Genomic DNA, 56,132 nt, shown 5'->3' with positions numbered 1-56,132 from the left:
CAGGTACAGTGCTTTTTGCCCGAAATTGGCACGATTCCGGCCCTGCGGCAGTACGCTGTGCCTCGCAATGGCGTACTTTGCAACCGGACTGCCTGCGGGCGGCCCGGCGCAACCCCGCCAGCAGCTTGGCAGTACAACGCCCGGTCCTCGGCCATAGCCGAGGCTATTTTTCGCCCGCTTTATTTCCCTCAATGCATTTCTTTCTTCGAATTACTTCCCTGCTGTGGCTGCTCCTTGTGGCGGCCCTTGGCAGCACTACCCTTGCCTCCTGCGGCTCCGATTCGCAGACCCAGACCGCCGGGCAAACGGCAGCCGACTCGTCTGTGGCTACCACCACCGTAGCCGGCCCCCAACCGTTACTCGACAGCACGGAGGTCATTAAAGCTTTCCAGGCCGAGCCTAAGTTCAAAGCCCAACTGCTGCCAGCGCGCCGCTTCTACCGGGAACGGGGCTTCAAGCTAGGCTGGTTTAAGGACCACCAACCAGTAGACCGGGTCAAGACATTGCAGGATATCATTGCTAAAGCTGGTAATGAAGGTCTTAATCCTAAAGACTACCAGGTTAAGGACATATCCAAGATGTTGGCCGAGCTGGAAAAGGTCAGGGGCGATTCCGTGCGCCGCAACACGCTGGAGCGTCAGGCCGATATCGCCCTAACCGGAACGTACATGAAGTGGGCCAACGACTACTATCGGGGCGTGGCCAACCCGCACGATAAAAAGGACACTTCGTGGATGGTCAAACCCAATAAAATCAAGCTCAATAAGGCCCTGCTTACCTTCCTGGGCGAGCGCAAAAGCCGCTACAACTACTACGAGTTTGCCCCCTTGCACCCCGAGTATGACCAGCTGAAAAAGGCGCTGGCCACCTACCGCGCCCAGGAGCGCGCCGGTGGCTGGCCTACTCTCCCAGCCACCCTCAACCTGAAGCCCGGTGCTGCGTCGCCGGCCGTTGCGGCTCTGCGCAAGCGCTTGCTCGATAGTGCTGGCGGGGCTGCTACCAGCACGCCGCCGGCCACTCCCGCCCAGCCCGGAACTTCGGCTGCTAAGCCGGCTGCCCAGGTTTATGACGCCGAATTGGTGCAGGCCGTCAAATTATTTCAGCAGGATGCCGGCCTGAAGTCGACCGGCATCGTTAGTGGCGAGACGCTGAAGGAACTCAACGTGCCCATCGGTACGCGCATCGACCAGCTCATCCTGAACATGGAGCGGTGGCGCTGGCTGCCCAAAAAATTCGAGCCGAATTACCTCCTCGTGAACATTCCCGAGTACACGCTGCACGTCATCGAAGCCGACAAGGAGGCGTTCAATATGCGTGTTATTGTGGGCAAAGTGCTACACGAAACGCCGGTATTCAGCGACAAGATGGAGTACGTAGTGCTGGCTCCTTACTGGAACGTGCCGTTCAGCATCATCGACAATGAGCTGCGCGATAAACTAGTGGCCAACCCCAACTACCTCGACCGCCTTGATATGGAGGTGGTGAAAGGCTCCGGCCGCAAGGCTACCGTTATCGACCCATCCTCCGTGGACTGGTCCAACGTGACGCAGGAGACCTTCAAATACACGCTGCGCCGCCGGCCTGGTCCTAAGAATGACCTCGGTGATGTGAAGTTTATCTTCCCCAACGCGAATGACATTTACCTGCACGACACGCCCCACGACGAGCTGTTCTCGCAGAGCAACCGCAGCTTCAGCCACGGCTGCGTGCGCCTTTCCGAACCCATTAAACTGGCCACCTACCTGCTGCGCGACCGGCCCGAATGGGACCAGGCCACCATCCTCGACACCATTGCTACGCACCGCGAAAAGTACATCACCCTCAAGGAAAAGCTGCCCGTTTACCTGGTCTACTTCACGGCTTGGGCCGATGCTGCCGGCCATCCGCACTTCCGCGATGATATCTACGGGCTGGATAAAAAGCTCGCCCGTGAGTACTTCGACTAGCCAGTACCACATTTTTGCCGCTCCCTCCGCGTGAGCAGCTGGCAACTTCAAAAGGCCCGGCAACCGAGAGGTTGCCGGGCCTTTTTCGTGTTAAGGCTTCGGACAAGTCAGGCGAAAACGGGGTGGTGCATCAGGCAGGAAATGCCGTTGTACACCTGGCCATTGCGTGCGCCCCTGGCCTTCCTGCAAAATCGAAGCAATGAAACAAAAGGCCCTGAGAAGAAACGAGAAATGAGTGCCCGTATGGCCAGGGAAGCAGGGAATGGGCGGTCAAGTGCTGATTGCATTTATTTAAAAGCAGTCAAAGGCGGTGTAAATGGCAATTCTGTTACAGTTGTAAACAAGGCTAATTGTTAGTGTTTAATACAATTGTAATTAGATGCTTTTTACCATGTTTTCGCTTCTTCTGATTTAAGACGCTACATTTGTAATTAAAATACCGACCATGGTTGAGCGCATCAGAACCCTAATAGAAAGCCGACAACTTACGCCCACGCAGTTTGCTGATGTTATCGGCGTTGCCCGGCCTATTGTCAGCCACATTCTTTCGGGGCGCAACAAGCCCAGTCTGGAAGTCGTCCAACGCATCCTGGCCGCCATGCCCGATTTGGCCATGCCATGGCTCCTGAATGGTACCGGGCCTATGTTGGCTGGGGCCACTGCGGCGGGGACTTCAGCATCGTCAGAGGCCGCCGGGCCAGCGGTTGCGCCAACTACTCCCGAGCCAGTAGCCGTGGCGGTTGATGAGCGTGCCCGGGCCGTGGTGCCGGCTGCCGTGGCCGCTTCCCCACTACCTGCGCCCGGCGGTGAATACGCTGAGCAACAGCCTGCCAGCGCTGCGGTGCCCATGGCAGCTCCACTACGTGCCGGCACCCCTGCCCCGAACCATACCCGGATTGTAGCCAAACGCTTCGTAGCCAATGCGGTATCATCCGACCCCTCGCTACAGGCGCAGGATGTTGCCCCAGCGCAACCCCAGCCCCTGGCAGTGACGGCCGAACTGCCCCCGGCGGTAGCTGCGGTTCAGGACACAACCCCTGACCCGACCATTGCCACGCCCATGCCTCTGGCAGTAATGCCTGCTGCAACTATGCCGCTTCTGCCAGTGTCGGCCGATGAGACGCCGGGGGCGGCCTTGGCATCAGCGCTGTTTGCGGGCGGCGATAAGCCCATCCGCCGGATTGTGATTTTCTACCGCGATGGTTCCTTTGCCGATTATCAACCCGAGTAACTTTCCGGGGATGATGGTGCCGCGTGCCGCTGTTCCAAGCTCGATGTAGCTGGACGCTGCCGGACTATGACGGGGCGCGTGGGAGGAATCTGTCGGGGTCAATTTAGCGTATAGTTAAACGCGGTGGGATGGAAAAACAGAGCTATGCGGGCTGCGCAGCATGATATCTCGCTGCAGTTTTATTTGGACTGCCCACCCGCATGCTACTGCTAAAACGCTGGCCGTAGGCAGGTCCTGGCTGTAAGCTTTCTAACGCATGCCGTGGCGCTTGTATGGATATTATTCAATTTGTCATGTGCTTCAGCTTGCTCTTATCTAGCTTCCGATAGCATTGCTGGCGACGACTAAATAATCATGGAAACAGCAATATTCAATTGTATTGACTGCTAATTTTTATAGGGATTATTTAAAGATGCTTACCAAGAAGATTTTTAAACATATTAATTACTGTATTTCAATAATTTACACTAGACTAATAAAAGCAATGGTTTGATGAAATGCATAGGGAGATTTGAACTTGAAACGGAAACTGCGAGCCTGATAATCCTAGCTATTTGAGCACCCGAACACTGGGTGTTACACGGTAAGACTACATGTTGCTGCTAATAAAATTGACATGTCGGCCAAATGAATCCACCTTGTTAAGTGCTATGGCTGGCTAAGTGGCTATTGATGCGTACTAACGTAATGAGCCTGACTTTTGCGGTATGGATTGGCCATTACAGTGCAGGAGGCAGCGTAAATCTTCAGCCATTAATAGCCTGCGAGTTGTACCAGCCGCAACAGGCAGCCCGCATCCTGCCGATAGGCTAGTAAACGCGGGTGTTATCAATTGTAAATGGCTGTATTCTGCTCTGCCACACCACAAGAGCGACCTGAATACCTGTACGGCGTAGCGGTCGGGAATAATGCATTGACTGCGCGGATGCCCTACTGGCCGGGTTGTTCGTTTGGCAGCCGTGGGCTACCTTCGTGGCATGAAACTGACCCGCACGAATCTTTGGTTGGCCGCCGCAACGGCCATGCTCCTGACGGCCTCCTGTGCCCAGGCCCCCGATGCCGCTGAGGCTGAGAAAGACCCTTCCGCTGACGCTGCTTACAAGCGTACCCACCGCGCCGAGGGCTACCGCGAAGCCCAGCGCTCCAACGTGACCCGCAACTAAGGCCAGCGGCTGGCTTAGCAGTTACCCCTACTAAAAAAATAAAAAAGCCCCCGCCAGATTTTTGGCGGGGGCTTTTTCTGTGCAGGCAGTTTTGGCCACCGTGGGCCGGGTAGCCCGAGCGGCTTAATGAGCGGTGGCCAGTACCGGCGTGGGCACGGGCGCGGCATCGAAGTTCGGCAGGCTGATGCCGGCTAGTAGGTCATGCTCCAGCAGGTCGGCCCAGGTGCGGAGGTAGAGCACCACATCGTCGCGCTGGTTGTGACGCAGGACATCGCGGCGCTCAAACGGAATGGCGGCCCGAATGGTGGGGTCAGAGATGCGCTCAAGGTGAGTGAGGTCGCGGCGGCTGAAGCCAAGGGCCAGCATCTCGTCAATGGTCTGGTCGATGGGCAGGCCGCTGGTGGGGCAGTAGTCGGTAATCTGGCGCTCCCAGTCGCCGTAGCGCTGCATTGCCCGGGCGTGGATTTCGGCCTTGGTGAGGCGCGTGACGGTTTGGGCGAGATGGCCGCAGTTGCAACTGCCCATGTGGCCCCACTGGTAGGGTGCTTGGGTGGCGAGGCGCTGGGCCGTGTCGCGCAGGGCCTGGATAACGGGGAGCGTGGGCTGAGCCATAGGGAAAGCAGGAGAAATTATTCTGCGAAGAGGCATGCAATCAGCCCTAAAAAGCAGGAGGCCCCGGAAAAAGTTTTCCGGAGCCTCCTGCTTTTTAGGGCTGATTGCATGGCAATCAAAAAGACCGTCATGCTGAGCGGAGTCGAAGCATGACGGTCAATTAAAGTCGCTGATTAAAACGAGCCCCGGCGTGTGCCACCGGCATCGCCCCGGCGACGGCCACCCAGGTCGCCGCCTTCGCGGTTGCCGCCCACGTTCACCCGAGCCCCGCCGCTGCCGAAACGACGTGCGGTATCGGACTGGCCACTGCTGGCCGGTGCCGCCGGACGGCTGCTACGCTCGCCGCTGGGGCGGCCACCGCCGCCGTTGCCACCACCCGAGCGCCCGCCGCCCTGGCCACCGCCGGAACGACCACCGCCCCCCTGGCTGCCTTCGCGGGGGCCGGAGCGGGCCGGACGACCCGCCGGACCCTTGGGCCGAATGATGCGCTCGTTGCCGTGCAACATTACCGGCTTGATGCGGCCCGAAGCGAACGGATGCTCCGCTTCCACGTCAATCTGGCGGCTGATAAGTTTCTGGATATCCTGCAGGTAAGCGCGTTCCTCTTCTTCCACGAACGAAAACGCGGTGCCGAAGGCCCCGGCCCGGCCGGTTCGGCCAATGCGATGCACGTAAGTTTCGGGCTCGTTGGGGATTTCGTAGTTGATGACGTGGGTCAGCTCGTCCACATCGATGCCACGGGCGGCGATGTCGGTAGCGACCAGCACGCGGGTACTGCCGGCTTTGAAATTCGACAGGGCGCGCTGACGGTGGTTCTGGCTCTTGTTGCCGTGGATGGCTTCGGCCTGAATCTGGTTCGCGGCGAGGGCTTTCACGACCTTATCAGCCCCGTGCTTGGTGCGGGTAAACACGAGGACGCGCTTGATGCCTTTGTCCTCCAGGATGTGGCGGAGCAGGGCGGGCTTGTCGTTATTCTCCACTAAGTACACCGACTGGGTAACGGTATCGGCGGTGCTGCTGACGGGCGTTACGGCCACGCGCACCGGGTTGGGGCGCAGGATGGTGCTGGCGAGCTCCTGAATCTGGCCGGGCATGGTGGCCGAGAAAAACAGGGTCTGGCGCTTGGCCGGCAGCTTGGGCAGGATGCGCTTGATGTCGTTGATGAAGCCCATGTCGAGCATACGGTCGGCTTCGTCAAGCACGAAAACCTCCACTTGGCGCAGGTCCACGAAGCCTTGGTTCATGAGGTCGAGCAGGCGGCCGGGGGTGGCGATGAGCACCTCCACGCCGCGCTTGAGCTGCGCAACCTGCGAGCCCTGACTTACGCCACCGAAAATAACGGTGTGGCGAATCTGGGTCAAATGGCGGCCGTAGGCACCGAAGCTTTCGTTGATTTGGATGGCCAGCTCGCGGGTCGGCGTGAGCACGAGGCAGCGAATGGCGCGCGGGGCGTGGTTCGAAACCTGGGCCGTGCGGTGCAGCACCTGCAGAATAGGCACGGTGAAGGCGGCCGTTTTGCCGGTGCCGGTCTGGGCCACGCCGAGGAGGTCTTTGCCCTCCAGAACGTGGGGAATGGCCTGCTCCTGAATGGGAGTAGGGGTGGTGTAGCCTTCTTCTTTGAGGGCTTTGAGAATGGGGTCAATCAGATTTAAATCGTCAAACGTCATAGGTTGGGTTTAGTACCGGGTACTTGGGTATCGTGTTGGCGAACAGCTGTTCGCGCAATAAGTGGTTGAGCCTGCGAGGCTGCACAGGCGGGCATGGCCACGCCGGACGTGGGCGGGGTTTGATGGCTCGTCGGAGGCCGTCAGATTCCCTGAATGAAGAGGAATTGGGGTGAGGTGCGCTTACTTCGCGGAGACAGCCGAGGCGCGGGGCTTTGCCCGACGCAGCCGGGCAGCGGGCTGCTCCGACGGCGGCCCTGGTGACAACAAAGGTACAACACACAAATCCGACCATGCAGATTATCGAGCGCACCCGTGTTTTCAATGGCCATTACAAAGTCAACCAGCTAATCGTTCAGGACGGCGAGCACCAGCTCCGGCGCGAGCAGTTCGCGCCCGGCAAGGCCGTGGCCGCGCTGGTCTACGACACCGCCCGGCAGGTTTACGTGCTCACCCGCCAGTTCCGCTTCGGCCCGGAAGCAGAGATTCTGGAAATTGCCGCCGGCATGATTGACGGCGACGAAGCCCCCGAAACGGCGGTGCGCCGCGAGATTCACGAGGAGCTGGGCTACGAGGTGGATAAGCTGAAGGAAATCGTGTGCATCTGGCCCTCGCCGGGCACCAGCTCCGAGGAAATTACCGTGTACTACGCCGAAGTGAGCCACCGCACCGGCGAAGGCGGCGGGCTGGCCGAGGAGCACGAGAACATCGAAATGGTGGAGTTGAGTTGGGAAGCACTGGTAGCTGAGCCGCTGCGCGATGCGAAGTCGGTGATTGCCGTGCAGTGGGTACGATTGCGGCGATGAATTAAATTGTATTTTAATTTTTACCATGGAAAAGATGACACTGCCTGGCGTTTTTGAGCTACTTGATTACTCCCTTTCGCACAGTATTCTGCTGTACAGAAAAATGGAGTGGATAGATGACGCTCATTTTAATACGGACATTTTTTTCTCATTGACTTACTACATTGAAGCGCCCACTAAGCTGTATAACATAACGATTAGGCAAGGGTCAAAAAAAGACTGTGCTTATATCAGTGATAAAATTGGCAAGAGCCATTATGCCATCCCACTTTCTCCTGAAAGTGTTTACGTTATAATATCACGGAGGAAAAAGTATTACATCGGTGCTAGATTATTAACTATAACTAACAATAATTACGAAAGCGGCGAAACAAGTATTGGCCTGAAAAGAAGCTAAATAGAAGGTTGCCGTAATGATGGAAAAGTTCGCCAGGGCGTCATCGTCTCCGTGTGCAACAGCAGCGCATCGGCCAGCGGGCTGACGGACAAGTCCACGAAATGCACACTGCAGTGCAGTTCCTGCGGTGTTCCCACCTCGCGGCTGCCGCAGCTGATGATGCGGCGCAAGCGCGGGTTGTTAGACCCGTCATAGAATTCAAAAAGTGGGGCGACACCCGCTTGCGCGAATGCCGCCCCACTGAAGCGAAAAGAAACTATTGTGGCTACTGCGCCGCCGGCAGTTCCAGCGAGTAATCAAACGTCTGGTAGAGCTTGGCGTCGCGGATGCTGATGTTGAGCTCCTGCGGGTCCATTTTGGGGAAGGGAATGACGGCTTTGCCTTGGTAGAGGTCGCGGCCGAAGAAGCGGCCGGTGGCGGGGGCCAGGGTTTGGGCGAAGACTTCCTTGCCGGCTTTGTCGGTGGCGGTGAGGGTGAGGTTGGACATTTCCACGCCTTTGGGGCCCTGGCGATGCACGATGACCACCAGCGCGCCGCCCGCCGGGATGGCGGCCACGCGGCGCTGGTAGGTGGTATCGGCCCAGTCGTGCAGCTTTTTGAGGGCCGTGATTTCGGTGAGCATGTCAGTGGCGGAGCGGTAGCCGAGGCGGGTGAACGAGCCGTCGACATCTTGCTCGTCGTCGGTATTTTTGGTTACGTTTTTCACGTAGGGCGACTCTTCGTCCTTCTGGGCGAAGGCGTAGCGCTTGCGGCCTTTGGCGGCCTTGCCGGTGGGCTGGGCCAGGGCGGCCCCGGCGCACAGCAGGAGCAGGCCCACAACAAAGAAGTGACGGGCCAGACGGGGTAGAAACTGCATAATAAGCGGTAAAATGAGGAATGAAATAAGACGAGGTTAGCCAACCGGTAATTGGGGGAACAAAGAAACGGAAACCCGGCCGAAATCCGGCAAAATGCTGCCGGAGCAGAATTGGACTGCACAACTTACGTCAGGCTTGATTTAATCGTAATCTGTCCGTAATCAAGGCTTAATCGGAACGGTTGACCTTTGAAAGCAGGATTTTCACCGGTTATAACCATTCCTGCTATGTACTTCCCGGCATTGATTTCGGGGCTGCGCCGCCTGGGGCGCTGGCTCGTGTACGAGTTGTTTCAACTGGCCTTGTGGGGCGCGTATGCGCTGCACACGCTGGGCAGCCTGCGCTCGGCGCTGGGGGGCGAGTTTGGCGGGCGGGCGGCGGGGCCGGCCATCCGGCCGCGCCGCGTGGTGGGGCCGGCGCGGGGGGGGCGTTTCACCCAGTCGGCCGCCGCATGAGCGTAGTGCCTGTTGTGATGCCCGCAAATCCTTTCAGCATTCCCGCACATCCCACGGCCCGCCGCAAGCGCCGGGTGCAGGTGGCCGTTATCAGCGATGTGCATTTGGGCACGTATGGCTGCCACGCCACGGAGTTGCTGCGCTACCTCAAGAGCATCCGGCCGCAGGTGCTGGTGCTCAATGGCGACATTGTCGACATCTGGCAGTTCAGCAAAAACTACTGGCCGCCGGCCCACATGCGGGTGGTGCGCTACCTGGCCGGCCTGGCCGCCAAGGGTGTCAAAATCCATTACCTGACCGGCAACCACGACGAGCTGCTGCGCAAATTCGCGGGCCTGAAGCTGGGCAATTTCCGCCTCGAAAATAAGCTGGTACTCGACCTGCCCCACGGCCGCACCTGGCTTTTCCACGGCGACGTATTCGACGTGACCATGCGGCACTCGCGCTGGCTGGCCCGGCTCGGCGGACATGGCTACGATTTATTGATTCTGATAAACCGCTTCGTGAACTACGGGCTCACTAAACTGGGCCGGCCCCGTGTGGCGCTGAGCAAACGGGTGAAGGAACGGGTGAAAAGCGCGGTGGCGGCGGTGAGCAACTTTGAGGAAACGGCCGCCGCCATTGCCGCCGACGAAGGCTACCGCTACGTGGCCTGCGGGCACATTCACCAGCCCGAAATCAAGCTGCTGCACACCGGAAAAGGGGAGGTGATTTACCTGAATTCCGGCGATTGGGTGGAAAACCTGACGGCGCTGGAGTACACGGCCGAGGCCGGCTGGCAGCTTTATTACTACAACGACGACCCGGCCATGCAGCAAACCGCCGAAGCGGAAGCCACCGATGCCGCCGAGGAGCTGGCCAATGCCAACCCGGCGCAGCTGTTGGAGGGCTTGTTGGCCGAGTTCAAGATTAAGGCGTAAACGATGGCGTTGAATAGCAATAAAAACCGTTATGCTCATCTGGCGTTCGCGCAGCCGAACCATATCTGCCGTGGCATCAATGCCGATTGCAACGAAGCGGTAGAGGTGCTTCGACAAGCTCAGCATGACCGGCTCAACTAGTAGAACCACTTATAAATGTCCCGAATTCTCTACGCCATCCAGGGCACCGGCAATGGCCACCTTAGCCGGGCGCTCGATGTGGTGCCGCTGCTGCAAAGCCGCTGCGAGCAGCTCAACGTGCTGGTGAGCGGCCCGCCCGCCGATTTGCCGCTGCCCTTCGAGGTAAAGTATAAGGCGCAGGGCATGGGCTTCGCGTTTGGCAAAAAGGGCGGTATCAACTTCGTGAAGACGTTCGCGCAGTTCAATTCGGTGAAGTTCCTCCACGAAGTGCGGCACCTGCCGGTGGAAGACTATGATTTGATTATCAGTGATTTTGAGCCGGTAAGCAGCTGGGCCTGCAAGCTGCGGCACGTCCCCTGCATCGCCCTCAGCCACCAGAGTGCGGTGCTGCACCCCGCCGCCCCGCGCCCCGATAGGGAAGACCCCGCCGGCCGGGCCGTGCTGAAGCACTACGCGCCGAGCACGGCCCAGTATGGCTTTCACTTTCAGCGCTATGCGCCGGAAATATTCACGCCCGTTATCCGCCAGCAGGTGCGCGAGCGGAGCCCGGCCAATGAGGGCCACTACACGGTGTACCTGCCGGCCTACGAGGAGGAAATTCTGGTGGAGCGGCTGCAACACCTGAGCCGTAGCGTGCGCTGGGAAGTATTCAGCAAGCACAGCCACGCGCCCGCCGAATACGGCAACGTGCGGGTATGGCCCGTGAGCGGCCCGGCGTTTCTCGACAGCCTGGCCCGCGCGGCCGGGGTGCTGTGCGGCGCGGGGTTTGAAACCCCCGCCGAGGCGCTCTACCTGGGCAAAAAGCTGCTGGTGATGCCCATGAAGCAGCAATACGAGCAGCAGTGCAATGCCGCCGCGCTGGAAAAAATGGGCGTGCCTGTCATCAAAAACTTCAAAGACAAAAACCTGGACAAGGTGGACCAGTGGCTGCACCAGGACCAGGTAATTCCCGTCGACTACCCCGACCAGACCGCCGCCGTAATTGACCAGCTGCTGCGGGAGCAATTGCCGGCAAATGGTGTTGGGCCGGCACATCGCAGGCAAGAGCGTCATGCCTGGCGTGCCTGAATTATCTACTTAAGAATCCTCCGCGCCCCGCGCATGATTAAACTACCTCCCAGCTATTCCGAGCCACTGCCGGCGGCCTTCTACCCGGCGTCGGCCCCGCTGCCCTTTTCCCGCGCCGATTTTGGGCCTGATTTTCAGTGGGGCGCTTCGGCGGCCGCTTACCAGACCGAGGGCGCGTGGCAACACCAGGGCAAGGGGCCCAGCATCTGGGACGATTTTACGCGCCGTAAGGGGGCCATCCGGCGCAACGAGCACGGCCGCGTGGCCGCCGATTTCTACAACCGCTACGAAACCGACCTGGACCTGGCCAGCGGCATGGGCCTGACCGATTTCCGGTTCTCCACTGCCTGGTCCCGGGTGCTGCCCGAAGGCACCGGGGCTGTGAACCGCCGCGGCCTCGACTACTACGACCGGCTGGTGGATGCCTGCCTGGAGCGCGAACTGCGGCCCATGCTCACCCTCTACCACTGGGACTTGCCCAGCGCCCTGCAAGCGCGGGGCGGCTGGGCCAACCGCGACATCGTGGGCTGGTTTTCGGATTACGTTCAGATTATGGCCCGCCGCCTTGGTGACCGGGTGCCGCACTGGGCCGTGCTGAATGAGCCGATGGTATTTGTGGGCGCGGGCCACCTGCTGGGCGTGCATGCGCCCGGCCGGCGGCACTTGGGGGCGTTTCTGGCCGCAGCGCACCATGCCACGCTGGCCCAGGCCGAGGGCGGCCGCGCCCTGCGGGCGCTGCTGCCCGATACGGCCCGAATCGGTACCACGTTTTCGTGCTCCTACCTTACCCCGCACTACCCCGGCAACGCCTACGACGAAGCAGCCACCCGCCGCGCCGATGCGCTGCTAAACCGCTTTTTTGTGGAGCCAACCCTCGGCTTGGGCTACCCCACGGCCGAGCTGCCCGCGCTGCGCTGGCTGCTGGAGCGCTACCAAAAGCCCGGCGACGAGCAGCGCATGGCCTTCGACTTCGACTTCTGGGGCATCCAGAACTACACCCGCGAGGTGGTGAAATTCTCGCCCTGGCTGCCGCTGCAATGGGCCGCGCTGGTACCCGCCAAGCAGCGCGGCGTGCCCTACACCGACATGGGCTGGGAGGTCTACCCGGAGTCGGTTTACCAAATGTTGAAACAGTTTGCTGCTTATCCAAATGCACCAACCCTGCTGGTAACGGAAAGTGGCTCAGCGTTTCCGGATGTGGCAGCGGGCGGCCGGGTGCATGATGTGGCCCGCCAGGCTTACCTGCAGGCGGCCGTCGGCCAGGTGCTGCGCGCCCGGCAGGAGGGCATGGACGTGGGCGGCTATTTTGCCTGGAGCCTGACCGATAACTTCGAATGGGCCGAGGGATACGGCCCGCGCTTCGGCCTCATCCACGTCGATTATGAAACCCAGGAGCGGATTGTAAAAGATTCGGGGCGCTGGTATCAGGAATTTTTGAGCGGCGCACCGGTAGCTCAGGCACGGGCGGCCGAAAATGTAGCGCACCTGTAGGCAGCGCGGACGGCTGCGAGTCCGCCGATGCGCGGGCTCGCAGCGTCCGCGCTCCACTACAGCAGCATATCGCGGCAGCTCAGAAAATGCTCAATCAGCTGCTCCGGCTGTTGCTCGTCAAACTCGCCGAAACCCAGCACGAAGGCCGGCGCGGGCTGCACGAAATGGATGGCTTCGTTTACTGCTTTGAGGTAGGGGCTGATGCGGTTTTTGTCGCCTTCGGCGGCGGCAAACTCCTTGTCCCAGCGCAACAGTTCCGGGTCTTTGCGCACCAGGAACGGGATGACGAAGGGGACGAAGCGGCTGAAAATCGGGTTTTCATCGGTGGTGAGGCGGGCATCGGGCCAAACGTGAAACTCGGCGAACGAAGCCGGCGGCACCACCACAAGCTGCGCCTTCTCCAGGGTCATTTCTGCGAATAGTTCGAAGCGGTTGGGCTGGGCGTAGAACTGCGCGTAAGCCGTGTACCACACCGTGAGGCCGGCCGGATTCACGAGCTGATAGGGGTGGAAAGAACTGGCAATGCCCAGGCCGCCGTGGTTGCCGATGACCAGGCTGTACAGCTCGCCAAACTTCGTTAAATCAGGTGATTGCTGGTAAGGTTGGTTGGTGAGGCCGTAGATATAGAAGCAGGCAAAATCGGCGAGGGACGGGCCGATGGGCGGGGTGGCAGGTGGGGTGTCGGGCAAAGCGGAGGGGGCCGGTGAAAATGAATCCGGCCTCGGCAAATTTCGGAAGGAAGCGCCTTTCAAGTAGTCGTTCAAAAGTAAACGAGTAAAAGCACGTCATGCAGCGCGTAGCGAAGCATCTCGCGTGGGGCAGTAAATCAATTGTTTAACGAAGTAAGCGGGATGCTTCGCTGCGCTGCATGACGGTTGCTTTTGCGTGACTACTTAGAATACCTCTTTCGCCGCAGAGAACACGCCCTTAGAATGCAAGGCCTTGGACCCACGGCTGTAAATAGTGGCCACTGAAAATGGCCTGCCGAAAAATAGCCTGTTAGAGTTTATATTCCTGTAGTATGCTTTCCAGCTTCGCTTTATTGGTCGTGTACTTAAATAACGAGCGGTTCTTAATAACCGAAGTAGTTACCAGGGCGTTAATGTCGTCTTTCGGGGCTTTCTCTTGGTTAAGGCAGGAAAAGTGCGATAATAATAAATCGTAATATTTATTGAGGTAAAAGAATTTGTAGCTCTGGGGGCCAGTTTCTCCCGCAATATTTATCGGGAAATCGGGAAAGTCCAGAGCGGTGTACTGAAAGTATTTTGCCCCATTGATTTTAGGGTATTTCTTTATCAGTAGCATGCCCTGTTTGGTATTAGCGGGCTTTGCTAAATGCATTTGTCCCCAAATCATCTTGCCACAGAGCTCCATGCACCGTAAAAAGAAAATGTCTTTCTCGGTGTCATCTTTCAAGCCATAGTCACTCAGGATAAAGTTATTGCCTGACATATCAAACGGCCTGTTTTTATTTCCCACTGCGATGAATAGCATGGTATAATAGTTGTCTATTAAACCGGAGCGAGGAATATTGCCTGTTTTCAGATTTTCTAAAAGGGAATTATTGTCATCAGGGTTGGCACCGGATTTTATGATGTAATAGATGCTTTTCAGGGTTTCTTCTTCGGGTAATGTTAAATAGTCTTTTTTTAGAAGTTCATTATTGACCGTAATGGTTTGGGTAATGAATTTTGCGGCTGCTTTTAAATTATCAGGTACGTCCATCAGTTGTTTCTGGGCAAACCCTGATGGTGCTTCCTCTGACATATATTGTCGATAGGCCTTGCCGAGGGTTGCAACAGTTTTGTCGGAAGCGCTTTGTCCGAAAGCGACAAGGTTGATTAGCAGCAGCAGCAGCGTCAGCAGTGATTTCATGGATGAATAGTTGGTTGAAAAGGGCGGGAGGTTATAGAAACTGATGCCGTCAAGATAGGGTCATCGATGTGCCCGCAAGGCTTTTCCATCTCATAATCTAATGCCAGATGCCGGGCAAGCGTCATTTCAGCTGCTGGTTCTGGGCCGTCAGTGTGCGCTCAATGCGTCGGTCCGGGATGAGCCACATCAGCGCCACGGCCACGTAGATGCCGCCCGCCACCCACGGCTGCCAGAAGCTGGCCGCGATGCCGGCCAGGTAGAGCGGGGGCGAAGCTTTGCCTTTGAAGTCGCGCCCAATGGCCCGGGTTAAGGTGGAATGCGGCCCTTCGATGGCAATAATGCAGTTCTGGAGCACAAAATAGGCCACCCCCGACATCAGCAATAGCACACCGTACACGGCCAGCGTGGCGGGGGCAAAGTGGTTTTCGCCCATCCAGCCCGTGGCGAAGGGCACCAGCGAGAGCCAGAACAGCAGGTGCAAATTTGCCCACAGCACGCCGCCGGACACTCGGCTTGTGCCAGCCAGCATCATGTGGTGGTTGTTCCAGTAGATGCCGATGTAGATGAAGCTCAACACGTAGCTGAGCACCACGGGCAGCAGCGGGCGCAGGGCCGCGAAATCGGCCCCGTGCGGCACCTTGATTTCCAGCACCATGATGGTGAGGATGATGGCCAGCACACCATCGCTGAAGGCTTCGAGTCGTCCTTTGTGCATGAGGGGGAAGCGGGCCGGCCGCCGGGGAGCAGAAGTGAGCCGCTAAAATAGCGCCCTGCGGCGGCTCCTGCGGTTTGCATTCGACTCTTGTGCTGAGCGGACCCGCATAGCCCTTACCCCGGCCCGGTTTGCTTGCCGCGATGAGCTAAACGATTCGGAGGCCCCTCAGTATGCAGCACCGGGGCGTTCCTAAAGCCGTTTTATTGCTTTCTTGCCACCTAAAACCTCCTGCAATCCTTCCAAAATGTCACAAACTACTACTGCACAGGCCCGCGCCGCCCTGCTGGGCCTGGCCGTGGGCGACGCCCTCGGCGTGCCCGTTGAATTCGCGCCCCGTGCCGCCCGCCGGCAAGACCCTGTGACGGGCATGCGCGCCTACGGCACCCACCAGCAGCCCGCCGGCACCTGGTCCGACGACTCCTCGCTCACTTTCTGCCTGGCCGAAACGCTGGCTCGCTCCGGCGGCCGTAGTGGCGCGCCCGACTTGGCCGATTTTGCCCGGCGCAGTATCAACTGGCTGTATCAATCTTACTGGACCGCGACGGGCGAAACGTTCGACGTGGGCAACGCTACCCGTGCCGCCATCGACCGCTTACAACGGGGCGTTGAGCCAACCAAAGCTGGCCCAAGCGGTGAGAATGACAACGGCAACGGGGCGCTTATGCGGATTCTGCCCTTGGCTTTTCACGATGTCTGGCGGGCCGAGAACCTGGACTTGCATGCTGCCTGGACGCTCACCGAGCGCGTAGCCAGCGTCACGCATGGCCACCCGCGCTCCACGCTGGGCTGCTTCCTGTATTTGCTGGTGGCGAAAGGCTTGCTGGACGGGTTGCCGCCGGCCGAAGCCTGCGCGCAAATGCGGGAATTAGCTAACCCTTGGCTGGAAAACGGTAGCATTCCGGCTGTAGTCGAAGACAAATATTACCGTTGGTGGGTATTGTCCGACGAGATTATAAATCAGCCCGAAGATAAAATTTCTTCCTCCGGCTACGTCGTTCATACCCTTGAGGCGGCGCTGTGGTGCCTGCTGACACACGACAATTACGCCGCCACCGTGCTGGCCGCCGTGAACCTGGGCGACGACACCGATACCACCGGGGCCGTGGCCGGCGGCCTCGCGGGCCTGGCCTACGGCGAGGCGGGCATCCCGGGCGAATGGTTGGCCGTGCTGGCCCGCCGGGCCGATATTGAGGACCTGGCCGGGCGGCTGGTTGGCGCGTAGGCGGGGAGTCTCACAAATTTCTGTACCTTCTGCCATGAATACCATTCCCGCCCCCCGTCCGCTGCCCAACTCGTATTGGGCCACTCCCTTGCTGCTGGCCTCCGAGTACCCCGGAGCCAAACTGGAAGCCGAGGCCGCGCATCGCCTCGACCTGCTGCTGGCCGCCGGCATCCGCGACTTCTACGACCTCACCGAGGCCACCGAGCCGCTCGAACCCTACGAGGCCCTGCTCCGTGCCCGCGCCGCCCACTTGGGCCTGGCCGCCGAAAGCGTACGCTTCCGCCGCTTCCCCATCCGCGATTTGAGCGTGCCCTCGCCCAAGCGCCTGGCCGAAGTGCTGGCCGCCATTGAAGACAGTGCCGCCGCCGGCCGCCGGGCCGTGGTGCATTGCTGGGGCGGCGTAGGCCGCACGGGCACCGTAGTGGGCTGCCACCTGCGGCAGCACTTCGGGCTAAGTGGGGACGAAGCCCTGGCCCGCATCGCCGAGGAATGGAAGGGCATGGAGAAAAACCACCGCGTACCACGCTCGCCCGAAACCGCCGAGCAGGCAGCTTTTGTGCGCGCATTTGAGCCCGTGCCGGCTACGGTCGAATAAGAGAAAAGCGTAGCCGGCATTGCCGTTCCGACGAAGGAGGACTCTGGGTGAAACCGGCAAAGCATGGTTTTCCGATTCCTCTTCCTTCGTCGGAATGAGGGTGTGCGGATGCGCCCTACTTGCAGGGGCTTTTAGTTCACGGGCGCGGGCGCGGCGGGCGTAAGTTTCACGCCGGTGTAGAGCTGTGGGTTCTCCACCGAGGCGATGGGCTCGATGCTCAGGCGCTTATCGTATTTGCTCACGTTGGCCAGCTTGAGCAAGGTGGCATAGTTGGCCGTCCGTCCGCTCTTGGTTTTGATGAAATAGCTGTTGACGTGCAGCGTGGTGGGGTCGTAGCTCACTTCCAGCGCGGTGGTGTCGCGCCAGTAGGTGTACAGGGCCTCGGTGGCACCCGTCGATGACTCGCGCGGGGTGCGGTCGTGGTCGGGGCGGATGGACTGGCTGATGAGGGGCCGGGCGATTTGGTCGGCATTCATGCCCAGCAAGGCGGGCACGTCGAAGGCCCGCTGCACGGTAGGCGCGGTGCTGACGGTCGGAGTTTCGACCACGGGGCGGTCGGTGCTGGCGCAGCTCAGCAGCAGGGCCAGGGGCAGGAGGGAGGCGTAGCGCATCATAAATAAGCGGTGAAGTGAACAGGACTGCTACGTAAGCGGCTGATTCGTGGCTGAATCCGGACGAGTAGTTTTCTGCTTATTGGCGTGGCTTACCGCCCGGTCCGTCCTGATAAAGCCAGTCTTGGAAGATTTCCCCGGGAGAGCCAGGCCCCGGAACCTGAGATATGCTATTTCGAAGCGCAACACAGTCAAAACAATTTAATATATTATTTATTATATTTACAATACGGAATTGAATAATATTCACCGCTAACCCCTGCGGCCATGAAACCCCATCCCACCATCGAAGAAAAAGTTGTTTCCCAGGATAGCTGGAACGAAACCGTCGAGGCGCACACCCAGCGGCTGGGTACGGCCCCTGACTACTCCCAGTATCCGCCGGTGGTCGTCTTTCGGGCCATCGACCAGGATTATGAGCTACACCTCATCGAAACCAGCGCGCTCCGCGACAGCGGCGAGGTGATTGCGGGCGTGATTCACAACCCGAACATCTGATTTTGTTGCCCAAGCAGTTGTCCGGCCGGTTGCAGCCCGTGCGGCTGAACCCGGCAATAACCTGATTTTTTTGCGCTCATCGGCATGAAGCTTTTCATGATTCTGCTGTGCATGAGCCTGACAGTGTACACTCTACCGGTGGCTGGGCAGGTGCCCCATGCCCCACCTCCGCACCCGGCGCTATCCCGGCCGCCCCGCCCCGATACCGCCTACGTACGCCAGCTGCTGCGAGCCGCGCAGGAATGGAGCACGGTGGATATCCCGCGTGCTATCCGGCTGAGCCAGGAGGCGCTGGGCCTGGCCCGGCAGCTGCGCGACTCGGTGGGTGAGGGCCAAGCCTTGCTGCGGCTGAGCACCCTGCACCGCCGCCACAACGATTTCGCGCTGGCCCGCCGCTTCGCCCGGCAGGCGCAGGTGCTGTTTGTGCGGCGGCGTGACCGGCAGGGGCAGGGCCGCGCCTGGCTTCAACTGAGCCTGATTGATATGCTTCAGGGCAACCCGGTGCCGGCCCTGGCCTCGGCCCTCAACGGCCTGCGCCTGGCCGGGCAGGCGGGCGACTTGCAAACAAAAATCCGCCTGCAAGCCACGCTGGGCGATATCTACTACAAAATGGGCAGCTACGACGAAGCCCTGCCTGTGTTGCAGATAGCCTTGGCCGGCGGCCAGCGCACCCACGACCAGCAAGTGACCCTGCTGGCGCTAAACGGCCTGGGCAACTCGTTTCAGATGCTGAAAAAATGGCCCCAGGCCCTGTCCTACTACCAGCAGGCGCTGGCCCTGAGCCGGCAGCTCGGCGATGCCATCGGCGAAACCGGCAGCGAAACCAGCCTGGCCGAAGTGTATGGCCTGCAAGGCAACCAGGCGGCGGCGCTGGCCCACGGGCTGCGCGCCCAGCAGCTGGTGCGCGCCACCCACGACGACTATAACCTGCCCGCCGTGGAACTGATGTTGGCCCGCGCCTACCTGCTGGCGCACCAGACCGATAGCGCGGTGGCCCTGGCCCGGCACGGCCTGCGGCTCAGCCAGCAGGCGCGCAGCAACGAGAACATTCGCAATGCCAGCGACATCCTGGCCCAGGCCTACGCCCAGCGCCACGACTTTGCGCAGGCCTATTACTTCCGCAACCTGCACCTGGCCTACAACGACACGCTCTCGGGCGAGGACACGCGCCGCCGCACCAGCCGCCTGCGCTACGACTATGAGCTGACCAGCAAGCAAGCCCAGATTGACCTGCTCACCAAAACCCGGCAGCTCCAGGCCCAGAAGGCGGCCCGGCAGCGCCTACAGCTCAAGGCGTTGCTGGCGGGCCTGGCCGGCGTGCTGCTGCTGGCGGGGCTGTTGTGGCGCAACATCTACCTCAAGCAGCGGGCCAACCGCCACCTGAATGAGAAGAATACCCAGATTGCCGCCCACCGCGACGAGTTGAACCGCACCCTGACCGAGCTGCAGACCACCCAAACCCAGCTGGTGCAGCGCGAGAAAATGGCTTCGCTGGGCGAAATGACGGCCGGTGTGGCCCACGAAATCCAGAACCCGCTGAATTTCGTGACCAACTTTTCGGACCTGAACGTGGAGCTGCTGGCCGAGCTGGGAGAGGAGCTGGCCGGGGAGCACCTCTCGACCGGGGGCCGGGAACATGTTACTCAACTGCTTGAGGACCTGACCCTGAACCAGGTGAAGATTCGGGAGCACGGGGCCCGCGCCGACCGCATCGTGAAGCGCATGCTGGAGCACTCGCACCCGAGCAGCGGGACCCGCCAGGCCACCGACCTCAATGCCCTGGCCGAGGACAGCCTGCGCCTGGCCTACCACGGCTGGTGCGCCCGCAACAAGGACTTCAGTGCCACGCTCACCACCGATTTTGACCCCCGCCTCCGGCCCGTGCCCGCCGTGGCCCAGGACCTTAACCGGGTGTTAATGAACCTGCTGACCAATGCCTTCTATGCGGTGACCGAGAAAAATAAGCACGCCGATGCTTCCTACCGCCCGGAAGTGCAGGTGCAAACCCGCCAAACGGACCATGCCGTCGAGATTCGGGTGCGCGACAACGGGGCCGGCATTCCGCTGGCGGTGCGGGAGAAAATATTCCAGCCCTTCTTCACCACCAAGCCTGCCGGCGAAGGCACCGGCCTGGGCTTATCGCTGAGCTACGACGTCATTACCAAGGGCCACGGGGGGGCGCTGAGCGTGGAAAGCCAGGAAGGAGAGTACTGTCAATTCACTATCAGCCTGCCCGTTGCCGTTGAGGAAATTGTGGAAAGGGCAATAGCCTGATTTTATATAGTATTTATTGAATATATTTAAAAAATTGCTTGTTTAAACTGAACATTGGCTAACCACTTAATCCAGCCAAAATAAATGCCGTGGAGGAAATGCCACCTGCTTCGCTAATCAGAAAGCAGCTGGTGCTGACCCCGGAAAATGGTGATGGTGCAAGGCTAAAACCTGATGACTAATATGTTGCTCGAAAAATTGCCGCCTTCTCGTTTCCGGAACCGGAAGCTTGCCCGCCAGCCGGCACCCCCGCCCCCGAAAGTGCTGGTGCAGGCGGGCACGGGCTTGTCCCGGTTTTTGGCGCAGCACCAGGTGGGGGCCATGCTGATGCAAGGCGTGCTGCTGGCCGGCGGGGTTTTTTCGGCCGCCCTGGGGCTGAAATGCTTCCTGCTTCCGAACGGCTTCATTGATGGCGGCGTGACGGGGATATCGTTGCTGGTGAGCCAATTGACCGGAATTTCGCTATCGGCGCTCATCGTGCTGATTAACATTCCGTTCATCGTGCTGGGGTATTACCAAGTGGGGCAGAAGTTCGCCCTCAAAACCCTGCTCACCATTCTGGCGCTGTCGGGGGCCTTGCTGGTGGTGTCGTTTCCGCCCCTCACGCAGGATAAGCTGCTGATTGCCGTGTTCGGGGGCTTCTTTCTGGGGGCCGGGGTGGGGCTGGCCATGCGCGGCGGCGGTGTGCTGGACGGTACCGAAATCCTGGCCCTGTACCTCACGCGCCGGCTGCCGGCTTCCATTGGGGATATCGTGCTGATTATTAATGTAATTATCTTCTCGGTGGCGGCCTGGCTGCTGTCGATAGAAACGGCGCTGTATTCCATTCTGGCCTACCTGGCGGCGGCCCGTACCGTGGATTTTGTGCTCGTGGGCATCGAGGAATACACCGGCCTGACCATCATCTCGTTTCACAGCACCGAAATCCGGCGCATGATAACCGATAAGCTCCACCGGGGGGCCACCGTGTACGAATGCACCCAGGGTTTTGGCACCCACGGGCACCAGCATTTGAAAGTGGAGGCCATTTTCACGGTCGTGACCCGCTTGGAGGTGGTCAGCCTAACGGATGAGATTCACAAAATCGACCCCAATGCCTTCATCGTCTCGCAGTGCGTGAGCGACATGAAGGGCGGCCTGATTAAAAAACGGGCCTTGCACTAACCGTTTCGTGGGGAGGGCCGGCCGCCGGGCGGCGGGGCCAATCAGCAGGAATATCATGGAAAGATGGTACCGGTTTCTGGGAGTTCGTCCGCACGAAAGCACGTCGGTGTGGCTGCTCTTTGCCCATAATTCCCTACTCAGCTTCGGCACCGTGCTGGTGTACCTGGCGGCTACCGCGCTGCTGCTGGCCCGGCAGCCGGCGGCCAGCTTGCCCGTGGCCTATTGCGTGGGCGCGGTAGCTATGGGGCTGACCGGCAGCCTGTATGCCTACCTGGAGCGGCGCTGGCTGGGGCCGAAGCTGGCCGTGCGGGCGCTGCTGGCGGTGGTGGCCATTGCCCTGGGGCTGGCGCTGGCCTGGCGGCCCGCGCCGTCGGTAGCCACGGCCGTGGCCATCATGACGGGCTACCGCCTGCTGTACCTGCTCACCAATTTGGAGGCCTGGAGCATGTCGGCCACCCTATTCAACGGGCGGCAGGGGCGGCGGCTATTCGGGGTGGTGAGCTCCGGCGAGCTGCCGGCCAAAGCCGTGGGGGCGGCGCTGGCCATTTTCGTGCCCGCCGCCCATGCGATTTCGATGCTGCTAATCATGGCGTTGAGTGCGTACGTGCTGGCGGCGCTGCTGCAGCAGGCGGCTTTCCGGCGCATAACCGGCTTGCCGCACTTGGGTCCCGTGCCGCTGGCTGCGCACACCCTGCCGCTCATCCGGCAGCTGCTGGGGCCGGGAGCATTGGTACGGGTGATGGGGCTGAGCGTCAGCGCAGTGGCCGCGATAGCCGTGGGGGTGGAATATGTTTTTTTGCTCAGTGTCCGAAATTTTTTGCCCGGGCCGGCAGATATGATGCAGTACTTGGGCGGGGTGCTGGCGCTGGCGTATCTGCTGGCGGCGGCGGGCCGGCTGCTCTTTGCGCGGCGCGGCCTGCAGTGGGTGGGGGTGCGCCGGACGCTGCTGCTGCTGCCAATCATGGTGCTTGCCAGTATCTTGCTGTTCTGGGTGTGGCGGGCGTTGCCCGTGGGGCCGTATGGCCAGCTGGTTTACTTCAGCGGGCTTTTCCTGGGGCTGGAAATATGCCGCCGCGCGTTGTTCGAGCCGGTTTTTCTGGTGCTGTTCCACCGGTTGCCGCCGCCCGAGCACCTGGCGGGGCGCAGCGTAGTGAAGGGGATTTATGAGCCGGTGGGCGTGGGGCTGGGCGGCCTGCTGCTGCTGGCGGCCCAGCCGTTTCCGGCGCTAAGCGCCTGGCTGCCCTTTGGGTGGATGGCGGCCCTGATAATTGGGGTAGCAGTGCTGCTGCGGTATATGCTTTGGCACTACCTGGAGGCCCTGAAGACGAGCCTGCACATGCACGTCATGGCCGGCAATGAGCTGGTTAGCAATGATGGTGAACCGCCGGCCAGGCGTTCGGCCGAGGCCGATTCCAGCGTGGAAATGGTGTTGCAGGCCATCGAGCATTTGCACCAGCTAGAAGCCACCGCCCTGCTCGAACAGGCCGAGCTGCTGCTGACGCACCCCAGCAACCGCATCCGCCACCGGGCGCTGCGGCTGCTAGGCATTCAGGTGGCGCTGCCACGCCTACGGCAGCTGGCCCTAGAGGACCCCGACCCCGCCCTGCGCGAAATGGCCAGCTGCCTGGCCGCCCCCCACCCGTCGGCCGACGACCTGCTGCTGCACTCCGACTGGGCCGTGCGCCAGGGCGCTATCCGGGGCCGGCTGGGCGCGCACCCCACCGATGGCGCGGCCCTGGCCAGCCTGGCCGCCGTGGCCGCTTCGACCGAAACCAGTGCCCGGCACGCGGCATTGGGGCTCATTGCCCTGCTCACCCCCCAGCAGCAGGAGCAGGCCATTACCACCTGCCTGCACAGCGCCGACCCGGCCCTGGTGCAAGCCGCCGTGCGGGCCGTGGCCGAAGTGCCGGGTCCCGATATGATAAGCCTGATGATGAGCTTTCTGTGCATTAAAAAGGTACAGAAATCGGCCCAGGCCGGCCTGGTTCGCATTGGTGCGGGCGTGCTGCCGCTGCTCAAACCCGCCTTGGTGCAGGAAACCGACCATCGCCGCGTCCAGGCCCTGGCCCAGGTGTGCGCCCGGATGGCTACGCCCGCTGCCCGGCAAGTGCTGCTGGAAGTAGCCGGCGGCTCCAACCTGCAGGCACGGGCGGCCGCGCTGCGGGCGCTCGAAAACTTTGCCACGATGCCCAACGATGCCCCGCTCTTTCAGCAATTGATAGAAGAGGAGATGCGCCTGGCGCAGCATTTTTTGCACGGCATGCACGCCGGCAACTCCGAGCTGCGGGCCGCCCTTCGGCAGGAGCTGCGCCGCTGCACGCAGCGCCTGTTTGGCCTGCTACTGCAGGTGTATGAGCGGCCCCCGCTGCTGGAAGCGCAGCACAGCGCCATTCACGCCACCGGCGAAACCCAGGCCAGCGCCCTCGAAATCCTGGAAAACATGATTCCGCTCCCGCTGTTCGCGGGCCTGCAAGCCATGCTGGAAACGGGCCGCCTGAGCCAGCGCGCCGAAGTGATGGATGCGCTGCTCGGGCCCGTCACCACGGCCGAAACCATGCAAACCACCGTCGTGCGCCGGGGCGCGGAGGCGTTCACGGCCTGGTCGATTAGCGTGGCCCTGCGGCAGTGGCACCCCCAGCCCGCCACCGTGGCCTACCTGGTGCCCCATTTACAAGCCACCAGCCTCCTGGTGCAGGAAAGTGCCCTGGCCGTGCTTCAGCAACTGCCCGTGCTGCGCCCGGCCGCCTACGACCAACTCCTTCTCACGCATCCCGCCGTCGCCTTCCTCGCCATGAATCCACCGACCACTACCCCCCGCACCTCGGCCCGCGACCGGGTCCTCATCCTCAAAGGCACGGCCCTGTTTGCCAATACGCCCGAAAATATCCTCGGCAACATCGAGCCCATTATGCGGGAAGTGACGTTTGAAGCGGGGCAGGAAATCTTCGGCAAAGGCAGCCTGGGTACTTCGCTGTTCATCGTGAGCGAAGGCGAAATCGGGATTTTCGATGGCCCGCGCCAGCTTACCACCTTCCGTGGTGGCGACTTCTTTGGCGAGCTGGCCCTGCTCGATGCCGAAGCCCGCTCGGCTTCGGCCGTGGCGGTGGGGCCGGCCATGGCGTTCCGCATCGACCAAGAAGATTTCTACGACGTGATGGAGGATTGCCCCGAAGTCACCCGCAACATCCTGAAGGTGCTCTGCCAGCGCCTGCGCCGCCAGAATGAGCGGATGCAGCCTCCGCAGCCGGTAGCAGGGTAATTCGTCGCCTAATGGGTGCGCTTAATGTCATCCGGCGGGCTACCTTGCGGTATGACGCTCCTCATCATTGTGCTGGCCGTGCTGGCGCTTATCGTCCTCAGCAGCTGGGGCAAAGTCAACGCGTTTCTGGCGTTTTTGCTGGTCACCATTCCGGCGGGGCTGGCGCTGGGGCTGCCCCCCGCGCAGGTGCTGGCCGCCGTGCAAAAAGGCCTCGGCGACACCCTGGGCTCGGTGGTGCTGGTGGTGGTATTGGGGGCCATGCTGGGCAAGCTGGTGGCCGAAAGCGGCGCGGCCCAGCGCATCGCCACCGTACTGATGCAGGCCTTCGGTCCGAAAAATATTCAGTGGACGATGATGGTCACCGGCTTCATCATCGGCATTCCGCTGTTCTACAACGTGGGCTTTCTGCTGGTTATCCCGCTGATATTTTCGGTGGTATATCAGTACCGGCTGCCGGCCGTGTACGTGGGCCTGCCCATGCTGGCGTCGCTCTCCGTACTGCACGGCTTCCTGCCGCCGCACCCGGCTCCCACGGCGCTGGTGGCGCTGTTCCACGCCAATGTGGGACTCACGTTCGGCTACGGGCTGTTGGTGGCGGTGCCGGCCGTGGTGCTGGCCGGGCCGCTGTATGCGCGCACGCTGCGGGGCATCGTGTCGGTGCCGCCGGCGGGGTTTAGGAGCGAGGCGCGGGACGAAAGCGCCCTGCCGGGCACACTCAATAGCTTTCTGTCGTCGCTGCTGCCGGTGCTGCTTCTAGCGGCGGTGCTGGTGTTGCAGGCGGGGCTGCCGCCCGGCGGCCCGCTTGCGCCCGCCCTGGCCTTTCTCGCCGACCCCGGCGTGGTAATGCTGCTATCGGTGGGCGTGGCCACGTTCAGCCTGGGCCGCCGCCAAGGCAAAAGCACCGCCGCCGTGATGGAAACCTACGGCGAGGCCCTGCGCGACGTGGCGTTGTTACTGCTCATCATTGGCGGGGCCGGGGCGCTGAAGGAAGTGCTGGTGCAAAGCGGGGCCGGGCTGGCCATTGCCGCCGGCCTGCACGGTACCGGCCTGCCGCCGCTGGTGCTGGGCTGGCTGCTGGCCGGTATTATCCGGGTGTGCCTGGGCTCGGCCACGGTGGCGGGCCTCACGGCGGCCGGCGTGCTGCTGCCCACCATGGCCCATTCAGCCGTCAACCCTAATTTGATGGTGCTGGCCATTGGGGCGGGTAGCCTGCTGTTTTCGCATCTGAATGACAGCGGGTTCTGGCTATTTAAGCAGTATTTCAACCTCTCGATTCGGGATACGCTGCGCTCGTGGTCGGCCATGGAAACCATCGTGTCAGTGATGGGGCTGCTAGGCGTATTGGTGCTCGATTGGGCCTTGCCGCTGGCGGCCCCCGTTCTGGCACGATTATGATGTTTTGAATTGCCCGCAAGTAATTGCTAATCCCTATCTTGGCTCCATCCAAACTCATCCTTCAACCCACCCACGTCGCTCTATGAATTCCCGCAGAAATTTCCTGACTTCGGCCGCGCTTCTTTCGGCCGGCTTGCTGGTATCACCGGCCCTGCTGGCCCGCGATAAGGGCTACAATAAAAAGTACATCGGCCTGCAGCTCTACACCGTGCGCGACGCCATGGCCAAGGACCCCGCCGGCACCCTGGCGCAGCTGGCCAAAATGGGCTACAACTCGCTGGAGGGCGCGACTTACACCGGCACTCAGAAGTTCTATGGGATGACGCCCCAGGCCTTCGCTGCCCTGCTCAAACAAAACGGCCTGATAATGCCCAGCAGCCACTACCGCCTCGGCGAGGAGGCGATGAACGGCGCGCCGGCCCTGGGCACCATGCTCCACGAGTGGGACCGCGCCGTGGATGATGCCGCCGCCGCTGGCGTGAAATACATGGTGTGCGCCTACCTATCGGAGGCCGAGCGCGGCAACCTCGACCACTACAAATACATCGCCGACCAGCTCAACAAAGCCGGCGAGCGCTGCCAGAAAGCCGGTATTCAACTCTGCTACCACAACCACGACTTCGAGTTCGTGGCCCAGGATGGCAAGCTGCCCTACGACCTGCTCCTCGCCACCGACCCCAAGCTGGTAAAAATGGAGCTCGACCTCTACTGGGCCACCAAAGCCGGCCACGACCCATTGGAATTGTTCAAGCGGCACCCCGGCCGCTTCCCGCTGTGGCACGTCAAGGACATGGACAAGGCTGCGCCGCACTCCTTCACGGAAGTGGGCAACGGTAGCATCGATTTCAAGAAAATCTTCGCCCGCGCCAACGAAGCCGGCCTGCAATACTTCTTCGTGGAGCAGGACATCACACCCGGCTCGCCCTTCGATAGCGCCGCTAAAAGCCTGGCTTACATCAAGACAAACCTGGTGTAGAACGGGGGAGAAGGACCGGACCAAAAGAAGGAACGTCATGCTGAGCGCAGCCGAAGCATCTCGCGGGCAATGGTAATTCTTTCGTCTAGCGATTGATTTACTACCCCACGCGAGATGCTTCGGCTGCGCTCAGCATGACGTTCCTTTTTCGTTTTCTTTGGAAATTTAATGCCCTACTTCACTGCCGCCATCGGCAGCTCCCGAATCCAGATATTACGGTAGCTCAGCGGCTCGCTCTTGTCGCCGTGGGCCTGGAGCTTGATGGGCAGCGGGCCGTGCGCGGCCTGGTACGAAGCCTTACCAATGTACTGCGTGGGGCCGGTGAGGGCGGTGTGGTCCTGCACCAGTACGCCGTTGAAAAATACGGTGGCGTAGGCCGGCGTCACCAGTGCGCCGCCCGCGCCAAACACCGGAGCCGTCCACACCACGTCGTAGGTTTGCCATTCGCCCGGCTTGCGGGCGGGGTTGGCCAGCGGGATGGCCTGTTTGTAGAGGCTCCCGGCCATGCCGTTCACGTAGGTTTTGTTCTGGTACGCGTCCACGATTTGCAGCTCGTAGCCCAGGTCGCCGTTGCCCGTGGAGGCCAGAAACACGCCGCTGTTGCCCCGGGCCTGCCCCGTGCCGCTGATGTTGGCCGGAATGCGCCACTCCAGGTGCAGCTGGTAGTTGCCGAAGCTGCGCTTGGTTTCGATGTTGCCTACGTCCTTTTTCACCGTCATTATTCCACCCGCCACCGTCCAGTTGGCTGGCACTTTGTGGTCGCTGGTGAGCACCCACTGGTCCAGGTTTTTGCCATCGAACAGCACCAGCGCATCGGAGGGCGCATCGCCGGGGGCTCGGCCGGGCGTCACCACGTTGGGCACGGGCTCATACACTTCCGTATCCTCAGGCTTGGCGGTTTGTTGGGCGTGGGCAGTGCCCAGGCTCGCGGCCAGCAGGGTGGTGAGCAAAAGGCGTGTTTTCATGGGGCGAGGGGGTTAAATCCGGGGGTAGTTTTCGGTTACGAAAGCAGCTTGTTTCTGATGTAGGCCGCGCTTTGGGTAATGCTTTGGTAGGCGTCGATGGCGAAGTATTCCTGCTCCATAAAAAGGTGTTGCAGGCCGGCCGTTCTCGCGTGCTGGAAAATGGTTTTGAAGTCGATACTGCCCGCCCCGATTTCGGTGTTGTGCTCCGGCTGAACCTTGTCCATATCCTTGACGTGCCACATAGCGAAGCGTCCCGGATGAGCCTCCATCAGCTTCAACGGGTCCTTTCCGGCGCGTACCACCCAGTACAAATCCAGCTCGAAATCGACCAGCGCGGGCGTGGTTTCGCGCAGCAGCACGTCGTACAGCGAAGTGCCGCCGATGGTCTTAAATTCGAAGTCGTGGTTGTGATACGCCAGTTTCAGCCCGGCCGCTTTACACAGCGTGCCCGCCTGGTTTAGCCGGTTGGCAATGGCCTTGAAATCATCGGGCGTTTTGCGCAGCTGCTCATCCAGGTGCGGGACCACGATATAGGTTTGGCCACAAATAGCGGCAGCTTCCAGATAGGCCTTCAACGCTTCCGCGTTGCCGTCACGCATAAAACCGTTCATTTCATAATGCCCGCTGGAAGTGGTGAGGCCGTTGCCCGCGAGCACCGCCTTAAATTCCTTCGGCGCAAGGCCCCAGAAGTGGATTTGCGGGCTATAGCCGTAGGTTTCCACCTCGCCGTAGCCGGCTCGCGCCACCTTGGCCAGCACCCCCGGCACGTCCTTGCCGATGTATTCACGCAAGGTGTAGAGCTGCAAGCCCACTTTCAGGGCCGCCGGCCGGGCAAACAGCTGCCCCGGCCGCACCATTGCAAGGGCGGATAACAAGCCGGCCTGCCTGAGAAAACTTCGACGTTGAATTTCCATGTGCGAACTAAAAAAGGTGTTAAAACCAGATTCTTAAACGTCGCACAGCTGCACGGCTTTGCGCAGAGAGGCAATTTTATCGGGCAGCTTAGGGATGAATTCCTGCGCCACGTAGCCCTTGAAACCGGTGGCTACGATGGCCCGCATAATGGCCGGGTAATATAGCTCCTGGGTCTCGTCGATTTCGTGGCGGCCGGGCACGCCGCCGGTGTGGTAGTGCGCAATATAGGCGTGGTTATCAGTGAGGTTGCGGATGACATCGCCCTCGTCAATCTGCATGTGGTAAATGTCAAAAAGTAGCTTGAAATGCTCCGAGCCCAGCTTTTTGGCTAGTTCGACGCCCCAGGCGGTACGGTCGCACTGGTAGTCCTTGTGGTCGATTTTGCTATTCAGTAGCTCCATCACCAGCACCACCTTGTGCTTAGCGGCCAGCGCCAGCAGGGGCGTCAGGCCCTGCACGCATTTGGCCCAGCCGGTGGCATCGTCCTTGCCCCGCCGGCTCCCGCTGAAGCAAATCAGGTTCTTATAGCCCGCCGCCGCCACCTGCGGAATCATCTCGGCGTAGTTCTTTTGCAGCGTGGAATGAAACTGTGGGTCGTTGAAACCATCGGTCAGGTTGATTTCGGCCCCGTTGCACATTGGCGAATCCAGGCCGTACTTTTTCAGCGTGGGCCAGTCTTTCGGTCCCACCAAATCAATGCCCTTGATGCCAATACTTTTGGCCGCCGCGCACAGTTGGTCGAGCGTCAAATCGTTGTAGCACCAGCGGCACACCGAATGGTTGATGTTGTTTTTTAAAGCGAGCGGTTCCAGCGTGTTTTCGGCGGGCGCACAAGCGCCGAGGACACCGGCAGCCCCAACCGCCGCCGTGCCCGCCAGAATGTTTTTGAGCGCCGTGCGGCGGGTGGGAGGCGAGGCCATGACAGACGTAATTATTTCAGCGTCAGAATGTATTTCACCATTTCCCGGGCGTCGGCTTCCGTAACGCCGGGGTGCGGCGTCATGGGCACGGCTCCCCAGTTACCCGCGCCACCCTGAATGATTTTACCGGCCAACATACTGATATTTTGCTCATTAGACGGGTATTTCTGGGCTACATCGGCGTAGGATGGCCCCACCAGCTTCTCCTTTTCCTTGTGGCAGCTGGCGCAGTCCGAGGCGGCTATCAGCTTGGCGCCGCTGGCCAGCAGGCCGCCACTGTGGCCGGTACCAATTTTCGAGACGCTGGTGTCAACCTGGGGCTGTTCGGCCACGGCGGCCACGTTCCGGCCGGTCGTGCTGTCGCTCTTGAGCTCCGCCGACGAAGCCGCTTGTTGGCTCACCTCATCGGGGCCGTCTTTTTTGTAGCCCGAATCGCAGGCGGCCAGCAGGGCGCAGAGGCTGAGGAATAAGGCAGTCTTTTTCATGGCAAAGCGGTGGTTAGATTCCGAGTAGGGAATGGTTGAGGGTAGGATTGGGGGCCGTGGCGGCGAAGTCATCGAAGGCTTTCTCCGTGACCCTAATGATGTGGTCGTTGATAAACGGGGCACCTTCGCGGGCCCCGTCTTCGGCGTTTTTGAGGGCGCATTCCCACTCCAGCACGGCCCAGCCGGGAAAATCGTACTGGGCCAGCTTGCTGAAAATAGCCTTGAAATCGACCTGCCCGTCGCCCAGCGAGCGGAAGCGGCCGGCCCGGTTCAGCCAGGGCTGGTAGCCGCCGTACACGCCCTGTCGCCCGGTGGGATTAAACTCAGCATCCTTTACGTGGAACATCTTAATCCGCTCGTGGTAGATGTCGATGTACGCCAGATAATCAAGGCATTGCAGCACGAAGTGGGAAGGGTCGTAGAGCAGGCAGGCGCGCGGGTGCTGCTGCACCTGGTCCAGAAACAACTCGAAGGTCACGCCGTCGTGCAGGTCCTCGCCGGGATGGATTTCGTAGCACAAATTCACGCCGCAGGTATCAAACTCGTTCAGAATGGGCAGCCAGAGGCGGCCCAGCTCGGCAAAACCATCCGCTACTAGCCCGGCCGGTCGCTGCGGCCAGGGGTACACCATGGGCCACAGTAGCGCCCCGCTGAACGTAGCGTGCGCCTTCAACCCCAGGTTTTGGGAGGCTTTGGCGGCGTACTTGAGCTGCTGCACGGCCCATTGCTGGCGGGCTTTGGGGTTGTTGCGGTAGGCTTCCGGGGCGAAACCGTCGAAGAGTTGGTCGTAGACCGGGTTCACCGCTACCAGCTGGCCCTGCAAATGGGTTGATAATTCGGTGATTTCCAGTCCGGCGGCGTTCACCACACCTCGGATTTCGTCGGCGTAGGTCTGGCTTTCGGCGGCTTTTTGCAGGTCGATAAAACGCGGGTCGTTGGTGGGCAATTGCACGCCCTTGTAGCCCAGGCCTTTGGCCCAGGCGCAGATGCCGGCCAGACTGTTGAACGGGGCTTCATCGCCAATGAATTGGGCCAGAAAAATAGCGGGTCCCTGGATGGTCGTCATGGGCGGGTCAGATGGTGAATTCGGTCCATTTGGTGTCGGATTGGCCCGAAGCAACGACGTTTTCGATGAAAGCCATGCCCCGGATGCCTTCATCCAGCCCCGGAAAGTCAAGGGCTTCGGGCGCGGCGGTCTGGCCGGCTATTTCGGCTTGCAAGGTCAGGGCGAAGTTGCGGTAGATGTTGGCGAAGGCTTCGAGGTAGCCCTCGGGATGGCCGGCGGGGGTGCGGCTGTTGTGCCGCGCAAAGGAGCTGACGTAGCCCGTGCCCGCCCGATGAATCTCGGTGGGTTTATCCAGCCACTTCACTTGCAGCGTGTTGGCATCCACCTGCTGCCATTCCAGTCCGCCCTTGTCGCCATACGCGCGAATGCGGACGTTATTTTCCTCGCCAGCCGCTACTTGGGTGGCCACCAGTACGCCGCTCGCGCTGTTGGATAACCGGAGCAACACGGCCCCGTCATCATCGAGCCGGCGGCCCGGCACCACGGTGTTAATATCGGCGCAGAGCTTTTCAACTTGCAGGCCCGTCACGTATTCCAACAGGTTGAACGCGTGGGTGCCGATGTCACCCATCGCCCCAGCAATGCCGCTGCGGGCGGGGTCGGTGCGCCACGCGGCCTGCTTGTTATCAGTGCCTTCCTCAAACGCACTGAGCCAGCCCTGCGGATATTCTACGTAGGCTTTGCGGATGGGACCGAAGGCGTTATTCGCGATGAGTTGCCGGGCTTCCTTCACCATCGGGTAGCCGGTGTAGGTGTGGGTCAGGCAGAGTTTCCGGCCGCTGGCAGTGGCTATTTCTTTCAGCTGTTTGGCTTCGGCCAGCGAGAAAGTCATTGGCTTGTCGAGGATGACGTGGAAGCCGTTTTCCAGCGCCAGCTTGGCCGGCTCGAAATGCAGGTGATTTGGCGTGACAATGGCCACGACCTGCACGCGCTCGGCTTCGGGCCGTTGCTTTTCCTGCGTAATCAGGTCCTCAAAAGAGCCATACACGCGGTTCGGCGCGAGGCCCAAGAGCACGCCCGTGGCCCGTGACTTGTCCGCGTCGCTGCTGAACGCGCCGGCGGTGAGCTCATACAAGCCATCGAGAGCGGCCGCGATGCGGTGAATCCCGCCGATGAACGCGCCCTGCCCGCCGCCAATCATGCCCAGTCGTAGTTTCATAGATTAAGTGGTTCGGAGTGTAGAGACGCATATTTGCGTCTTGTCGTTAGGGCAGAAATAATGAACGTGGCACGTCATGTCCGTTCAACGATAAGACGCAAATATGCGTCTCTACACCTCTAATCGAGCATTCGCCTCCGCGTAGCTGATTCCCTCGGCCGGCACGGGGGCATTCTGGTCCTTAAACAGTAGCACGAACACGGCCAGCACCACGGCCGCAATTCCGGCCGGAATCAGCCAGATGGTGTGCCAGTCGTGGAGGTCGCCGGTGGTTTTATGGGCATCCACAATCTGGCCCGACAGGAGGGAGCCAATAAGCATGCCCACCCCGTAAGTGGCCAGTGTGATGAAGCCCTGGGCCGCGCTTTTCGACTGCTCGCCAGCCAAGTTATCGGTATATATCTGGCCCGTCACGAAGAAGAAGTCGTAGCAGATGCCGTGCAGCACAATGCCCGCAATTAGCATCCAGTAGGTCGAATCGCCGTTGCCGTAGGCGAAGAAAATATACCGCACCACCCAGGCCAGCATGCCAATGGCCAGCATCTTCTTCACGCCCAAACGCACGAAAAACACCGGAATCAGCAGCATAAATAGCACTTCCGAAACCTGCCCCAGGCTCTGAATACCGGCGGCCGATTTCATGCCCGTCTCATTCAAAAACGGGTTAGTAAAGCCGTAGTAGAACGACAGCGGTACGCAGATAGCCACCGATGCCAGGAAGAAAATTAGGTACGAGCGGTTCTTCAGCAACCCAATGGCTTCCAGTCCCATTATCTCGCCCATAGTGGCGGGGCCGGCCTTTTTGATGGGCGGCGTGGGCGGCAGCGTGAAGCTGAATACCCCGAGTAGGGCCGAGGCCCCGGCCGCCATCTGAAACGTGAGGCCGAGGTTGCCACTCTGCTCCCAGTCCAGCCAGCCAATGGTAATGCCGGCGATAATCCAGCCCAGCGTGCCCAGCACCCGAATCGAGGCAAATTCCTTTTGCGGGTTCTGCATCTGGCGGAAGGAAATGGAGTTCACCAGCGCCAGCGTGGGCATGTACACAATCATGTACAGGAGCACGTAGGGGTAGAAGGCCGAAAAATCGCCCGCCCGCGAGGCCAGCCACAGCAACACCGCGCCCGTCAGGTGCAGCACGCCCAGGATTTTTTGGGCCGAAAAGAACCGGTCCGCAATCAGCCCGATGATGAACGGGGCCACGATGGCCCCCACCGACTGCGTGAGAAACGCGCTGCCCACCTGCGTGCCGGTGGTGTGCAGGTTGTGCAGCAGGTAAGTGCCCAACGTCACGAACCAGGCCCCCCAAATGAAGAATTCCAGGAACATCATCAGGGACAGCTTAAAGCGGATGGCAGGCGTCATAGGCGGGGAGGGATGGGGAATGCGGAAAGACTGAATGGGTGAACGAAATGTCATGCAGAGCGCAGCGAAGCATCTTTACCGCGATAGTAATTTGATTAGTTGCACGGTAAAGATGCTTCGCTGCGCTCTGCATGACGTTCGACATGATACGATAAATCAGCTAGTCGCCCAGGCCTTATCGCCCTTTTTATACGGCACGTTGCCATCGTAGCGGCCGGGTACGGGCAGATAGCGCAATGCCTTCGTCGCACCCACTTCCGAGGTGAAGAACCCCAGCAGCGTGAGCTCCTTCATCATGCGGAAATAGTGCGCGGGGTCGTCTTTTTGCTTGTTTTGGGTGAAAGCTTTCTGCTCGGCATCGAGGGCGGTGAGGAAGGCGGTGCGCTGAGCCGGGTCGCAGGCCAGGAAGCCTTTGCCGTTTTTGGTTTTGCAGTCCTGGTCGAGCTTGGTGAGGCCGTTGAGGAAGATTTTCTGGTCGGCGGGTGTGTAGCAGTCGCGCACCATCACGGCCATGAAGCTGCCTACCTGGGCGGCTTTGGCCCCCGGCGTTTGGGTAGCGGGCAAGATGGTCTCGCCTACTTCGTCGAGGAAGCTGACCTGATTGGCATCAAGCAACGGCTTCGTTTCCTTCGCCACCGGCGTATTGCCGGCGGTGGTTTTTTCGTCCTTTTTAGCCGGCGATGAGCAGCTGGTTAGGAAAAAATCGGCTCCGATAACGGTGCCACCCATGATGATGGCCACGCGGGCCAGGGCGTCTCTTCTATCCATGATGGGGGGCGGTTAGATATTTTGCTTTTTGAGCTCGCTCACGGCGTGGTCCACGGCGCGGGCCGTGAGGGCCATGTAGGTCAGCGAGGGGTTTTGGCAGGCGGCCGAGGTCATGGCGGCGCCGTCGGTCACGTACACGTTCAGCGCGTCCCAGACCTGGTTGTGGGCGTTGAGGACCGACGTTTTGGGGTCGCGGCCCATGCGGGCGGTACCCATTTCGTGGATGCCGCCGCCCAGGTTGTAGCCGTTGTTGTAGGTCTTCACGTTCTTCAGGCCCGCTTTTTCCAGCATTTCCTGGGCATCGGCCATCATGTCAATCCGCATCTTCTGCTCGTTGTCGCGGATGCTGGCATCAATGGCTAGCACAGGCAGGCCCCACTTGTCCTTCTTGGTTTTGTCGAGGGTAATCTGGTTGTCGTGGTAGGGCAGGGTTTCGCCGAAGCCGGTAATGCCCATCGTCCATTTGCCGGGCTCGGTGAGGGCATCCTTGAAATCGCCGCCGATGCTCATTTCCGGAATCTCGCGGCTCCAGCCCTCGCGGCCGGCGCTGCCCTGGTAGCCGAAGCCACGAATGTAGTCGCGCTTGTCGCCGAACAGGTTGCGGTAGCGGGGGATATAAATGCCATTGGCGCGGCGGCCGTACACGTATTTGTCCTCGAAGCCTTCCACGTCGCCGTGCGCGCCGGCCCGGAAGTGGTGGTCCATCAGGTTGTGGCCTAGCTCGCCGCTGCTGCTGCCCAGGCCGCCGGGCCACACGTCGGTGGCCGAGTTCATCAGCACCCAGGCCGAGTTCAGGGCCGAGGCGTTGAGGAAGATGACCTTGGCGTAGTATTCAATGGTCTGGTTGGTTTCGGCGTCGAGCACCTCCACGCCCTTGGCCCGCTTGGTGTCCTTATCGTAGAGGATTTTGGTGACGATGGAAAACGGCCGCAGCGTGAGGTTGCCGGTGGCCACGGCCGCCGGTAGCGTGGAGGACTGGGTGCTGAAATACGCCCCGAACTGGCAGCCCAGCCAGCATTTGTTGCGGTACTGGCAGTTCACGCGGTTGTGGTGCGGCACCGTGATGTTGGCGGTACGTCCGATGACCATGCGCCGGTGCGCGTAGTGCTTCTTGATGCGAGCGGCCACGTCTTTTTCCACCACGTTCATCTCCATGGGCGGCATAAACTCGCCGTCGGGCAGCTGCGGCAGCCCTTCTTTCGAGCCGCTGATGCCGGCAAATTTCTCCACGTAGCTGTACCACGGAGCCATTTCCTTGTAGCGCACGGGCCAGTCCACGGCGATGCCGTCCTTGGCGTTGGCCTCAAAGTCGAAGTCGCTCCAGCGGTACGACTGACGGCCCCACATCAGCGAGCGGCCGCCCACCTGGTAGCCCCGAAACCAGTCGAAGGGCTTGATTTCCACATACGGGCTGTCCTTGTCGCTGGCCCAGTAGCTCAGGTTGGTTTCGTTCAGGGTGTAGTCGCGTTTCAGCACCGGGTAGTCGGCAATCATCTGCTGGGTTTTGCCGCCCCGGTGCTCGTATTCCCACGGGGCCTTGTTGGCGTTCACGTAGTCTTTGATGTGCTCCACGTTGCGGCCCCGCTCCAACATGATGGTCTTGAGGCCCTTCTCCGTCAGCTCCTTCGCGGCCCAGCCCCCCGAGATACCCGACCCGATGACAATGGCATCGTACGTATTTTTTTCCATGTTACGCTAGCAAATGATGTGGGAATTGAGAAAGGAATCAATCGAAGTACCATCTGCTGGCGGCAGCCGGCGAGCAGTAGGAGCCACGCAGTGCGAGCAAATATAAAATAATTTGTTGCCGGCCAACCACTACATGGCCAATAATTTACATAATATTGCTAAGGATGAGTGTCCACCCACTTACCAAGGTGCCGAAGTAGTAATGTAACCCATTACCGGATTGGATTTTGCAATAATGCAAATAGCTTGTTGTCAACAGCTTGATTGAATATCCCGAATGGCCTTTGGGTTTTCTCTCTGGCTGCCACTTTCCACTAACTACCTATGAGCAAGCTGCCTGAAGCGCCGTTGAATGACCTTCCTGAAGCCCCGTCGCGGCGCGAATTTCTCAAGCAGGGGGCCGCTGCGGCCGCCGTGTTCATGATTGTGCCGCGCTTCGTGCTGGGCGGCCGGGGTTACACCGCGCCCAGCGACCAGCTGGTGGTGGCCGGCGTGGGCGTGGGCGGCAAGGGCGAAAGCGACCTGGCCGCTTTCTCCAAAACCGGCAAGGTCCGCATTGGCTACCTGTGCGATGTGGACGACCGCCGCGCCGCCCGCTCGGTGCAGGCGTTCCCGCAGGCCAAGTATTACAAGGACTGGCGGCAGCTGCTCGATAAGGAAGGCAAGAATTTTGATGCCGTCTCGGTATCCACGCCCGACCACAACCACGCCGTTATCACCTTGGCGGCCATGCAGATGGGCAAGCACGTTTACGTGCAAAAGCCCCTCACCCACGACATTTATGAAGCCCGCGCCCTCACCGAGGCTGCCAAACGTTACAAGGTGGTGACCCAGATGGGCAACCAGGGCGCATCCGGCGACGGCGTGCGCCAGCTCCAGGAATGGTACGACGCCCACCTCATCGGCGAGGTACATACCGTGTATTGCTGGACCGACCGGCCGGTATGGCCCCAAGGCATTGCTTGGCCCGCGCCCGGAGCCGGCGTGCCCAAGGAGCTGGACTGGGACCTGTGGCTGGGCACCGCGCCCCAGCGGCCCTACGTCGATAAGCTGGTGCCCTTCAACTGGCGCGGGTGGTGGGAGTACGGCACCGGCGCGCTCGGCGACATGGGCTGCCACCTCATGGAAGCGCCGTTCCGAGTGCTGGGCCTGGGCTACGCCACCGCGGTGCAGGCCAGCGTGGGCAGCGTGTATGTCGACGAGTTCAAGCGCGGCTATTTCCCCGAGAGCTGCCCGCCCTCCAGCCACGTCACGCTCACCTTCCCCAAAACCAGCAAGACCAAACACGAAGTCATTATGCACTGGATGGACGGCGGCATCCAGCCCGAGCGGCCCGAGGAGCTCGGCCCCAACGAGAAGTTTGGCGACGGCGGCAACGGCATCCTGTTCATCGGCCAGAAGGGCAAGATGATGGCCAGCACCTACTCCGCCGACCCGCGCCTGCTGCCCACCGCCCGCACCCAGGAAGTCCACGTAAAACCTACCCTGGCCCGCGTGCCCGAAGGGGCCAATGGCCACTACGCCCAGTGGGTCGAAGCCTGCCTGGCCGGCTATGGCAACAAGGCCGTCAGCTCGCCTTTCGAACTGGCCGGCCCGCTCACCGAAGCCCTGCTTATGGCCAACCTCGCCATTCGCGGCTACGACATCCAGCGCCCAAAAACCACCGGCGCGGGCTTCGACTATCCCGGCCGCGGCATCGAGCTGCTCTGGGACCCGCAGCAGCTACGCGTCACCAACTTCGAGGAGGCCAACCAGTTTGTGAAGCGCACCTACCGGCCCGGCTGGTAGGTGCAGAGCGGCTTAGAACGGGTCGTCATTCACCTCCACCCAATAATTATCCGGGTCCTGCAAATACACCTGCTTCACGCCATCGGGGCGGGCCGTCGATTCCTTGGCCAGGCCGGCCCAACTGCCGTAGGTGGTGGCGAGCTGGTCGAGGTGGGCGGTGAATTTTTTCAGGTCTTTCACGCTGAAGGCCAGGTGCAGGTTCTTATCGTGTGGCTCTACTTTGGCCGCGCCCTGAATGATGTGCAGCTGGCTGTGCGGCCCCATCCGAAACCAGACGTGCCGGCCGTCCTTAAAAGGCTCCGGAATCTGCTGCAATTCCAGCACCTTGCCGTAGAAATCCACGCTTTTCTGTAGGTCGAAAACGTAGAGCGCGACGTGGCTGACCGCCGGCGTGCTTTGGGCGAAGGCAGGCCCCGCGCTGCTCAGCGCTACTAGCAGCCCAAATGAGCCGCTGAAAAGCAGTTTTTTCATGGTTTAAGAAGGATTTTGGCTGCAGAATCAGGCCGGTGAAAGCTGCCGCAAGGTGCAATTAAAATCCGAGCTGCCAGTGCCCCATTTTTCTGGTTTGCAGGTGCTTGCCGTGCTGAGTGTAAGTTGGCGGGAAGGCCGAATCTGTTTGGCTTACCCATTGCGGGGGAATCAGCGCTATCAACATGCAGGAGGGGGCGATACAGTGCGCCGGGCGGGCGGCGCTACTTTTGGGCCGTCGCATTTTTCAGCCAGCCCGCCCTTCCTGTATGAGTAGTAATTCCGCCTTCCGCCTGACCGGCAAAATCGCGCTGGTAACTGGCTGTAACAGAGGTATTGGCCAGGGCATGGCCCTTGGGTTGGCCGAGGCCGGGGCCGACATCATCGGCGTATCGGCCACGCTGGCGGCCAATGGTGGTGACACCGGCCGCCTGGTGCGGGCGCTGGGCCGCACCTTCCACGCCTACCAGGCCGATTTCAGCCAGCGCGCCGCCACCGATGTCTTCATCGCGCGGGTGCAGCAGGACTTTCCGCGCATCGACATCCTCATCAACAACGCCGGCACCATCCGCCGCGCTCCCGCCGCCGAGCATTCCGACCAGGACTGGGACGACGTGCTGGCCATCAACCTCGATGCGCCGTTCCGGCTGGCCCGCGCTATTGGTGGCCAGATGCTGCGGCAGGGGAGTGGCAAAATCATTTTCACAGCCTCCCTGCTCACCTTTCAGGGCGGCCTCAACGTGCCCGGCTACGCGGCCAGCAAGGGTGCCCTGGGCAGCCTGGTGAAGGCGCTGGCCAACGAGTGGGCCGGCCGGGGCGTGAACGTGAATGCCATCGCGCCCGGCTACATCGCAACCGACAACACCACCGCCCTGCGCCAGGACGAGGAGCGCAGCCAGACCATTCTGGGCCGCATTCCGGCCGGCCGCTGGGGCACTCCGGATGATTTCAAAGGCCCCACCGTGTTCCTGGCCTCGGCCGCTTCCGACTATGTACACGGCACCATCCTCACCGTGGACGGCGGCTGGATGGGACGATAATAGGCGGAGTTTTTATGGCTCAGGAAATTGCTGAATAGGCCTTTACCTCCTGGCGCGAGGAGCCCAGGCCGTCGATGCCCAGCTCCACCACGTCGCCGGGGCGCAGGTACACGGGCGGCTTCAGGCCCAGGCCTACGCCGGCGGGCGTCCCGGTCGAGATGATGTCGCCGGGCAGCAGCGTCATGAACTGGCTGAGGTAGGAAATCAGGAAGGGAATCTTGAAAATGAGGTTGGCAGTGGTACCATCCTGCATCATCCGGCCGTTCACCGAAAGCCAGAGGCGCAGGTTGTCCACGTCCCCGATTTCATCGGGAGTGGCCATAAACGGACCAACCGGCGCGAACGTGTCGCAGCCCTTGCCCTTGTCCCAGGTACCGCTGCGCTCCAGCTGGAACTCGCGCTCCGATACGTCATTATGCAGCGCGTAGCCGGCAATGTATTCGTGGGCGTCGGCCTCTTCGATATAAGAAGCGCGCTTGCCGATGACCACGGCCAGCTCCACTTCCCAGTCGGTTTTTGCCGAGTTTTTGGGGATGATGAGGTCGTCGTTCGGCCCCACGTAGGCCGTAGTCGACTTCATGAACAGGACCGGCTCGGGTGGGGGCGTGGCGCCGGTTTCGCGGGCGTGGTCGGCGTAGTTCAGGCCGATGCACAGGATTTTGGAGGGCCGGGCCACGGGCGGGCCGAGGCGCTCGCCTGCGGCGATGGGCACGAGCCGGCCTTCGTTTGCCGCCAGAAATTCTATGAGCCGTTGCAGGCCGTTGGTGGCGAAAAAGGCTTCGTTGTAATCTTCGCCGAAGGCCGAAATGTCGAATTGCTGGTCCTGGATGATGACGCCTGGCTTCTCGTGGCCGGGCTGGCCGTAGCGGATTAGTTTCATTGGGGAGAGATGGAGAATGAACGCCGCAATAACGCCACACTGAAGGAGAAAATTAACGACCTTTTTCAGTGTGCTTTTGCGGCTCAAAGCCCGCCATTGAATCAGCGGCCTGCTTCCCCCTGCCTCACGCTGGCTCGCCGCTGTTTGAGGCCATCGGCCGTGAAGACTAACGTGCGGCTGAGGTTGCTTTCGCAGGTCGCGGTTTCGTAGGTGATGGCCGCCGTACGGGCATTCACGAATCTGGCGGCCTGGCACACTTGCCGGCTCGGGTAGTGCGCGGTTAGCGTGTGGCGCACGCTGGCCGGCAGGGCGCTCAGGAGCAGGGGCGTGCCCGTGGCTTCGACGTCGCCATCAGCGGTAAACCGAACGAATTGCTGGCCTGCGCCTTGGCTAAAACTGACCTGGTACAGTCCCTGCGTCTTTTTCCACTGCACCTGGGTGGCGAGCGGATAATGCTGTTGCAGGGCCACGAAGGCCAGCGGCGGCACCAGGTCGGGGGTGATGAGCTGGGCGTGGCCGGCCCTGGCCGCCAGCAAGAAGGCCGCGCAGAGTAAGAAAAGGGGTTTCATAGCGGGCGCGAACAATTTAGCGCAATGGCAAAGGTGGCCCTATCCGGCGCGGCCCACCATGACGCTTATCAGGCGGACAGGTGACTTGCATCATGCTTCGCGCCTTGGGCAAAACGGACCTTTGTCGGTGGCCGTTTCTCCCATAAGTAGTCGCCGGGCCGCTTCCTTTCTCCTTGTTCCTCGCATGAATCAGCGCTTTAAAGTTGTCAGCCTCACCCACCGGCACGCGCCGCGCGCCATTCGGGAGCTGCTGGCCCTGGACGAACCCGCCTGCCGCGCCCTGCTGCTCGTCGTCAGCCAGGAGTTGGGACTGGCCGATGTGCTGGTGCTGAGCACCTGCAACCGCACGGAAGTGTATTACAGCGACATCCGGGACCAAAGCGCCGCCATCATCGGCGAGCTGGCCCGGCTGAAAAATCTGCCCGACAAGGCCTCGGTAAGCGCTTGTTGCACCAACATCAGCAGCGCTTCGGCTGCGGTGCGGCACCTGTTTGAGGTGGCCATGGGCCTGGACGCGCAGGTGGTTGGCGACCAGCAAATCGGCCACCAAGTGAAGCAGGCCTACCAATGGTCGGCGGAGGCGGACGCGGCCGGGCCGTTTCTGCACCGGCTGCTCCACACGGTGTTTTTCACCCACAAGCGGGTGCGCCAGGAAACGGGTTTCTGCGACGGCGCGGCGTCGGTTTCCTACGCCGCCCTGCAACTGGTGGAGGACCTGACGGCGCACCTGGCCAGCCCCCGGGTGCTGCTGGTGGGCGCGGGTGCCTTTGGGGCAGACGTGGCCCGGCATTTTGGGGCCAGCGACCGGTTTGCGCACGTCATCCTCTGCAACCGGACGCGGGGTAAAGCTGAGGTTCTGGCCGCTGAGTGCGGCTTGGAGGTGCTGGATTTGGCTGATTTAGCCCGCGGTATTCGGGAGGCTGATGTCGTGGTCTGCTCGGTGGCAGCGCCCGTGCCCCTCATCACCCTGCCGCTGCTCGAAAACCAGGCCGTCCTCAGCCACAAGTTCCTGGTGGACCTGTCGGTGCCCCGTAGCGTTGCGGCCGAGGTGGAAACCGTGCCCGGCGTACTGCTTTATCCCCTTGATGCCATCCAGAGCAAAGCTTCGGCGGCCCTGGAGCGGCGGCTGGCCGCCGTGCCGCAGGTGCGGGCCATCATTGCCGAAAGCATGGCCGGGTTGCAGGATTGGAGCGAAGAAATGGAAGTTTCGCCCACCATCCAGAAGCTGAAAAATGCGCTGGAGCAGCTGCGGCAGGAAGAAATGAAGCGCTACGGCAAGCGGATGAGCCCCGCCGAAGCTGGCTTGCTGGATGAAATCACGAAGTCGCTGATGCAAAAGGTGCTCAAGCAGCCCGTGCTACAGCTCAAAGCAGCCTGTAAGCGGGGCGAGCCCGGCCAGCTGGTGGAGGTGCTGAGTGAGTTGTTCGACCTGGAGCGTCAGCCTGTTCTGCTACCGGATTGAGCGGGGCCTGCGCTCAGCATGACGGCCCGACCCCGGCCTGACAAACGTCATGTTTCCGGCTGGCTGGGCTCATTCGCGGCGCAGGAATGCAACCGGACATTTGCGCTAGTTCCGGCCGCCGGGCCTTTCCGACTCACCTTTTCCCGCTTCCCATGAAAAACCTGCTGGTTCCCACTGACTTTTCCGCCGAATCGCACCACGCCTTTAGCGTTGCCCTGCAACTGGCCGGCCGGGTGGGTGCCGGCGTGACGCTGCTGCACGTGCTGGAAGTGCCCGAAACCGCCAACTTCAGCACCTACGGCGGCCCGGTAGGAGGCTCGGAGCTGCCGAACAGCGACGGCGGCTCGGACGACGGGTTCATGATTCAGCTGCTGCAAGCCACCAAGCGGCGCATGCGCGGGCTGCTGGACGAAGCCGGCCGCACCGCGCCCAACGTCACGGTGTACGACATGGTGCTGACGGACAGCACCGGCCCCGCCATCCTCCAGGCCATCGAAACGCAACACATTGACCTGGTAGTCATCGGGGCGCAAACGCACTCGGCAGCAGAGCACCTGCTCAACGGTTCCAATACCGAGGAGCTGGTTCGGTTGGCGCCCTGCCCGGTGCTCACCGTCAAATACGCCGTGGCGGAGTTCGCCCCGCGTCGCATCCTGTTCCCGTCCGACTTCACGGCCGAAGCCGACCAGGCCGTGCCCGGCCTGCGCCAGGTGCAGGCCCTTTTCCCCGAGGCCGAGCTGCACTTGCTGCAAGTGGTGGAAGCGCAAGAGAAGCACGCCGCCGCGCAGGCCCGCATCCTGGATTTCGCGCAACGCCACGGCCTGAAGCACGCACAGCCTGCCGTTTTCACGGACGACAGCGCCGTTTCGGGCATCTCCGCGTATGCCCGGCAGGTGCAGGCCAACCTGTTAGTCGTTCCCACCCACGGCCGCACCGGCCTCAGCCGCCTGCTGCACACCAGCATCGCCGAAACCGTGGCCACCCACGCCTTCCCGCCAGTGCTCACCTTCAAGCTAAACAACGCCTAACAATAACCCTACCGCCCCCTCTCCCGACAACGCCCGGCTGGTTATCCAGTCAGGCGTTGTCGGTTTCCAGCCCGAAGCATTAGGTGATGCAGGGCTCGCGCAGGTCGATGAAAATGAGCCGCCAGCGCCCGCCCACACCCGCCGATTTGGCGAAGTGAAACCGGAAGCCAGTGCAGGTTTGCAGCACCGTGCGCCCAGTGCGCCCTTGCGCGGCCTTGCCCTGCGCCGCAGTACCGCCCTTCACGGTAGCGCTCGGCCAGAAGTCCAGAGCCCGGAAATCGGTAGCTGGTCCGGTAAAACAGCCCTGTTGCGCAAATCCCGCGTTGCGTGCGGTTTGCAGGCCGCAGTCGGCTTCAGGCAGCCGCGCTAGGCTTTGCAACTGCGGGCAGGTCATCAGCTGTTTATCCAGCGAAAACAGGGGCAGGTTTTGGTTGGCGCGGCGAAAAGCGCCGGCCTCGGCCACGCGCGTCACTAGCGGCACAGCCCCGGGCTGCTCCAGAACCCAGAGGCCAAATTCCGGGTCGATGAGCTGGTTGAGCACGGTGGCGTCGTGGCCGCGCAGGGCACCTTCCAGCAGCAGCCAGGCCCCGGCCACTGAGGTGTCGGCGGGCATCACGGGGTTTTCGGTCCGGGCGGCGGCCGAGTCGGGTTTGGGTGGCACATCCGTGGCCACCAGCGGCGGGCCTTTGCCGGGCTGTTCGTCGGGCATGCCGTTGGGGTTTGGAGGGTTGCAGGCGGCGAGCAGCAGGGCTAAGGCGGCGTAGGCGAGGAGGGATGGAAGGCGCATGGGGTCGAAAAAAAGGTTTGAATGGCACATGCAGGCTGCGCGGGCACCCAATGGGCACGACGTTCTTTTAAGCTATTGCGGCATCGCTGCCTACACCCACGGAACGGTGTGGTAAACCGACCGAGCGCTGGGCCGCGCCAGCGTTTCCGGATGCTGCGCGCAACGTGCGCAGCAGGCTTCCTGTGCCGTGTGGTGCCCGGCGGCGCGCAACACCAGCACCGGAATTTGGGTGTGGTAGGCCTGCGTTTTGGCGTAGCAAGCGGCAAAGTATTGCACCAGCTGCCCGGCACTGGTGGGCGCGATAACCAGCAAATCGGCGTGTTCCCGCGCGCAAAACTCATCCACGCCTTCCAGCCGCGCCTCGTCCTCCACAAGGTGTTCGGTCACCGGCGCGGCCCAGGCCAGCTGCGCGGCGGCGGTATGCAGGGCCTGTTTCAGGGGCCGCCGCCGGGGCCGGTCGAGGGGGGCGTAGAATTGCACCAGCTCCAGCGGGGCCGGAAAAGCGTCGGCCAGGGCCGAAAGCCGGTGCATAAAACGCTTATCCAGCACCCCGAAATCGGCGGAAAACACCACGCGGCGGGGCAGCGAGCGCCGGCCCGCCGGCACCACCAGCACCGGGCAGGTGAGCAATTCGGCCAGCGCCGCGGCGTGATTGTCGGGAGCCGCCTGCTGGCAGCAGTCGATGGGTTCCAGGCCCATCACCACCAAATCGGCCGCGCACCGGATGGCCTCGGCCTGCACATGGTCGGGCAAACGGCCCGCCAGCACGCGGTAGCTGTAGCGAATCCGGCGGCCGTCCTGGCGGGTGAGCTGCTGGTAGCGCAGGCGCTCAACCAGGCTGCGCAGGCGCAGCTCCGCGGTAGCCAACACGTCGGCGGCTCCTGCCGGAGCTGCGGGAATGCAGTGCAGCAGCACCACTTCGGCCGGCCAGCGCACGGCCAGCTTGTTGGCGTAGGCCAGCGGGTGCTCGGCGGCCGGCGTGTGGTCGAGGGGAACGAGAATGGTTTTCATAAGCAGAAACGGCGGGTGGCCAGTTGATGGGAGAAGTGATAAAGAACCTAGTGGCAGTAATGCACCGTGGCCGGTTGGGCCGCGCCGGCACTGGTGGCGGGCGGGCGCAGCTGCGGGCTGAGGTAGGGGATGCCCAGCCCCAGCCCGCGCACGATGAACGCCACCGCCAGTACCGAAGCCGCGTAAGGCACCGCATGGCGCAGGCGGGTGCGCCAGCGCAGCGGCACCAGCCACCCACTCAGCGACAGCCCAAACATGAGCGGCAGCGTGCCCAGGCCAAAACAGGCCATGTAAGCCGCCGCGCCCGCCACGCCCGGCGCGCTCAGGGCCCCGGCCAGGGCGAGGTACACCAGGCCGCAGGGCAGCAGGCCGTTGAGCACGCCCGTGGCATACAAAGCCGGTAGGGTAGGGCGCTGAAACAGGCGGCCCAGCGTGTTTTTCACCCAAGCCAGCGGCTGATTCAGCCCGAGCACAACGGCCAGGCGGCGGGCGTAGCGCTCCGGCACCGCCACCAGCAGCAGAATCAGCACGCCCGAGGCGATGGACAGGCCCTGCTGCACTCCGGCCAGGCGCAGGCCCTGGCCTATCAGGCCGGCCCCAGCCCCCAGCGTGGCATAGGTCGTGACCCGGCCCAGGTTGTAGAGCAAGCGGCCGCCCGCGTAGCGCAGCGGTGCCGTGGCCGCGTCCGCGCCGCCGGGCAGCGCCAGGGCAATGGCCCCGCACATGCCCACGCAGTGGAAGCTGCCCAGCAACCCAAACAGGAATCCGGCCCAGAGCATGGCTTATTTAAGAAGAAGGTCTTGTTCGATGAAGTAGGCCTGACCGCCCGCCGTAAATTCAAGCTGCACCCGCCAGAAGCCCAGCGCCATTTTGCTGGTGTTGATGGACTGCTGCAAATCAGCGGCGGGCCGCAGGGGCACCGTGAAATCCAGTTTTTGATTGGATGGGCGGAAGAAGTGGACTTGTCCGGCCACCGACTGCCCTGCCAGCGCGGCGGGCAGTTGCAGGTTCAGGCGGCGGCTGGCTGCATCGTAGCGCACCTGCACGGGAGTGAGCAGGGCGGCAGCGCGGGCCACCGCGTCGATGCGCTGCTGGTGGGCCAGCTCTTGCTGGTAGTAGTCGGCGCTGACCAGGTTCACATCGGTCTGCATGGCCTGGTACACCATCGAGCCGATGTAAACGGCAAAGAGCACGAACACCGCCACGATGGCATAGGGCCAGGGGCTGCGTTTGGGAGGGGAGATGGCCGGGTTGGTCATGGGTTTTTGAGAGTTGAGAACGGTCATGCTGAGCTTGTCGAAGCATCTCTACCGCTTCGTTCAACGGTTCGCCTCACGGGACCCCGCCGGGGCTGGCCCCTCTCCTTTTCGGAGAGGGGCCAGCCCCGGCGGCGCGGTAGAGATGCTTCGGCTACGCTCTGCATGACGGCCTTTTAGGAGCTAGCGCTACTGCGAGGGACCGAGAAACTTGGTGCTGGTTTCGGAAATCTGCTGGCCGCCGCTGAACAGGCCGATGCGGATTTTCTGGTTGGTGCGGTGCAGGGCCGTGCGGGGCAGCTCGGCAAAGAAAACGCCTTCCGTGATGCCCTGCGCGGGCAGTTTCAAACCGCTGGTGCCGATGAGGGAAATCCGGCCCTGGGCGGGTTCGAGGATGCGCAGGGTGATGGGGTAGCGGCGGTTGGTTTTGTTGATGACCGAAATGTTGTAGAGGTTGGTGATGATGCCGTGGTCGGTTTTCTGGTACAGCTGGCCCGGCGTGCGCAGCACCGTGGCCTCCACGTTGGCGCGCGACACCAGCAGGCCCGTAAGCACCGCCAACAGCACCAACAAGCCACCCGACAGCGCCTTCACGCGGCCCGTGAAGCGGAACCTGGTGCCGTTGGCAATGCCGTTTTCCGAGGCGTGGCGGATGAGGCCCTGCGGCAGCTGCACCAGGTTCATGATGGCGTCGCAGGCATCGATGCAGGCGGTGCAGTTCACGCATTCCATTTGGGTGGCGCCGTTGCGGATATCGATGCCGGTGGGGCACACCTGCACGCACTGGTGGCAGTCGATGCAGTCGCCGGTGGTGCGCGCCTGATTTTTGTGGAGCTTTTCGCGCGGCTCGCCCCGCTGGTAATCGTAGGCCACCACCAAGCTGTCCTGGTCCAGCAATACGCCCTGCAAGCGGCCGTAGGGGCACACAATGGTGCATACCTGCTCCCGAAACCGCGCAAACACCGCATAGAATACGCCCGTGAACCCGACCATGGCCGCCAGCCCGCCCAGGTGCGCCGTCAGCGGGTCCGTCACGATGGCCACCAGCGCGTCCGAGCCGATAATGTAGGCCAGAAAGGTGTTGGCAATCAGAAACGACACGGTCAGGAACAGCCCGTGCTTGGTGGTTTTGCGCCAGGTTTTGTTCCAGTCCCAGTCGGCGCGGTCCAGGGCCTTTTGCTGCGGAGCGTCGCCTTCCAGCCAGTACTCGATGCGGCGGAAGACCATTTCCAAAAAGATGGTCTGCGGGCACACCCAGCCGCAAAACACGCGCCCGTACACCACCGTGAACAGGATGATGAACACCAGAAACGTGAGCGTGGCCAGCAACAGAATGAAGAAGTCCTGCGGCCAGAATATTTGGCCCAGGATGATGAACTTCCGCGCCGGCAGATTCCACATCAGCAGCGGCAGGCCGTTGAGCCGCAGCCAGGGTCCGGCAAACAGCACGGCCAGCAAGCCGTAGCTCAGCCACTTGCGGGCGCGGTAGAGGCGGCCGGCGGGCTTCTTGGGGTAAAGCCACACCCGCTTGCCCGCCGCATCCACCGTGGCAATGGTGTCGCGGTAGGCGTCGGCGGGCTTGAATGGGGTGGGGAGCATGAGCGGGGTTGAACAGTTGGATGCCGCGCCCTTACAGCGTGGCCACGGGTTTGGCCACGGGTTTGACGGCCTCTTTTTCGCCCTGCGGCGGCTTGGCATTCGCGGGCTTGGAGCCTTGTAAACTCAGCGCATAGGAGGCGACCTGCAGAATCTGCTTGCCCGAGAGCTTGCCTTTCCAGGCCACCATGCCTTTGCTGGTGATGCCGAACTTGATGGTTTTGTACACGTGGTTCAGCTCGCCGCCGTGCAGCCAGAACTCATCGGTCAGGTTGGGGCCGACTTTGCCCTCGGCATTGGCCCCGTGGCAGGGGGCGCAGTTGGTGGCGAAAATGCTTTTGCCGCTGCCCAGGTCGGCGGCCGTGGTCAGGGCCAGGTAGGTGGTGAGCTTGGTCGGGTCGTCGGCCCCGGCCGAGATGAGTAGGGCGGCCTGGCGCATCTCGGTTTCGTACTCGGCTACCTGCAATTGGCCCTTGCGGGTGACGTGGTAGTAGCCCATGTACACGAAAGCAAACACGATGGTGAAGCCAAAGCCGTACTTCCACCACGGCGGCAGGTCGTTGTCGAACTCGTGGATGCCGTCGTAGTTGTGGTCGAGCAGCTCGTCGCGGTACTCGCCGCGCACCAGTGTGGCGTCGCCCACCAGCAGGCCCAGCACCTTGCCGCTCCAGGTGCCATGCACCGTGGGCAGGTCGTAGAGCTGGCGCAACTGCGGCTTCATCTGCACCACGATGGTGATGCCCACCAGCAGCAGCACCAGTAACAACACGCCTAATAACCCCAGCAATAGCCAAAATAATTGCTCTTGCTCGTTCATGCCAGCGGCCTTGGTGGGCGCGATTGCCCCGGATGTTTGAGCGCGGGCCCCACCGCTCAGCAGCAGGCCAGCTACGGTCAGCAGTTTCAGCTGCGCGCTTTTCGCTGGGGCTAACATGGGGGATTGGTGTTATCGGCGGCGGGTTGCTCGTTGTCCAGCGGGAGCATGCTCATGGTGTGGATGTGCTGGCGGTTGACGACCAGCACGTACACTAGCAGGGCCAGGAAAAAGAGGAAAAATATGGCGAAGGAGATGAGCGGGTAAATCGCAATGCCCGTGATGGACTGCAGGACGTTCTTTTCCATGAGGAGGAGAGTGTTGAAGGCTTGGGTTCATTCGAACGTCATGCTGAGCGCAGTCGAAGCATCTCTACCGCTTCGTTGAATCGGTTGAATTAATCCTGCGGTAGAGATGCTTCGACTGCGCTCAGCATGACGTTCCTTTTCTGTTTGGCAAGCAGCGCCTACTGCGCGGCCGCCGCCGCTTGCTCGGGTTTCACCTTGATATCGGTGCCGAGGCGTTGCAGGTAGGCAATCAGGGCCACAATTTCCTTGTCGGATTTCACAGCTATGTCTTCCTTTTTCAGCGCGGCCACGATGCCTTGGGCCTGGCCTTGCGCGTCAGCCACGGCCTGGCGGTCGAAGCCGGCGGGGTAGGGGGTGCCCAACTGTTGGAGCACCCGGATTTTGGCGGGCAGCGTGCTGTAGTCGATTTCGTTGTCGAGCAGCCACGGGTAGGGCGGCATGATAGAGCCCGGCGACATGCTGGTGGGGTCCATCATGTGGTTGTAGTGCCAGGAGTTGGGGTATTTGCCGCCCACGCGGTGCAAATCGGGCCCGGTGCGCTTGCTGCCCCACAAAAAGGGGCGGTCGTACACAAACTCGCCGGCTTTGGAATACTCGCCGTAGCGCTCGGTTTCGGAGCGGAACGGGCGCACCATTTGGGTGTGGCAGTTCGAGCAGCCCTCCTTGATGTAGAGGTCGCGGCCCTGCAATTCGAGCGGCCGGTAGGGCTTCACCGAGGCAATGGTGGGCACGTTGCTCTTCACCAGGAACATGGGCACCATTTCGATGACGCCCCCGATGAGGATGGCCACCGTAGCGCCCAGTGCCAACTGAAACGGGCGGCGCTCCAGCCAGCGGTGCCAATGCTCGCCGGTGGCGGGCGCGACTTCGGCGGCGGGCAGCAGCGCGGGGGCCTCGGCCATTTCATTGGCGACCAGCACGCCAGCCTTGGCTGTTTTGTAAAGGTTGTACATCATCAGGAACACGCCGCTCAGGTAGAGCAGGCCGCCCAGGCCGCGCAGGTAGTACATGGGCACAATCTGGAGCACGGTTTCCAGGAAGTTGGGGTACTGCAGCATCCCCTCACTGTTGAACTGCTTCCACATCAGCCCCTGCGTGAAGCCGGACCAGTACATCGGAATGGCGTAGAACAGGATGCCGAAGGTGCCCAGCCAAAAGTGCGTGGTGGCCAGCTTGGTGGAGAACAGCGGCGTTTTATACAGCCGCGGCCACAGCCAGTAGAGCATGCCGAAGGTCAGGAAGCCATTCCAGCCCAGGGCCCCGACATGCACGTGGGCCACAATCCAGTCGGTGAAGTGGGCCAGGGCATTCACGTTTTTCAGCGCCAGCATGGGGCCTTCGAACGTGGCCATGCCGTAGGCCGTGATGGCCACCACGAAGAACTTGAGCACCGGCTCGGTGCGCACCCGGTCCCAGGCTCCGCGCAGGGTCAGCAGGCCGTTTATCATGCCGCCCCAGCTCGGCGCAATCAGCATGATGCTGAAGGCCACGCCCAGGCTTTGGGCCCAGTCGGGTAGGGCGGTGTAGAGCAAGTGGTGCGGCCCGGCCCAGATGTAGATGAAAATCAGCGACCAGAAGTGAATGATGCTCAGGCGGTAGGAGTACACTGGCCGCTCGGCCGCTTTGGGCAGGAAGTAGTACATCAGCCCCAGGTAGGGCGTAGTGAGGAAAAACGCCACCGCGTTGTGGCCGTACCACCACTGCACCAGCGCATCTTGCACGCCGGCGTACATCGAATAGCTTTTCATAAAGCTCACCGGCAGGGCCATCGAGTTGACGATGTGCAGCACGGCCACCGTGATGAAGGTGGCGATGTAGAACCAGATGCCCACGTACAGGTGCCGCTCGCGCCGCCGGGCAATGGTGCCGAACATGTTCCAGCCAAACACCACCCACACCACCGTAATAGCAATATCAATCGGCCATTCCAGCTCGGCGTATTCCTTGGAAGTGGTCAGACCCAGCGGCAGCGAAATGACGGCCGAGACGATGATGAGCTGCCAGCCCCAGAAGTGAATTTTGCTGAGCACGTCGGAGAACATCCGGGTCTTGCACAGGCGCTGCAAGGAGTAATACACGCCCGTAAAAATGCCGTTGCCCACGAAGGCGAATATCACGGCGTTGGTGTGCAGCGGCCGGATGCGGCCGAACGTGGTGTAGGCGTTGCCCATGTTCATTTCGGGCTTGGCCAGTTGAAAGGCGGCCAGCACCCCCACCAGCATCCCGATAATGCCCCACACCACGGTGGCAATGCCAAAGTCGCGGACAATCTTGTTATCGTAGAAGAAAGTTTCGATGCCGCGCACGGGCGGCGGGGCCACCAGCAGCGGCAGCGTATCCGCAATGGGTAATTCTATTTCAGCTTGCATGGCCTGAGCAGAGGGTTTTTTACTGCTTCAAAGGTCCCGCAGGGGTGTTTTGGGGAGGATGACGAAAATCAGGACGGCGGCTGATTGATGTCAGGCGACCGTTTGGTCTTTACCCGGAAGGGAAGGCTCATCTTCAAAAAGCATCCGCACCGCGGGCGTGTAGGTGTCCTCGTACTGGCCCGAGCGCACGGCCCACAGGAAGGCGCCCAGAAACGTGAGAGCCACCAGCAGGCTGATACCGATGAGCAGGAAAATGATGGTCATGGAGCAGGTTGAATTTGTAGCTAAATTCTGGAAGGACGGTCATGCTGAGCTTGTCGAAGCATCTCGCTCGCAGAGTCTTCACGATTGAATTACTGCTGCACGCGAGATGCTTCGGCTACGCTCAGCATGACCGTCCTTTTTGCGCAGGCAGGTAGTTACAAATGCCGATGGCGGGCGGCGTAGCGCACCAGCAGGGTGGCAAATACCATCACGCTAAGCGAGCTGATGGGCATGAGGATGGCCGAGGCAATGGGCGTGAGCCGGCCCAGCACCGCCAAACTCAGGCCAATGCCATTGTAGCAGAAGGAGAGGCCGAAAGTGGCCAGCACGATGTAGCGGCAGTCGCGGGCGAAGCGCAGGATGGTGGCCAGCCGGCCGAAGCTGCCGGCTTCGAGAATGGCGTCGCAGGCGGGCGAGAAGTTGGTGAGCGTTTCGGTGAGGGCAATGCCGACGTCGGCTCGGTGCAGGGCCCCGGCGTCGTTCAGGCCGTCGCCCACCATCACCACGCGGCGGCCCTGTTGCTGCAAGGCTTCCACATACGCCAGCTTGTCGAGTGGCGACTGCTGAAACCGCAACTCAGCCCCAGCCCCGAACAGCTGGCGGAGCGGGATGACGTCCGCGTTGTTGTCGCCGGTGAGCAGCGCCAGCTGGTAGCGCTGGCCCAACTCTTGCAGCAGCTCTGGCAGGTGCTCGCGGTACTGGCTGCGGATGTCGTAGCACCCGGCTGGCTGCCCGTTCAGGGCCACGTACACGCGGGTTTGCTGGTCCGGAGGGGCCATTGCGGGTGTGCCAGCCCCGATAAATGCCGCCGAGCCCACGCGAACCAACGTACCCGCCACCCGGCCGCTGATGCCCTGGCCAGGGGTTTCAGCGTACTCTTCCACCACAAAGCCGGAAGCTCCCAAATGCGCGGCCAGGCGCTGGCTCAGCGGGTGCGTGGAGTGTTGAACGAGAGCCGCCACGCGCTGCGCATCCTCGTTGGCAAGAGCCGGGCCGTAGAAGCTGACGGGGGAGCGTTGCGTATCGGTGAGCGTGCCGGTTTTGTCGAATACCAGCGTGTCGGCGCGGCTCAGGGTTTCGATGACGGCGGCGTTTTTTAGGTAGAGCTGGCGGCGGCCCAGCACCCGCAGCGCGGCGCCCATGGCGAAGGGCGTGGCCAGCGAGAGGGCGCAGGGGCAGGCAATGATGAGCACCGACGTGAAGGCGCGCAGGGCCATTTGCGGGTCCGTGGGGTACCAATAGAGTGCCGAGGCCACGGCCAGAGTCAGCGTGAGGGCCACGAAGTAGCGGCCGACGTGGTTGGCGTAGGTTTCCAGCGTGGGCCGGGTTTCCTTCTCGAAGGCGGGGTTGTTCCACAGCTGCGTGAGGTAGCCCTGCGAGACTTCGCGCACCACTTCCAGCTCCACGGCCTCGCCCACCTGCCGTCCGCCGGCATACACCACCTCGCCCACGGCCTTCGCAACGGGCAGGCTCTCGCCCGACACGAAGCTGTAGTCAATCAGGCCCGCGCCGCACCGCAGCACGGCATCGGCCGGAATAATTTCCTGGTGGCGCACCCTGATGCGCTGCCCGGCCAGCAGCTCTTTCACCGACACCGACCGCTCGCCGGCTTTGGTAAGCCGCGTCACGGCCACGGGGAAGTAGGAGGTGAAGTCGCGGTCGAAACGCAGCGCGTCGTAGCTGTGCTGTTGCACCCACTTGCCGATGAGCATGAAGAACACCAGGCCCGTGAACGAATCGAAGTAACCCGGCCCGCGCTGCGTGAGCACGTCGAACACGCTGGTCGTGAACAGGGCCATGAGGCCCAGGCTGATGGGGAAATCGAGGTTGATGTAGCGCTGGCGCAGCCCCTGCCAGGCCGACTGGTAGAAGCCCCGCGCACTCACCAGCAGCACCGGCAGGGCCAGCAGCAAGCTAAGCCCGCCGAAAAAGCGCCCGAAGGTGGCGTGCAGCCCTTCGGTGAAGGAAAAGTAGTCCGGAAAGGCCAGCAGCATCACGTTGCCGAAGCCGAAGGCCGCCACGCCCAGCTGGTAGTACAGCGTGCGGCTGGCGGCGTGGGGCTGCACGCCCAACTCGGCCAGCGTAATCTTCGGCTCGTAGTTGAGGGCCGCCAGCAGGGTCACCACGTCCTTGAGGCTGGTGATGGCCGGCTGGTAGCTCACCGTGAGCTCTTTGCGCAGGAAATTCACCCGCGACTCCCCAATGCCCGCGTTCAGCTTAAAGAGGTTTTCGAGCAGCCAAATGCAGGAGGCGCAATGCATCTGCGGGATGCTGAGCGTGAGCCGCGCCAGCGTGGGCGACCGAAACGCCAGCAGCTGGCTTTGCACCGATTCCAGGTCGAGGTACTCGAAGCGGCTGAGCAACTCCACGGTTTCCACGCGCTGGCCGGGCTGCGCATCGAGGCGGTAGTAGCTGCACAGGTTGCTGGCCGCCAGTAGCTCGTACACAGCGCGGCAGCCGGCACAGCAGAAGTGCAGCGCCTCCTGCCCGGCCAGCTGAATGGGCTCGTCGGGGCAGTCGTCGCCGCAGTGGGTGCAGGCAACGCGGTTCAGGGTTTCGGGGGCAGCGGTAAGGGGCACGGGCGGGCAAGCTGAGGATAGCCCCAAAGCTCCGGTTTGTGGCCCCTCGGAAAGCTGATGAAAGTCAGCGGCAAGGCTGATTTTTCTCAATCGGACTTACCGGAGTATCAGGGTGCGGGCGGTTTTCAGGCACTTCAGAGAATGCGGCGCGCCATTCGGTAGGAGTTTCATCAGCCCCGGCCGTTGCCCCGGCAGCCGACGAAACGCGCTGCCGCATCCATTCTTTGCCGGGGGCAGGGCTTCCGGTTTGAGCGTTTACGAAACTCATCTATGCGGAGCATTTCGTGAACGACGAATCATAGACGGGTTTCTTAAACTCGTCCCGCGTTATAGGCGTAGGCTGGCCATCGGGTGTAGGCCGATTCCTTGCGTTCAGCGAAAGCAGCCGTTAAATGGACTTTAGAGCGCCTTGTCAATCACCGAGTAGGAATCGAAGTCAACGCCCATCAACCGATTGTTCTGAAAAGAGTAGTGATAGATGATGCCATTCAAGGCGGACTCAACGCTGACGATGCGAATGCCACGGACCTTTTCGGCGGGAACAGTCACGAAATATGCGCGCAGGATTTCGAGCAGGGTTTGGCCTAGGCGAACGCCATTGACCAACCTGATTTCTGGGTCGACTAGGTGCCCGGAGACGACGGTGGCCCCTTCCTCGGAATCGTCGTAGAATTTTATCGCGCTGTTCCGGAAGCGAAGCAGGGTGTAGGGAAAGGGGTCGCCTTTGTAGTGGGACACGCCCTTCTGCACGGTAAACAGGGGGTAGCGCGTGGTCAAGGCCGTGGCCTTAGCGACTCGTCCGAACGGATATAGCACCGCTTGGTCAGGGGACACGACCACCAAAGTGTCGAGTTTGCGGTAGGCGTCGTAGGCTTCTTCTCCCGGTGGCTTCGTGACGAGTTCCAGCGTGTCGGTGCGCTTGACTGGCGGCAGAGCGTCCGCCGCTTTGGGCACTGCGGCTTTCCTTTCGCTGGCGGGTTCGTGCTGGCAACCAGCCACGGCCGCGAATCCGAGCAGAAACAGGGTACGGGGGGAAAACATGTGAAACGAGAATAAACGAGCAGAAAATGGTCGACTTGACCTAAAGCTACGCGAGCCATACTTGCAGCCTTCTTTCAATAAGACATGCCTAGCAGCAGTTCACGAAAAGGGTGGTGGCTGTTGCAGAACTCGGGTTAAGCGGTTGCGTTTTTAGGTAGCGACTTTGCGATTGCCCAAACGGGCGCTTTGGGGCGCCTGTTTCGCCGCC

Annotated in this window: 51 protein-coding genes; 21 read left to right on the top strand and 30 right to left on the bottom strand. The window is 61.5% G+C overall.

Going from position 1 to position 56,132, the window contains the following annotated elements; genetic code table 11:
* Window positions 1–191 precede the first annotated feature (191 nt).
* The 3 genes from ACVWYF_RS16095 (at window position 192) to ACVWYF_RS16085 (ending at window position 4,340) form a co-directional block, all read left to right on the top strand.
* On the top strand, window positions 192–1,946 hold the full coding sequence (locus ACVWYF_RS16095; protein WP_457069816.1) for a L,D-transpeptidase family protein: 1,755 nt from the start codon (window positions 192–194) through the stop codon (window positions 1,944–1,946).
* A 445-nt stretch (window positions 1,947–2,391) separates the two neighbouring features.
* Window positions 2,392–3,177, top strand: coding sequence for a helix-turn-helix domain-containing protein (locus tag ACVWYF_RS16090; protein ID WP_457069814.1), 786 nt, complete (start codon window positions 2,392–2,394; stop codon window positions 3,175–3,177).
* A gap of 977 nt (window positions 3,178–4,154) precedes the next feature.
* A complete protein-coding gene (locus tag ACVWYF_RS16085) occupies window positions 4,155–4,340 on the top strand; it encodes a hypothetical protein (protein ID WP_457069812.1) in 186 nt (61 codons plus the stop codon).
* Window positions 4,341–4,463: 123 nt separating this feature from the next.
* Here the strand turns inward: ACVWYF_RS16085 and ACVWYF_RS16080 are convergent, their stop codons facing one another.
* Together ACVWYF_RS16080 and ACVWYF_RS16075 are read right to left on the bottom strand one after the other, a co-directional pair.
* Window positions 4,464–4,952: a hypothetical protein gene (locus tag ACVWYF_RS16080; RefSeq protein WP_457069810.1), complete on the bottom strand. Its 489-nt coding sequence runs from the start codon at window positions 4,950–4,952 to the stop codon at window positions 4,464–4,466.
* Between the two features lie 173 nt (window positions 4,953–5,125).
* A complete protein-coding gene (locus ACVWYF_RS16075) occupies window positions 5,126–6,619 on the bottom strand; it encodes a DEAD/DEAH box helicase (RefSeq protein ID WP_457069808.1) in 1,494 nt (497 codons plus the stop codon).
* Window positions 6,620–6,909: 290 nt separating this feature from the next.
* Between ACVWYF_RS16075 and ACVWYF_RS16070 the strand changes: the two genes are divergently transcribed.
* Window positions 6,910–7,422, top strand: a complete 513-nt coding sequence (locus ACVWYF_RS16070; RefSeq protein WP_457069806.1) for an NUDIX domain-containing protein — start codon at window positions 6,910–6,912, stop codon at window positions 7,420–7,422.
* Between the two features lie 25 nt (window positions 7,423–7,447).
* A complete protein-coding gene (locus tag ACVWYF_RS16065) occupies window positions 7,448–7,819 on the top strand; it encodes a hypothetical protein (RefSeq protein WP_457069804.1) in 372 nt (123 codons plus the stop codon).
* Between the two features lie 265 nt (window positions 7,820–8,084).
* On the opposite strand, the gene ACVWYF_RS16060 is transcribed toward ACVWYF_RS16065, so the two are convergent.
* A complete protein-coding gene (locus tag ACVWYF_RS16060; protein ID WP_457069802.1) occupies window positions 8,085–8,675 on the bottom strand; it encodes a hypothetical protein in 591 nt (196 codons plus the stop codon).
* Between the two features lie 228 nt (window positions 8,676–8,903).
* On the opposite strand from ACVWYF_RS16060, the gene ACVWYF_RS16055 reads away from it, so the two are divergent.
* From ACVWYF_RS16055 to ACVWYF_RS16040, 4 genes are all read left to right on the top strand, one after another.
* Window positions 8,904–9,131 (top strand): hypothetical protein, encoded by a 228-nt coding sequence (locus ACVWYF_RS16055; protein WP_457069800.1) that lies wholly within the window; start codon window positions 8,904–8,906, stop codon window positions 9,129–9,131.
* 17 nt (window positions 9,132–9,148) lie between these two features.
* Window positions 9,149–10,051 carry a UDP-2,3-diacylglucosamine diphosphatase gene (locus ACVWYF_RS16050; RefSeq protein ID WP_457069798.1) on the top strand — a complete coding sequence of 301 codons (903 nt, stop codon included), beginning with the start codon at window positions 9,149–9,151 and terminating at the stop codon, window positions 10,049–10,051.
* 156 nt (window positions 10,052–10,207) lie between these two features.
* On the top strand, window positions 10,208–11,260 hold the full coding sequence (locus tag ACVWYF_RS16045; RefSeq protein WP_457069796.1) for a glycosyltransferase family protein: 1,053 nt from the start codon (window positions 10,208–10,210) through the stop codon (window positions 11,258–11,260).
* Between the two features lie 33 nt (window positions 11,261–11,293).
* The gene (locus ACVWYF_RS16040) at window positions 11,294–12,751 is read left to right on the top strand and encodes a GH1 family beta-glucosidase (RefSeq protein ID WP_457069794.1); all 1,458 of its coding nucleotides are present in this window, start codon (window positions 11,294–11,296) and stop codon (window positions 12,749–12,751) included.
* A gap of 56 nt (window positions 12,752–12,807) precedes the next feature.
* On the opposite strand, the gene ACVWYF_RS16035 is transcribed toward ACVWYF_RS16040, so the two are convergent.
* The 3 genes from ACVWYF_RS16035 to ACVWYF_RS16025 form a co-directional block, all read right to left on the bottom strand.
* Entirely contained in the window at window positions 12,808–13,440 is a 633-nt protein-coding gene (locus tag ACVWYF_RS16035; RefSeq protein WP_457069792.1) for a hypothetical protein, read from the bottom strand.
* A 310-nt stretch (window positions 13,441–13,750) separates the two neighbouring features.
* Window positions 13,751–14,626 carry a hypothetical protein gene (locus ACVWYF_RS16030; RefSeq protein ID WP_457069791.1) on the bottom strand — a complete coding sequence of 292 codons (876 nt, stop codon included), beginning with the start codon at window positions 14,624–14,626 and terminating at the stop codon, window positions 13,751–13,753.
* 121 nt (window positions 14,627–14,747) lie between these two features.
* Entirely contained in the window at window positions 14,748–15,341 is a 594-nt protein-coding gene (locus ACVWYF_RS16025; protein ID WP_457069789.1) for a TMEM175 family protein, read from the bottom strand.
* Between the two features lie 244 nt (window positions 15,342–15,585).
* Here ACVWYF_RS16025 and ACVWYF_RS16020 point away from each other — a divergent pair, with 244 nt between their 5' ends.
* Together ACVWYF_RS16020 and ACVWYF_RS16015 are read left to right on the top strand one after the other, a co-directional pair.
* Entirely contained in the window at window positions 15,586–16,563 is a 978-nt protein-coding gene (locus ACVWYF_RS16020; RefSeq protein WP_457069787.1) for an ADP-ribosylglycohydrolase family protein, read from the top strand.
* Between the two features lie 34 nt (window positions 16,564–16,597).
* Complete coding sequence (locus tag ACVWYF_RS16015; RefSeq protein WP_457069785.1) at window positions 16,598–17,158, top strand: protein-tyrosine phosphatase family protein; 561 nt, start codon at window positions 16,598–16,600, stop codon at window positions 17,156–17,158.
* Window positions 17,159–17,289: 131 nt separating this feature from the next.
* Here ACVWYF_RS16015 and ACVWYF_RS16010 read toward each other — a convergent pair whose 3' ends face one another.
* Entirely contained in the window at window positions 17,290–17,772 is a 483-nt protein-coding gene (locus ACVWYF_RS16010) for a hypothetical protein (RefSeq protein WP_457069783.1), read from the bottom strand.
* Window positions 17,773–18,036: 264 nt separating this feature from the next.
* Here ACVWYF_RS16010 and ACVWYF_RS16005 point away from each other — a divergent pair, with 264 nt between their 5' ends.
* From ACVWYF_RS16005 to ACVWYF_RS15980, 6 genes are all read left to right on the top strand, one after another.
* Window positions 18,037–18,267 carry a hypothetical protein gene (locus ACVWYF_RS16005; RefSeq protein ID WP_457069781.1) on the top strand — a complete coding sequence of 77 codons (231 nt, stop codon included), beginning with the start codon at window positions 18,037–18,039 and terminating at the stop codon, window positions 18,265–18,267.
* An 84-nt stretch (window positions 18,268–18,351) separates the two neighbouring features.
* Window positions 18,352–20,541, top strand: a complete 2,190-nt coding sequence (locus tag ACVWYF_RS16000; RefSeq protein ID WP_457069779.1) for an ATP-binding protein — start codon at window positions 18,352–18,354, stop codon at window positions 20,539–20,541.
* Window positions 20,542–20,724: 183 nt separating this feature from the next.
* Window positions 20,725–21,705: a YitT family protein gene (locus ACVWYF_RS15995; protein ID WP_457069777.1), complete on the top strand. Its 981-nt coding sequence runs from the start codon at window positions 20,725–20,727 to the stop codon at window positions 21,703–21,705.
* A gap of 55 nt (window positions 21,706–21,760) precedes the next feature.
* Window positions 21,761–24,964, top strand: a complete 3,204-nt coding sequence (locus tag ACVWYF_RS15990) for a cyclic nucleotide-binding domain-containing protein (RefSeq protein WP_457069775.1) — start codon at window positions 21,761–21,763, stop codon at window positions 24,962–24,964.
* Between the two features lie 51 nt (window positions 24,965–25,015).
* Window positions 25,016–26,359: a gluconate:H+ symporter gene (locus ACVWYF_RS15985; RefSeq protein ID WP_457069773.1), complete on the top strand. Its 1,344-nt coding sequence runs from the start codon at window positions 25,016–25,018 to the stop codon at window positions 26,357–26,359.
* 82 nt (window positions 26,360–26,441) lie between these two features.
* The gene (locus ACVWYF_RS15980) at window positions 26,442–27,335 is read left to right on the top strand and encodes a sugar phosphate isomerase/epimerase family protein (protein WP_457069771.1); all 894 of its coding nucleotides are present in this window, start codon (window positions 26,442–26,444) and stop codon (window positions 27,333–27,335) included.
* A gap of 173 nt (window positions 27,336–27,508) precedes the next feature.
* Here ACVWYF_RS15980 and ACVWYF_RS15975 read toward each other — a convergent pair whose 3' ends face one another.
* The 9 genes from ACVWYF_RS15975 to ACVWYF_RS15935 form a co-directional block, all read right to left on the bottom strand.
* On the bottom strand, window positions 27,509–28,300 hold the full coding sequence (locus ACVWYF_RS15975; protein WP_457069769.1) for a 3-keto-disaccharide hydrolase: 792 nt from the start codon (window positions 28,298–28,300) through the stop codon (window positions 27,509–27,511).
* Window positions 28,301–28,335: 35 nt separating this feature from the next.
* A complete protein-coding gene (locus ACVWYF_RS15970) occupies window positions 28,336–29,175 on the bottom strand; it encodes a sugar phosphate isomerase/epimerase family protein (protein ID WP_457069767.1) in 840 nt (279 codons plus the stop codon).
* A 72-nt stretch (window positions 29,176–29,247) separates the two neighbouring features.
* Complete coding sequence (locus ACVWYF_RS15965) at window positions 29,248–30,135, bottom strand: hydroxypyruvate isomerase family protein (protein ID WP_457069765.1); 888 nt, start codon at window positions 30,133–30,135, stop codon at window positions 29,248–29,250.
* A gap of 11 nt (window positions 30,136–30,146) precedes the next feature.
* Window positions 30,147–30,620, bottom strand: coding sequence for a c-type cytochrome (locus ACVWYF_RS15960; RefSeq protein ID WP_457069763.1), 474 nt, complete (start codon window positions 30,618–30,620; stop codon window positions 30,147–30,149).
* Between the two features lie 13 nt (window positions 30,621–30,633).
* Entirely contained in the window at window positions 30,634–31,686 is a 1,053-nt protein-coding gene (locus tag ACVWYF_RS15955) for a sugar phosphate isomerase/epimerase family protein (RefSeq protein ID WP_457069761.1), read from the bottom strand.
* Between the two features lie 7 nt (window positions 31,687–31,693).
* Entirely contained in the window at window positions 31,694–32,845 is a 1,152-nt protein-coding gene (locus ACVWYF_RS15950) for a Gfo/Idh/MocA family protein (RefSeq protein ID WP_457069759.1), read from the bottom strand.
* 111 nt (window positions 32,846–32,956) lie between these two features.
* Entirely contained in the window at window positions 32,957–34,207 is a 1,251-nt protein-coding gene (locus ACVWYF_RS15945; protein ID WP_457069757.1) for a nucleoside permease, read from the bottom strand.
* Between the two features lie 156 nt (window positions 34,208–34,363).
* Window positions 34,364–34,975 (bottom strand): gluconate 2-dehydrogenase subunit 3 family protein, encoded by a 612-nt coding sequence (locus tag ACVWYF_RS15940; protein ID WP_457069755.1) that lies wholly within the window; start codon window positions 34,973–34,975, stop codon window positions 34,364–34,366.
* Window positions 34,976–34,987: 12 nt separating this feature from the next.
* Window positions 34,988–36,664 (bottom strand): GMC oxidoreductase, encoded by a 1,677-nt coding sequence (locus ACVWYF_RS15935; RefSeq protein WP_457069753.1) that lies wholly within the window; start codon window positions 36,662–36,664, stop codon window positions 34,988–34,990.
* A gap of 324 nt (window positions 36,665–36,988) precedes the next feature.
* On the opposite strand from ACVWYF_RS15935, the gene ACVWYF_RS15930 reads away from it, so the two are divergent.
* Window positions 36,989–38,452: a Gfo/Idh/MocA family protein gene (locus ACVWYF_RS15930; RefSeq protein WP_457069751.1), complete on the top strand. Its 1,464-nt coding sequence runs from the start codon at window positions 36,989–36,991 to the stop codon at window positions 38,450–38,452.
* Between the two features lie 12 nt (window positions 38,453–38,464).
* Here the strand turns inward: ACVWYF_RS15930 and ACVWYF_RS15925 are convergent, their stop codons facing one another.
* The gene (locus tag ACVWYF_RS15925) at window positions 38,465–38,923 is read right to left on the bottom strand and encodes a VOC family protein (protein WP_457069749.1); all 459 of its coding nucleotides are present in this window, start codon (window positions 38,921–38,923) and stop codon (window positions 38,465–38,467) included.
* A 266-nt stretch (window positions 38,924–39,189) separates the two neighbouring features.
* On the opposite strand from ACVWYF_RS15925, the gene kduD reads away from it, so the two are divergent.
* Window positions 39,190–39,960: a 2-dehydro-3-deoxy-D-gluconate 5-dehydrogenase KduD gene (kduD, locus tag ACVWYF_RS15920; RefSeq protein WP_457069747.1), complete on the top strand. Its 771-nt coding sequence runs from the start codon at window positions 39,190–39,192 to the stop codon at window positions 39,958–39,960.
* A gap of 19 nt (window positions 39,961–39,979) precedes the next feature.
* Here kduD and ACVWYF_RS15915 read toward each other — a convergent pair whose 3' ends face one another.
* Entirely contained in the window at window positions 39,980–40,840 is an 861-nt protein-coding gene (locus ACVWYF_RS15915; RefSeq protein WP_457069745.1) for a fumarylacetoacetate hydrolase family protein, read from the bottom strand.
* A gap of 101 nt (window positions 40,841–40,941) precedes the next feature.
* Entirely contained in the window at window positions 40,942–41,409 is a 468-nt protein-coding gene (locus ACVWYF_RS15910; protein WP_457069743.1) for a hypothetical protein, read from the bottom strand.
* A 184-nt stretch (window positions 41,410–41,593) separates the two neighbouring features.
* Between ACVWYF_RS15910 and hemA the strand changes: the two genes are divergently transcribed.
* Together hemA and ACVWYF_RS15900 are read left to right on the top strand one after the other, a co-directional pair.
* Complete coding sequence (hemA, locus tag ACVWYF_RS15905) at window positions 41,594–42,871, top strand: glutamyl-tRNA reductase (RefSeq protein ID WP_457069741.1); 1,278 nt, start codon at window positions 41,594–41,596, stop codon at window positions 42,869–42,871.
* A gap of 152 nt (window positions 42,872–43,023) precedes the next feature.
* The gene (locus ACVWYF_RS15900; RefSeq protein WP_457069739.1) at window positions 43,024–43,899 is read left to right on the top strand and encodes a universal stress protein; all 876 of its coding nucleotides are present in this window, start codon (window positions 43,024–43,026) and stop codon (window positions 43,897–43,899) included.
* A gap of 79 nt (window positions 43,900–43,978) precedes the next feature.
* On the opposite strand, the gene ACVWYF_RS15895 is transcribed toward ACVWYF_RS15900, so the two are convergent.
* The 11 genes from ACVWYF_RS15895 to ACVWYF_RS15845 form a co-directional block, all read right to left on the bottom strand.
* Window positions 43,979–44,686: a hypothetical protein gene (locus ACVWYF_RS15895; RefSeq protein ID WP_457069737.1), complete on the bottom strand. Its 708-nt coding sequence runs from the start codon at window positions 44,684–44,686 to the stop codon at window positions 43,979–43,981.
* A gap of 90 nt (window positions 44,687–44,776) precedes the next feature.
* Window positions 44,777–45,697, bottom strand: a complete 921-nt coding sequence (locus tag ACVWYF_RS15890) for a universal stress protein (protein WP_457069735.1) — start codon at window positions 45,695–45,697, stop codon at window positions 44,777–44,779.
* Between the two features lie 47 nt (window positions 45,698–45,744).
* Window positions 45,745–46,476, bottom strand: coding sequence for a sulfite exporter TauE/SafE family protein (locus tag ACVWYF_RS15885; protein ID WP_457069733.1), 732 nt, complete (start codon window positions 46,474–46,476; stop codon window positions 45,745–45,747).
* 3 nt (window positions 46,477–46,479) lie between these two features.
* Window positions 46,480–46,956: a FixH family protein gene (locus tag ACVWYF_RS15880; protein WP_457069731.1), complete on the bottom strand. Its 477-nt coding sequence runs from the start codon at window positions 46,954–46,956 to the stop codon at window positions 46,480–46,482.
* A 186-nt stretch (window positions 46,957–47,142) separates the two neighbouring features.
* Complete coding sequence (gene ccoG / locus ACVWYF_RS15875) at window positions 47,143–48,552, bottom strand: cytochrome c oxidase accessory protein CcoG (RefSeq protein WP_457069729.1); 1,410 nt, start codon at window positions 48,550–48,552, stop codon at window positions 47,143–47,145.
* 31 nt (window positions 48,553–48,583) lie between these two features.
* Window positions 48,584–49,483: a cbb3-type cytochrome c oxidase N-terminal domain-containing protein gene (locus tag ACVWYF_RS15870; RefSeq protein WP_457069727.1), complete on the bottom strand. Its 900-nt coding sequence runs from the start codon at window positions 49,481–49,483 to the stop codon at window positions 48,584–48,586.
* The gene (locus ACVWYF_RS15865; protein ID WP_457069725.1) at window positions 49,477–49,671 is read right to left on the bottom strand and encodes a hypothetical protein; all 195 of its coding nucleotides are present in this window, start codon (window positions 49,669–49,671) and stop codon (window positions 49,477–49,479) included. The genes ACVWYF_RS15870 and ACVWYF_RS15865 overlap by 7 nt, the downstream gene beginning before the upstream one ends.
* 158 nt (window positions 49,672–49,829) lie before the next feature.
* Window positions 49,830–52,040, bottom strand: coding sequence for a cytochrome-c oxidase, cbb3-type subunit I (gene ccoN, locus ACVWYF_RS15860; protein ID WP_457069723.1), 2,211 nt, complete (start codon window positions 52,038–52,040; stop codon window positions 49,830–49,832).
* A 90-nt stretch (window positions 52,041–52,130) separates the two neighbouring features.
* Window positions 52,131–52,304, bottom strand: coding sequence for a cbb3-type cytochrome oxidase assembly protein CcoS (gene ccoS / locus ACVWYF_RS15855; RefSeq protein WP_457069721.1), 174 nt, complete (start codon window positions 52,302–52,304; stop codon window positions 52,131–52,133).
* 155 nt (window positions 52,305–52,459) lie between these two features.
* Complete coding sequence (locus ACVWYF_RS15850; protein ID WP_457069719.1) at window positions 52,460–54,883, bottom strand: heavy metal translocating P-type ATPase; 2,424 nt, start codon at window positions 54,881–54,883, stop codon at window positions 52,460–52,462.
* Window positions 54,884–55,282: 399 nt separating this feature from the next.
* On the bottom strand, window positions 55,283–55,924 hold the full coding sequence (locus ACVWYF_RS15845; protein ID WP_457069717.1) for a hypothetical protein: 642 nt from the start codon (window positions 55,922–55,924) through the stop codon (window positions 55,283–55,285).
* Window positions 55,925–56,132 lie beyond the last annotated feature (208 nt).

It is taken from the genome of Hymenobacter sp. UYAg731, from assembly GCF_054061335.1.
This window is presented reverse-complemented; position numbering and strand designations above follow the sequence as displayed.

Coding starts and splice junctions, on each gene's coding strand:
- ACVWYF_RS16060 (WP_457069802.1), bottom strand. CDS start 8,675: ATGCAGTTTCTACCCCGTCTGGCCCGTCACTTCTTTGTTGTGGGCCTG.
- ACVWYF_RS16015 (WP_457069785.1), top strand. CDS start 16,598: ATGAATACCATTCCCGCCCCCCGTCCGCTGCCCAACTCGTATTGGGCC.
- ACVWYF_RS15980 (WP_457069771.1), top strand. CDS start 26,442: ATGAATTCCCGCAGAAATTTCCTGACTTCGGCCGCGCTTCTTTCGGCC.
- ACVWYF_RS15945 (WP_457069757.1), bottom strand. CDS start 34,207: ATGACGCCTGCCATCCGCTTTAAGCTGTCCCTGATGATGTTCCTGGAA.
- ACVWYF_RS15935 (WP_457069753.1), bottom strand. CDS start 36,664: ATGGAAAAAAATACGTACGATGCCATTGTCATCGGGTCGGGTATCTCG.
- ccoN (WP_457069723.1), bottom strand. CDS start 52,040: ATGCAAGCTGAAATAGAATTACCCATTGCGGATACGCTGCCGCTGCTG.
- ACVWYF_RS15990 (WP_457069775.1), top strand. CDS start 21,761: ATGGAAAGATGGTACCGGTTTCTGGGAGTTCGTCCGCACGAAAGCACG.
- ACVWYF_RS16045 (WP_457069796.1), top strand. CDS start 10,208: ATGTCCCGAATTCTCTACGCCATCCAGGGCACCGGCAATGGCCACCTT.
- ACVWYF_RS15955 (WP_457069761.1), bottom strand. CDS start 31,686: ATGACGACCATCCAGGGACCCGCTATTTTTCTGGCCCAATTCATTGGC.
- ACVWYF_RS15975 (WP_457069769.1), bottom strand. CDS start 28,300: ATGAAAACACGCCTTTTGCTCACCACCCTGCTGGCCGCGAGCCTGGGC.
- ACVWYF_RS16085 (WP_457069812.1), top strand. CDS start 4,155: ATGAAACTGACCCGCACGAATCTTTGGTTGGCCGCCGCAACGGCCATG.
- ACVWYF_RS15930 (WP_457069751.1), top strand. CDS start 36,989: ATGAGCAAGCTGCCTGAAGCGCCGTTGAATGACCTTCCTGAAGCCCCG.
- ACVWYF_RS16040 (WP_457069794.1), top strand. CDS start 11,294: ATGATTAAACTACCTCCCAGCTATTCCGAGCCACTGCCGGCGGCCTTC.
- ACVWYF_RS16075 (WP_457069808.1), bottom strand. CDS start 6,619: ATGACGTTTGACGATTTAAATCTGATTGACCCCATTCTCAAAGCCCTC.
- ACVWYF_RS15915 (WP_457069745.1), bottom strand. CDS start 40,840: ATGAAACTAATCCGCTACGGCCAGCCCGGCCACGAGAAGCCAGGCGTC.
- ACVWYF_RS16020 (WP_457069787.1), top strand. CDS start 15,586: ATGTCACAAACTACTACTGCACAGGCCCGCGCCGCCCTGCTGGGCCTG.
- kduD (WP_457069747.1), top strand. CDS start 39,190: ATGAGTAGTAATTCCGCCTTCCGCCTGACCGGCAAAATCGCGCTGGTA.
- ACVWYF_RS15870 (WP_457069727.1), bottom strand. CDS start 49,483: ATGTTAGCCCCAGCGAAAAGCGCGCAGCTGAAACTGCTGACCGTAGCT.
- ACVWYF_RS15960 (WP_457069763.1), bottom strand. CDS start 30,620: ATGAAAAAGACTGCCTTATTCCTCAGCCTCTGCGCCCTGCTGGCCGCC.
- ACVWYF_RS15880 (WP_457069731.1), bottom strand. CDS start 46,956: ATGACCAACCCGGCCATCTCCCCTCCCAAACGCAGCCCCTGGCCCTAT.
- ACVWYF_RS16030 (WP_457069791.1), bottom strand. CDS start 14,626: ATGAAATCACTGCTGACGCTGCTGCTGCTGCTAATCAACCTTGTCGCT.
- ACVWYF_RS16070 (WP_457069806.1), top strand. CDS start 6,910: ATGCAGATTATCGAGCGCACCCGTGTTTTCAATGGCCATTACAAAGTC.
- ccoG (WP_457069729.1), bottom strand. CDS start 48,552: ATGCTCCCCACCCCATTCAAGCCCGCCGACGCCTACCGCGACACCATT.
- ACVWYF_RS15925 (WP_457069749.1), bottom strand. CDS start 38,923: ATGAAAAAACTGCTTTTCAGCGGCTCATTTGGGCTGCTAGTAGCGCTG.
- ACVWYF_RS15950 (WP_457069759.1), bottom strand. CDS start 32,845: ATGAAACTACGACTGGGCATGATTGGCGGCGGGCAGGGCGCGTTCATC.
- ACVWYF_RS15940 (WP_457069755.1), bottom strand. CDS start 34,975: ATGGATAGAAGAGACGCCCTGGCCCGCGTGGCCATCATCATGGGTGGC.
- ACVWYF_RS15985 (WP_457069773.1), top strand. CDS start 25,016: ATGACGCTCCTCATCATTGTGCTGGCCGTGCTGGCGCTTATCGTCCTC.
- ACVWYF_RS16025 (WP_457069789.1), bottom strand. CDS start 15,341: ATGCACAAAGGACGACTCGAAGCCTTCAGCGATGGTGTGCTGGCCATC.
- ACVWYF_RS15895 (WP_457069737.1), bottom strand. CDS start 44,686: ATGCGCCTTCCATCCCTCCTCGCCTACGCCGCCTTAGCCCTGCTGCTC.
- ACVWYF_RS15865 (WP_457069725.1), bottom strand. CDS start 49,671: ATGGAAAAGAACGTCCTGCAGTCCATCACGGGCATTGCGATTTACCCG.
- ACVWYF_RS16095 (WP_457069816.1), top strand. CDS start 192: ATGCATTTCTTTCTTCGAATTACTTCCCTGCTGTGGCTGCTCCTTGTG.
- ACVWYF_RS15910 (WP_457069743.1), bottom strand. CDS start 41,409: ATGAAACCCCTTTTCTTACTCTGCGCGGCCTTCTTGCTGGCGGCCAGG.
- ACVWYF_RS16090 (WP_457069814.1), top strand. CDS start 2,392: ATGGTTGAGCGCATCAGAACCCTAATAGAAAGCCGACAACTTACGCCC.
- hemA (WP_457069741.1), top strand. CDS start 41,594: ATGAATCAGCGCTTTAAAGTTGTCAGCCTCACCCACCGGCACGCGCCG.
- ACVWYF_RS16055 (WP_457069800.1), top strand. CDS start 8,904: ATGTACTTCCCGGCATTGATTTCGGGGCTGCGCCGCCTGGGGCGCTGG.
- ACVWYF_RS15890 (WP_457069735.1), bottom strand. CDS start 45,697: ATGAAAACCATTCTCGTTCCCCTCGACCACACGCCGGCCGCCGAGCAC.
- ACVWYF_RS16050 (WP_457069798.1), top strand. CDS start 9,149: ATGCCCGCAAATCCTTTCAGCATTCCCGCACATCCCACGGCCCGCCGC.
- ACVWYF_RS16080 (WP_457069810.1), bottom strand. CDS start 4,952: ATGGCTCAGCCCACGCTCCCCGTTATCCAGGCCCTGCGCGACACGGCC.
- ACVWYF_RS15900 (WP_457069739.1), top strand. CDS start 43,024: ATGAAAAACCTGCTGGTTCCCACTGACTTTTCCGCCGAATCGCACCAC.
- ACVWYF_RS15995 (WP_457069777.1), top strand. CDS start 20,725: ATGTTGCTCGAAAAATTGCCGCCTTCTCGTTTCCGGAACCGGAAGCTT.
- ACVWYF_RS16010 (WP_457069783.1), bottom strand. CDS start 17,772: ATGATGCGCTACGCCTCCCTCCTGCCCCTGGCCCTGCTGCTGAGCTGC.
- ACVWYF_RS15885 (WP_457069733.1), bottom strand. CDS start 46,476: ATGCTCTGGGCCGGATTCCTGTTTGGGTTGCTGGGCAGCTTCCACTGC.
- ACVWYF_RS15845 (WP_457069717.1), bottom strand. CDS start 55,924: ATGTTTTCCCCCCGTACCCTGTTTCTGCTCGGATTCGCGGCCGTGGCT.
- ACVWYF_RS16000 (WP_457069779.1), top strand. CDS start 18,352: ATGAAGCTTTTCATGATTCTGCTGTGCATGAGCCTGACAGTGTACACT.
- ACVWYF_RS15965 (WP_457069765.1), bottom strand. CDS start 30,135: ATGGCCTCGCCTCCCACCCGCCGCACGGCGCTCAAAAACATTCTGGCG.
- ccoS (WP_457069721.1), bottom strand. CDS start 52,304: ATGACCATCATTTTCCTGCTCATCGGTATCAGCCTGCTGGTGGCTCTC.
- ACVWYF_RS16065 (WP_457069804.1), top strand. CDS start 7,448: ATGGAAAAGATGACACTGCCTGGCGTTTTTGAGCTACTTGATTACTCC.
- ACVWYF_RS16005 (WP_457069781.1), top strand. CDS start 18,037: ATGAAACCCCATCCCACCATCGAAGAAAAAGTTGTTTCCCAGGATAGC.